Origin of the sequence: Campylobacter concisus, from assembly GCF_002914195.1 — a bacterium.
GTDB classification, from domain to species: domain Bacteria; phylum Campylobacterota; class Campylobacteria; order Campylobacterales; family Campylobacteraceae; genus Campylobacter_A; species Campylobacter_A concisus_M.
Window position 1 is genome coordinate 1 of sequence record NZ_PPAU01000048.1, and the last position, 57,671, is coordinate 57,671.

Consider the following 57,671-nt stretch of genomic DNA (forward strand, 5'->3'; position numbering starts at 1 on the left):
CATCTTTTATATCTAAAATCATAAAACAAATTTGCTTTTTTAATTCGTTAAGCTTTTTTAAAATTTCAATAAAATTTGTTCTATTTAGCTCAAGATAAGATTCATATTCTTCATTTAAAAGAGCTATGAGTTTACCTTGTTTACTGCTTGCTATGTGAGCATTTGAAAACTTTTTCTTAATGAAATTTATAAAGTTTATAGAGTTTTTAACACTCTCATCTTTTTTATTTAAAATATCTTGATAACTCAAATTTAAATCCTAAATTTTTACAAAACTTGCTATTTAAGCACCTTTGCGATTTCGCTCCAGCCCAAATTCTCAGCAAATTCAGCTGCCGTTTTGCCACTTTTTGTTCGGGCATTTTTATCAGCACCGTTTTCTAGCAAAAGATTTACAAGATTTAAATTTCCAGCGATCGCCTCGTTATGAAGCTGCGTATAGCCAAACTCATCAGCATCCGTGACCATATTTGGGTGCTCTTTTATATATTGCTTTACTTGCTCATACGTATTTTTGCTCATTGGATGCTCTATCAAATTTTCAGGGTGTTCTTTTTGCTCGTAAACTACCAAGATATCGTTAAAATCCCCAAAATCAAGCCCCCACTCTTTATCGTGCTCTTTTAGCTCTTTCTTTTGCATGCGTGAGCGCATCGCCTGCACGCTAAATCCTCCGTATGCGCGTCCATCTATCGAAAATAGCCAGTCACTCATCTCGTCTATCTTTGCGCTTATTTGGTCGCCTATTTTCACGTTTTGTACGCTATCTGGCTCATTTACAAGCGTGCCATATATCGTTTCACCGTCAAATTCCACATCGTCTATCCACATGTGCTCGCCGACTTCTTCGCCATTTACGACATCTAAAAAGCAAATTTTTACCATTGCATAGTCAAGCATAGGTACGATCCTGTGGCGCTCCCAGTAAACCTCACGCCAAAAATATCTAAAGCTCTCTCTGGCCTGCTCAAACGCACGCTGCATATAGTCTTCGTCGCTACTTACAAAATAGATTGGCATTTGCTTGCCAAGATCGATTTGCTTACCGAGAATTTTCTTAAAAAAGCTCATTTTTTTGTCCTTCTTTTTAATCTTAGATAGATCAAAATTGAATGCAAAACAATAAGGCGAAATTTCACCCACTAATACGTCAAATTTTAGATACAAAAATCATGCGAAATTTCGCAAATTTATCCAAGCAATTTGCCAAATTTAAACAAAAATGTCGTGAGATGGATTTAAATGTTGCGACGAAAAAATAAGCGTGCGCTAGGCATACAGCCTGCGGAGTGAAAATTTTTCTAGCTCATTTAAAGGCACTCACGAGAGGCCGTTATTTTAGGTTTTTAAAGCTTATCGGAAGTTCTAAATTTAACCCCCTCACTAGCTTTATACACTCCTGCAAGTCATCTATGCTCTTACTTGTCACTCTGATCTCTTCGCCCCTGATCTGCGCACTCACCTTGATCTTTGAGTCTTTGATCGCTTTGGTGATCTTTTTTGAGTTTTCGTTATCAAGCGTGTCATTTAGCTTTAGCGTCGCTTTTAAATTTCCACCACTCGCTGGCTCTCTTTTTGTCTCCGTGATCGCAACTGGTGGGATGTTACGCTTGATGAGCTTTGAGATCACGATGTCTTTTAATGCGTCGATCTTATTATCACTTGAGCTAAGAAGCGTGATAAATTTCTCTTTTTCATTTAGCTCGACTTCAGCTGCAAGCCCTTTAAAATCATACCTAGCCGCGATCTCTTTTTTTGCCGTCTCAAGAGCGTTTTTAACCTCCATCATATCGACCTCGGCACTTATATCAAAACTATGCTCAGTTGCCATTTTTATCCTTTCAAATTTATTTAAATAGCCCTTTGATCTTCTCAAAAAGTGACTTTTTGCCAGTCTCTTCTTGCTTTACTGCCTCGCCAATCTGCTGCACCGCGGTCTGTGCGTAGATGATAGCGCCCTTTGGATCGCAGTTAAAGAGGTTTGAATATGAGCTTGATTTGTTTAGATCAAGTGGATTTGGCTCCACGACCTCAGTGGCCTCAAGCAGGCCTATTTCTAGCTCGCATGCGTAGTTTAGAGCATCTAAAAATGCAGGTAAATTTTGCTCGTAAAAGCCATCAATCGCCTCTTTTATCTCGCCACCTGCTTCATAGTCAGCCTTTAGTTTAGCTACGTTTTTAGCGTTTACATAAGCGCCACAGCAGTAGTTTTCGGTGATCTCATTGTAAATTTCGCCACTAAATTTATCCAAAAACTCGCTTGGTAAAATTTCTCGCCAGTTGCTGATATAGTTTTTAAATTTCTCATTTTGTCGGGCCAAAGAGCTTAGTGCTGTGCCCCGAGTGTAGAAATATTTTCTAAAAAATCCTTGAGTAACAGCGATACAAAAGCCATGAGTTTTGTTAAAAATTTCATCGTCTTTATACTGCAGTGCAGCACTTAGTGTATCTTTGTACTTTTGCGCGTAAAATTCCTCTACGCCAGCCTTGCTAGCAAGCGCTAAAACCTCGTCAAATTTACCAGCCCTTGCAAGCTCAAGTGCTTCAAAATACCACTTTGAAATTTCATCTTCGCTAATGGCGTGATAGCTTATATCATAGCCCATTATCTGCTCTCATTGATGAAATTTTCGATGTTTGCGACGATCTTTGCGATGAGTGTCTTTCTAGCCTCCAAGCTGCCCCATGCCACGTGAGGCGTGATGAGTAGATTTTCTTTATTTTTTACATTTAAAAATGGGCTATTTTCGCTCATCGGCTCGCTTTCTAAAACATCGGTGCCAAAGCGTAAATTTCTCTCATCTATCGCCCTTGCCATCGCCGCTTCGTCCACTATGCCACCACGTCCTAAATTTAGCACTATCGCATCATCTTTTAGCAAATTTATCTCGTTTGCGCCTAGTAAATTTCTAGTCTTTTCATTTAGCGGTGCGTGGATGCTGATGATGTCGCTACTTCTTAGTAGCTCGTCTAAGCTTTTTTGCCTAAATTCGCTATTGTTATTTACTCCGCTTGTCGAGTAGTAGCTCACGTTTGCGCCAAATGCACGTGCCGCTGCCGCCACACCGCGTCCTATCTCGCCAAGTCCGATGATGCCAAATTCTTTGCCAGCGATCTCGCTAATGTTTGCGCCAAGATAGGTAAAAATTTCACTCTTCACCCACTCTCCGCTTTTTACGTAGTGACCATAAAATTTGATGTGATTTGTTAGCTCAAAAAGCATGGCAAATGTGTGCTGCACAACGCTTGCGGTTGAGTAGCCAGCGACGTTTTTTACAGCTATATTTTTAGCTTTTGCATGTTCTAGATCGACATTATTCATCCCAGTTGCGCTTATGCAGATAAGCTTTAAATTTAGCGCATCAATCACGGCTTTGTCGATGATGACCTTGTTTGTGATGACGACGTCAACGCCCTTTAGACGTGGCACGACCTCATCGCTCTTGGTTTTTTGGTAGCTGATAAACTCGCCAAATTTCTTAAAAACACTAAGATCTACGTTTTCTCCCAGCGTTGCCGCGTCTAAACAAACGATCTTCATCTTTAGTCCTTAATGAAATGTCCTACAAATTTAGAGTAGTTATCTAAAATTTTGCCGCCCTTTCTATATCCAAGCGCACACGCTTCATAAGCGTAAAATACGCCTGCTTGGTAGTTATCGCCTCTTTCATCTTGATTAAACTCGTAAAATTCTTGATAGATAGCTTTATTTGAGTCGTATTCGCCCTCGTTACTTGCTATTTGTGTGCCGTTTTCATCGTGTATCGAGACGTTTGCTCCTTCTCTGCCAAATACCGGCTTTTTCACATATTTTTTGCCTTTTAATGGCTCGTTTGAGGTCTCAAGCAAGAGTGGATGATTTGGATAAAGATCCCAAAGAATTTTTAAAATTCCCTTACTTTGGAAAAGTAGCGTGTAGGCGGGATTTATGATGATGGCTTTTTGGTTTTTGATGATATTTGAAAGTATGAGTGCTAGCTCGCCCTCGTCGATCGCTATGCTCTCCCAAGGCACGAGTTTAAACCAGTACTCAAAATTTTCATCACCTTTAAAAATCCCCTCGTCATCGTTAAAAACGACCTCATCAACGTAAGCAAAGTCGGTTTTAAAGCCAGCCTCTTTTGCGATGTATTGCAGTAATTTCACGGTTTGCTCGTCCTCTATACTGCCAGCAATAGAGCTAAAGAGTATCCCCCAGCCCTCGTAAACATCATCAAAATTTACATTATCGTCGCCAAGAGCGATTAGACGCTTGAAATTTTGTTTTAGAGCTTCGTAAAGGTTATTAAATTGCTCTGTTTCATCCATATGATTTAGTTTTAGCATCGCCCACTGAATGATCGCTGTCTCAAAGACTGCCGTTGGCGTATCGGCGTTAAATTCGATCAGTTTTATCGGCTTGCCATCAAGCCCGCCTGCAAGATCAAATCTACCATAAAGATGCCAATGAACGTCATTTTCCCAACTATTTTTGATGATATCAACGAGGTTAAATGGTATGCCTATCTCGTGAAAAAGGTTGTTGTCAATGACATGCTGAGCAGCATTTACGTACATATCATATAGTTCGTTTGCTGCTTCGTAATAAGCATCCGCCTCACTTGCTTTTACCTGCACGATCTCATCTGCGATATATGAGCTGTTATCGTTATCTGTATGCCATGCAAAGCCGATTTTCTCCATAAATTCGTTATTTAATGGCGTGATTTTTTTTAAATTTATCATTTTTCAGCCTCCAAAGCTTGATGAGCTAGAGCTTGATTTTGATCCACCACCGAAAAATCCACTCTTGCCACCACTACTTCTTGCGGCAGAATTTGCCGCTTTTTGCTTATTAAAGCTATCAACGCTTCTTGTGTATGCGCTTGGATTTTTGTAAGAATTTTGACGAGTAGCTTGGAAATTTTGATTTCCAAAAAGCTTGCTACCTATCCAGCTACCAAGTATCGCTCCAGCAGCAGAGGCAAGTATCGTCTCACCAAGGCTTAGACCGCCGCTACTTAGCTGTGCGTCGCTCGCTTTTGTCAAATTTGAAGTGCCATTGTCAATATTTGCATTTGCTTGAGCTAGGAGCTTATCGATCTCGTCTTTGCTTAGCACACGCTCAGTACCGTTTATGTCTTTTAGTACAACTCTAGTTTCAGTACTTGGATACTCTTCTAAAATTTTATAAACTCCAGGCGCGCTCTCTTCGATGATGACAAAGGCACCATTTTTTTGTGCAACCTCATTTAGTGCATTTTCGTTGCCGCCATCGTTGCTTCCACAACCTGCAAGGCCTGCCATAACGATCGCACCAAAACCGCCCACCGCAGCATAAGTAGCTATTTTTTTAATGTGTTTCATATCTCTCCTATCAACTCTTTTAAATTTTTATGTTTTCTAACAAGTATCACGCCTCTTTTAAATTTTATAAATTTTGAGTGGTGTATCGCTTTTATTATCTTTTCACTGATTTTTTTTGTTGCCTTTGGCTTTAGATTTAGCTCCTTTAAAAATTCACTTAAATTTATCCATTTTGACTCATTTTCTATCTCGGCCTCTATTGCTTCATTATTTGGCATATCGTCGTTTTTTTGTGTTAAAAGCGGCCTTTGCATAGCATTTAGAAACTGCATGAGCTTTTCATCTCTATCTTTATAAATTTGCAAAATTTCATTTTTTCGCTCGATTAGCATCTGCTCTTTTTCTTTAAAAAGCCTATCTTTATCGGCTTGCAAGTTTAAATTTAAGCTCTTTAGCTCGCTTAACTCATTTAGCAAATAATTTACAAACTCATCATTTTGGGATTTGGTTTTTATACTTTTTGGAGCGGATTTTGTGGCCTTTTCGCTACTTGGTTTTTCATCAAGGATGACAAATTTTGTGCCATTTTCAATGACTGTATTTATCGAACCACGGCGGATTCTGTTATAGACTGCTTCTTTTGTTATGCCTAAAATTTCTGCAGCTTCGTTTATAGCTAGCTTTTGCATCGAATTTCCGTTTAAAATAAAATAAAAAATTTGCTTTGATTATAAAAAAATAAGGCTAAAAGAAGAGTTAAACAAAGAGAGCAAAGCCCTCTTTGTCTTGGTTTTAGAGTCTTGACTCGTAGCGTCTAAGCATATAAAGACGCTTAAGCATTTTCTTGCGAGCTGCAATTTTTTGTTTTTTGCGAATCTCAGTTTTAGGCTCAAAAAAGCGTCTAGCTCTTGCTTCAGTTACTACTAAGTTACGGTCAGTTTGTTTTTTAAACTTTCTGTAACCCTCGTCAAATGACTCGTTAGGATGTACCTTAATACCAGGCAACGTCCTCACCACCTTTCAGATTAAAATAAGCCGTGAGTATAGTTTAATTTTCATAAATTTAAGCTTTTAACTATTTTTTTTTAAAACTCTTTTAATGCCATAAGCTTTATAATCATAAAATTTCAAAAAAGGCTTATTATGTCAAAGGATTTTCATCTTAGCTACGCCAAGAGGCGTTACATTTTTTTCGCCTGTATTACGCTATTTGTCTTTGTTTTGCCATTTATCAGGATAAATGATGCACAGCTATTTTTGCTAAGTTTTGATAAAAGTAGAGTTGATCTCTTTTTTACAAAATTTGATATGCAAGAGCTTTACTTGTTGCCATTTTTATTTATCATTTTGTTCTTAAGCATATTTTTTCTAACGACACTTGCAGGTCGCATTTGGTGCGGTTGGAGCTGTCCGCAAACTATTTTTAGAACGATATTTCGTGACCTTTTACAAACTAAAATTTTAAAGATCAGAAAAAATATCCAAAATAAACAAAATGAGCCAAAAGGACAAATTTTAAAGCGTGCTTTAGCAGTTGGAATTTGGTGTGTTTTAGCTCTTATTATTTCGGCGAATTTTTTATGGTATTTTGTGCCACCGCTTGATTTTTTCGCTTATTTAAAAGAGCCAAGCGAACATGGAGTTTTGCTTGCATTTTGGTTTGTTATCGCTATTTGGTTAGTTTATGATGTCATCATTTTAAAAGAAAATTTTTGCATTTATGTCTGTCCTTACGCTAGGGTGCAATCAGTGATGTTTGATAACGATACGATCCAAGTTATTTACAATCAAAAAAGAGGCGGCGTAATCTATAACGGAAAAGAGAAATTTAAAAAGCCAAAAGAAGAGGGCGCGCTGTGTACTGGCTGCGAGGCATGCGTGAGGATATGCCCAACGCACATTGATATAAGAAAAGGCATGCAGCTTGAATGTATAAATTGTCTAGAGTGTAGCGATGCTTGCGCTAAAGTGATGAAGCATTTTGATGAAAGCTCGCTTATTGAGTGGAGAAGTATAAACTCTATAAAGGAGCAAAAAAGAGTCAAAATTTTACGCTTTAGAACGGTTGCTTATCTTGTCATTTTGGGCATTGTCTTAACAGCTGGGGTATTGATGGGTGGCAAAAAAGAAAGTATGCTTTTAAACATAAATAGAACAAGCGAGCTTTATAAAATTTTAGGTGAAAATGAAGTCGAAAATTCTTACGTATTTTTGGTGCAAAACACACAAAATAAAGAGCACGCCTTTTACTTTGAAGTAGACGATAAGAATATAGAAATTTCTCGTCCAAATAAGCCATTTATATTAAAAGCTGGCGCAAAACAACGAGTAATCGTCACGCTAAAATCAAAAAATGAAAATTTAAGCGATAAAGATCTTTTAAAACATATAAATATAAAAGCCTACGCCACTGACGAGCCAGCTATCAGCGTTCAAAGGCAAAGCACTTTTATCTATCCTAAAAGATGATAAAATAGCAAAAATTTAACAGGAAATAAGATGGCGATCTCAGAAAAAGGTAAAAAAAGATACGAACTTATCGTAAAAACAGCACTTGAGCTATTTTTAGAAAAAGGATACGAAAAGACAAGCTTAAGTGATATCGTAGCGATAAGTGGCGGATCGCTTTCTAACATTTATACATTTTTTGAGAACAAAGAGGGGCTTTTTGAGGCGATCGTTGAGCAAGAGATAGATAGCCTTATAAAAGAGATCGATGAGAAAATAGATCTTAAAATTTCTCACAGCTTGGAGGAATTTTTAACCAAATTTGCAACCATAATATTTTCTATCGTTTGCAGCAAAAGGCATATCTCTCTTGGTAGGATAATGATGAGCGAGGGTTCTAAAAATGGTGGCAAGCTTGGTAAGACGTTTTTAGATCAAATTTTAAAAAAGATCGATCTTGTGCTTATAAATTTCTTTGAAAGAGACGAAGTAAAAGCCAAGCTTGATTCAAAATTTTCAGCCAAATTTGCTGCAAAGTACTTTATACAAAGCGTGATCGGGGCTTATTACTATGATTCGCTTTTGATAAATGAAGAACCAAAGCTTAGTGAAAGAGAGCGTAAAAAGCATATTGGCTTGTGTGTAGAGCTGTTTTTGAATGGAATTAGTAAAAAATAAAATTGACTTTTTATTTGTTTTCTAATAGAATCGAGAACTTTAAATTTTTGTAACAATTATTACAAAAACTAAATATGATATTAAAATTTAAAATTAAGAGAGGTTTTTATGGTAAATTTTAAAAGTGCTCTTGTGCTTTCGGTTGCAGTTTTATTTCTAAGTGGTTGTTTTGAAAATAAAGAGAATAAAGCGGCAGCAGGTCGCCAGATGCCAATATCTCATGTTGATATATTTGTTGCACAAAAAGCAGATGTGCCTATTAGTTTTGACTACACAGCCACAGTTACTAGCAACCAAGATGTCATCATCTATCCAAAAGTTAGTGGCACGATCATAAAGCAGTTTTTTAAGCCAGGCGACAAGGTCAAGGCTGGAGATAAGCTATTTTTGATAGATCCAGAAAAATATCAAGCCAGCTTTGACTCGCTTGATGCAGCTGTTGGCGTGGCAAATGCAAATTTAAAAAATGCGCAGACTGAGTTTAAAAGAATTTCTGCCCTTTATAAGAAAAATGCAGTCTCTCAAAAAGACTACGACGCAGCTGTTGCGGCTTACGACATCGCAAATGCAACTTTAGTAAGCGCAAAAGCAACTTTAAAAAATGCCAAGATCGATCTTGGCTATACAACTATCACGGCTCCATTTGACGGCGTTGTTGGCGATAACAAAGTAGATGTTGGCTCACTTGTCATAGCAAGCCAAACTCAGCTTGTAAGACTAACAAAGATAAATCCGATCGAGGCTGACTTTTACATCGCAGACGTGGATAATCTAAGCAGAAAAGCAAATTTAGATAACGGCGCTTGGCAGCAACTAAATAGCGAGGCTATCTTAAATTTAAACAATGAAAATTTCACTGGCAAAGTGACATTTATAGATAACGTCGTAAATACGGCAACTGGCAGCGTTTTGGCAAAGGCTAGTTTTGATAACAGCGAAGGTAAAATTTTACCAGGTGCGTTTGGTCATATAAAGATGAGCGGATTTGTGCAAAAAAATGCCTTTAACATCCCGCAAGTTGCCCTTCAACAAAGCGCTACAAACACTTATGTTTTGGTTGTAAAAGATGGCAAAGTAAGCCAGAAAAATGTAAAAACTAGCTACCAAACAAAAGATATGGTCGTAGTGACTGAGGGCCTTGAAGAGGGCGATAAGATAATAGTTAATAACTTCCTTAAAATCGGAGTTGGCGCACCAGTTGAAACTGATAAAGACTTAAGCGCAAATTTCTTAAACAAAGATGCAAACGCTACAAGTAGCAAGTAAAGGCAGATAGATGTTTTCAAGATTTTTCATAAACCGCCCGATATTTGCAACTGTTATATCTATCATCATAGTTATAGCAGGTTTTATGGGCATCAAGGGGCTTCCTATAGAGGAGTATCCAAGTCTTACCCCGCCTACTGTCTCTGTAACTGCGACATATAGCGGTGCTGATGCACAGACGATCGCTGACTCAGTCGCAAGCGCCATTGAGGATCAGATAAATGGTGTTGAAAATATGCTCTATATGCAAAGCACATCAAGCTCTGCAGGCACTATGAATATAAGTGTATATTTTAAGATCGGATCATCAGCAAAACAAGCTACGATCGATGTAAATAACCGCGTGCAAGCTGCCCTTTCAAGATTGCCTCAAGAGGTGCAAAATATGGGCGTAACGGTGCGTGAAAGAAGTAGTTCGATCCTTCAAGTAGTTGGCTTTACAAATCCAAATATGAACCTAGTTGAGCTATATAACTATGTAAATTTAAACATCGCCGACGAGATCAAAAGAGTAAATGGCATCGGTGATACAGCGCTAATTGGCAACAAAGAATACTCGATGAGAATTTGGCTAAAGCCAGACAGACTTGCTCAGTTTAAACTAACTCCAAGCGACGTCATCTCTCAAGTAAAAATTCAAAACTCACAATACGCCGCTGGTAAGATCGGCGAGCAGCCATCAAAGGGTGAAAATCCTTATGTTTATTCGGTCGTTTCTGAGGGACGTTTTAAAGATCCAAAGCAGTTTAGTGAAATTTTGATAAAGAGTGAGGACGGCAGCGTCGTAAAACTAAAAGAGGTCGCCACAGTTGAGCTTGGAGCTGCTAGCTACGCATCAGATGCTATGCTAAATGGCAAGCCAGCAGTGCCGCTTTTGCTATTTTTACAAAACGATGCAAACGCACTTGCAACTGCGGAAGCAGTCAAAGCAAAGCTTGAAGAGTTAAAGAAAACCTACCCAGTTGGCCTAGAGCACACCATAGCCTACAACCCAACTGAATTTATCACCGTCTCAATAGATGAAGTTATAAAAACTTTCATAGAAGCGATGCTACTTGTTCTTATCGTAATGTACTTCTTCTTAAAGAGCTTTAGAGCTACCATCATACCAATGCTCGCCGTGCCAGTCTCTATCATAGGAACATTTGGCGGACTTTATGTTATGGGCTTTAGTATAAATTTGATCACACTTTTTGCCCTAGTTCTTGCCATCGGTATCGTCGTGGATGACGCCATCATCGTTATAGAAAACGTCGAGAGAATTTTACATGAAGATAAAGATATAAGCGTAAAAGACGCCACGTTTAAGGCGATGGAGGAGGTACAAACCCCGGTTATCTCTATCGTGCTCGTGCTTTGTGCGGTTTTCGTGCCGGTCTCATTTATGGAGGGCTTTGTAGGCGTTATACAAAAGCAGTTTGCGCTAACACTTGTCGTCTCTGTTTGTATCTCAGGCTTCGTCGCTCTTACTCTTACGCCAGCACTTTGTGGTGTTATGCTTAAAAGGCAAGAGAGTAAGCCATTTTGGATAGTTCAGAAATTTAACGACTTCTTTGACTTTAGTACCAAAATTTTCACAGCAGGCGTGGCAAAAATTTTAAAACATGTCATCATCAGCTTTATAGTCATTGGCATAATGGGATTTGCGACGTATGGCCTTTTTCAAAAAGTGCCAAAAGGGCTTGTGCCTTCAGAAGATAAGGGCGCTTTGATGGTTATCACCTCGCTTCCACCTTCAACAAATATGCTAAAGACCAAAGAAGAGGTAAAATCTATTAGTAACGCCATTTTGAGCAACCCAAATGTCGAATTTACCATGGGCTTTGCAGGATACGATATGCTAGCTGGCTCACTTAGAGAAAACTCAGCCATTAGCTTTATCAAACTAAAAGACTGGAGCGAGAGAAAAGGTGCAACAGACGGCGCAGATGCTTTGGCTGGGCAATTTAACGGCATGCTTTGGGGCTCTAAAAACTCAATGACCTTTGTTGTAAATTTACCACCTATCATGGGTCTATCAATGACTGGTGGCTTTGAGATGTATCTGCAAAACAAAAGCGGTAAGAGCTACAATGAGATAGAAGCAGACGCTAGAAAAGTATCAGCAATAGCCAATGCAAGGCCTGAACTAACAAATGTTAGAACCACGCTTGAGACAAATTATCGTCAGTTTAAGATAACAGTTGATAAAGAAAAAGCTAAATTATTTGGTGTAAGCGAGAGTGAAATTTTTAGCACCATAGGCGCTACTTTTGGCTCTTACTATATAAATGACTTCAATCTTGCTGGTAAATCTTACCGAGTATATGCAAGAGCTGAGGAAAGTTTTAGAAATAATCCTGAGGATCTAAGAAAAATTTTCGTCCGCTCATATGATGGCGGCATGGTGCCACTAAATTCAGTAGCAACACTTACAAGAACGATTGGACCTGATATCGTTGATAGATTTAACCTCTTTCCATCAGCTAAGATCATGGGTGATCCAAAACCTGGCTACACGTCAGGCGATGCGATCAGAGCGATCCAAGAGGTCGTAAATGACACGCTAAGTAGCGAAGACTACGCTATAAGCTGGGCGGGAACGGCGTATCAAGAGGTAAATTCTCAAGGAACAGGCACGGTCGCCTTTATCTTTGGTATGATCTTTGTCTTTTTGATCCTTGCAGCTCAGTACGAAAGATGGCTCATCCCGCTTGCAGTCATCACAGCCGTGCCATTTGCGGTATTTGGCTCGTTGCTAGCAGTTTGGATAAGAGGTCTAACAAATGATATCTACTTTGAGATCGGACTCTTGTTGCTTATTGGTCTAGCAGCTAAAAATGCCATTTTGATCGTAGAGTTTGCAATGCAAGAGCGTGATAGCGGTAAGAGTATATTTGACTCAGCGATAAATGCGGCTAAACTTCGCTTTAGACCAATTGTAATGACATCAATTGCATTTACTCTAGGCGTCTTTCCGATGGTTATAAGCACAGGTGCAGGCGCTGCATCTCGCCACTCACTAGGAACTGGCGTGGTTGGTGGTATGATCGCTTCTACGACGATAGCTATATTTTTCGTGCCAATGTTTTATTATTTGCTTGAAAATTTAAATGAGAAATACTGGAAAAAGGGAGCAAAAAAAGATGAGAAATAAGGCGTTTATACTTATAACGGCGGCGTTTTTAGCTGGTTGCTCATTTCGTCCAGATATGCCAAATGTAGATACAAATTTCACATCTACTTACACTTATGAGACAAGCGATATAAGGGATCTTTGGTGGAGAGAATTTAACGATGAAAATTTAAATTCTCTAGTAGAAAGTGCACTTGAGAAAAATACAAATTTACGTGTTGCTTATTTAAATTTAGAGAAAGCAAAAGCAAACCTTGGCGTAGCTGAGGCAGATTTGCTTCCTGGTATAAATTTAAATGTAGGCTACGAAAAAGCAAAAAGTAGCGGTGAAACGTATACTAAACAACCACAAACTCGTTATAGAAAATCAGATATAAATTTAGGATTAAACTATGAGATTGATCTTTGGGGTAGAGTAAGAAATAATGTAGCAGCAGCCGAAGAAAGTCTAAATGCAACCAAATTTGACTACGATAGCGCGAGACTAAGTATCAGCTCAAGTGTTGCAAAAAGCTACTTTGCGTTAGTTTCATTAAATATGCAAGAAGCTGTGCTAAGAGAGACTCTAAAAACTTATGAAGATACACTAGCGCTTCGCAAAACACAGCTTGATCTTGGAAGTATAAATGAGATGACTTATTTGCAAAGCAAGGCAGCAGTAGAAAGCGCTAAGACCAATCTTGCTTCTATATTAAATGCAAAGTCAAAGGCTATTACCTCACTAACTATCTTGACTGGTAAAAGTAATAATGAAATTTTAAATGGAGCTGTTACTAGCTCACAAAATTTACCAACTTCTCCCGAGATAAGTGCTGGCATTAGCTCTGAAATTTTGCTAAGAAGAAGCGATGTAGCAAGGGCACTGGCTGATTTAAAAGCTACAAATGCTCTTGTTGGTGTTGCAAGGGCTGAGTATTTTCCAAGCATTTCACTGACTGGACTTTTTGGCTTTTCAAGTATTGATTTTGAAAATATCTTTGTTGGAAATGCCAATACATGGAGCATAGGGGGCTCTTTAGCACAGAAAATTTTTGATTTTGGTAGGACAAAAAATAATGTAGCAGTGGCTAAAACAAATGAACAAATTGCCGCTGTTAATTATGAAGCAGCGGTAAAATCGGCTCTTGGCGAAGTAAGAGATGCGCTTATTTCAAGGCAAAATGCAAAAATTTCTTTGGAACAAGTGAAAAATTTGCTAAAATCCCAACAAAGAATTTACTCGCTTGCCAAAGAGCAATATGACGCTGGCTATATTGGGCATTTAGAGCTTCTTGATGCGGAGAGAAATTTGCTTCAAGCAAAATTACAAGATGTCTCAGCAAAGCTTGATGAGGTCGATAGTGCAGTCGAAGTTTATAGAGCTTTTGGTGGCGGATTTAGGTTAGAAAAATAATTAAAAAGGAGAGAAATTGGGAACTAAGATATTAAATTTCTTGTTTTCTTGGGGATTTTTTGTTTTTGCTATCGCTCTTGGCGTAGCATTATGGTTTGCGATAAATTACGTGGATACATTTAGACTTGAGTCAAGCTTTTATGATATCGGCGAGATATTTATGATGGCGACTGTTTTTTGTATTGCCTTTTATGTGATCGCAGCAATATTTGTTATTCCTATTAGAGCGATCAAAAAATCTTAATCTTTCATCTAAGGACAAAATCCTTAGATGAACTCCTTGATTTCATTATGTAAAATTCTTAGATTTTTGATTATTTATTTTAAAAATTTATTTATGAAATTTACCGCATTTATATTACTACTTCTAACAAGTATATTTTTAATAGCTTGCTCAGCTAATCAAGCAAATAAAAAGATAAGCAACTCTGAACTAGAAAACTTAGCTAAACAATATGGTGGAGTATATATATTCGATGAGAAATTTGAGAAAGAGATAGAGAGACAAGAACAAATAAGAGAAAGTAAAAGAAAAGAAATTTTAGAGAGAATAAAGACAATACCTAATAAAAATGAAAGAAATCAAAAAGTGAGAGAAATTTTAAAAACAGAGTTTTACGATAATCCAAAAATGGATCAAACCCTCTCAAATGGTAAAAAATACTACACTCGTTGGATAGATTATGAAAGAGATACTGGTAAAAAAGCAGAAGTACCTGAAAGCTATACGAATAAGATAAAAGAATTTATAGGAAATGATTTTTTAAAAGAAGAACCTAGAATTTACCCTAAATATATGTATTTTGATGGAAAAGAGATGAGAATTATAAAAATATATCTTTCATATACTTATATTGAAACCAAATATGGACTATTTGGTGATAAAGGAAGAGGTGTATCATTTACCAAAGAGTCTTTTGGTACAAAATCAGGAGATAATATTTTCTACTTAACAAACAACAAATTTCATAAAAGCAAACAAGGACAAGTAAGTGCAAACTAAAAAATCAAATAAAGAGCTAATAAATTGCTTTAAAGACTATATTGATATAGCTGATGCAAGTTATGCAATGCTTCATAATGTATTTGAGAATGAAAGAAACGGACTTGATGAGCTTTATGATAAATTTGGTAAAGATAATGTCCCTGAAAATATTGTAAATTCTTATAGAGAAGATGAAAAGAAAAAGCCTATTTGGAGATATTCTGACAATATACATTTAGGAGATAAGATAACAGAAAGCAATCAAACCAAACAATCAAGGCTAAATAATTGTAAACTAGGTGACCCTACTGCTTATGCTCTTTGTATTGAAGCTAGATTTATGGCAGATAAATTTGTAAAAGATCCCAATGGTGAAGAAAGCGAAAAGCCAAAAAAATTAGAAAATAATGTTAAAAGATTCATTACAACTCCAACTGATAAAAATGGCAATAAAGCTAATCCTAAAATTTTCTACACCCCTGAATCCCTCTCCCCTCGCACAAAACTTTTTGTTAATCGCTATGAGCTAGTAAAGCACATACCTAATCAAAAATCGGGTTTTAGCTCAACTATATTTTATGATACGCTTAAGTCAAACTATATAATAGGCTTTAGAGGAACAGAGATGAAAATGAATGATCTCTTAGATGATGCCTTTATGGCCATCACATCAAGAGCGCTTATGCAAATATCTGCTTTAAAATCACTTCAGTCCTCTATGCAAGAAGCTATAAATTCTCATAGTCAAAACTTAAGTAACTTAGATAACACCGCCAAAGACATCATCCTATCAGGCCACTCATTAGGAGGTCATCTAGCTCAAATATATGCAGTAACCTTTAAAGATAGCGGAGTAAAAGAACTTTATACTTATAACGCTCCAGGAATTTATGGTGGTATATTAGCTTCAGCTTTTACTTGGAGCTTAAGGCTTCTTAGCTTTGTAGCCAAAGCCATAGCAAAAGGTGCAAGATGGATAGCAAGGGTCATAGACAAAGATGGCTTTATAGGAAAGATGGTAGGCTCAGTCTTTAACAAGATAAAAGGTATGTTTGGCTTTAAAGATGATAAGAGCAGCGTAGACGAATATGTAGATGTGGTTAAAAATAATGAACAGGCTCAAAAGACTCTTGCAGATAAAAAGGTTAGCTCTAATATAAATAAAGCTAGCAAAGAAAAAGATATAGACATAGAGATACATCACGTAGAGAGCGTTAAACAAAGTATAAATAGAGATGAAGATAGCTTTTCAAAAGATGTAGCTGTTTTGATAGAACCTACCTTTTCGGTCATATCTGATCTAGGTTATAAACTAGGCATAGATACAACTGGCGAAGTAAAGTATGAAAATACCGAGAATAGACACTTGGTGAATATATTGATTAGATCTCATTTTTTAAAAGAGAGCGTTTTGGTTTTATATATGCTGTGCTATCTCTTGGAAAACAAAGAAAATGAAGCCAAGATAGAAGGCAAAGATATAGCTGAAGCACTTGATTATCTAAATGAATATATCCAGTCGCTTAAATTCAAACTAAAATGTATAAGATCGAAGTTAAATTTAGATGTAAATATAGATGATATAAGTGATGCTTCTATGCTAGATACACCTTTATATATCTTTTATGCTTATCTAAATCTCTTTTATGAATATGGCAAATTTAGTGATGAAAATTTTAAGCAAGATATGGTCGGGTATATAATAGAAAATTTAGGCAGCAACATAGATAAAAATAGCAACAAAGAGGCAAATCTAGTAAAGATACTAGATATAGATGATCTAGATAAACTAGATGCGACAAAGATAGTAAGTGATGCTAGAGCTGGCGATATAGATATGCTAGTGGCAATTTGTGTTTTGAATTTATTTGTATTTGAAAAAAAGATAGATGTAAATGAACTTGGTAAATACTTCTCTTATAGCAAAAACATCTATAAAAATATAACGATACTACGAGATAATAGAGTAGATATAGCAGAGGCTAGCATCTTTGTAAAAGATAGAATAGATATGCTAAAGAGCATAATAAATCTAAAATATGCGGATCTAGCAAAGCTAAAAGAAAATGAAAATTTTTTAGCTAGCATAGACTCTAATGACATAAGCTCTAGCGATGAAGCCATAGTAATAGCCAATAATAAATCCGCTCAAAATAATGATGATGTGGCTTACAATAATAAAGTAGCAACCGATGATATAAAAGCTCTTATGAATGAGAGCGTGGGAAGTATCTTTTATAAAAATAACGATACTCTTAGCGTAAGTGCAGTAGATAAAAGTATAGTCGATGTTGAGGTATTAAAGGAGATATTTAAGCTAGATAGCAAAAATATGAATCAAAGAATATATCTAAACTCAGCTCTTTTGTCTAAAGCCAATGAAGAGGAGGATTATCCACTTTATTTTAAAGACGAAAAATATAATAGTGATGAGAATATACCTCTAAATTTTACTCATCAGCCAAGAGATGAGGATAAAGATATAGGAAGGCTAAATGTTGCTTATAGAAATTCTCAAACAAATATATTAAATTATTCACTACTAAATAAGAGTCTAAATATCGATCTAAAACCAATGAGCAAAAAGACTAAAGAGGCTCTTTCAAATTTAAATCAAAGGCAAAATTTACAAAAAGATAATCAATTTAAAGAAATTTCATCTACTGCGACTTCATGCCCTGTCATAGAGGATGACACTATCATTTGCCCACATGGCGGTCATGTGATCTTAAAAAGTAGGGCAGGCAGGAGCATAAGATCAGATGATCAAGGCGTGATACTTGATGTTGATTTTATAAACTCGCCAATAGTAGGCTGCTCAGCTAGGATCCCATGCGTCGTAGTAGCTTATGTGCCAAGATCGGCACTTAGTCTAAAAAGCATGAATGATCACTACGCTGTAATGCAAGATCTAGTGCCAAACTGCCTAAGCAACACCGGCTCTTCGCTAAGGTGCATAAAAAAAGAGAATAAACTAAAGCTAGAGCATAGTTTAAGTAACCCTATGTTTGAGAATAATAACCTTGCCGTACAAAATCCAAATTTAAATAAGCCATTGATCAGACTTCATATAAAAGCTTTTGCTTCCCAAATAGATAATCTTTTGGTAACTACCTATTATCTATTTGATAAAAAATTTGAAGATAAAAATGGCTTTGGCAAGATCAAACTCAATTTAGATGAGGGAAGAGACGTAGAGGATAAGAATTTAAAGGCTCTTTTAGCGGATAATTATGACGATAAGCGTTACGACATCAAAGAATTTAAACTAAGATATGGAGTGGATAAACTGAATTTGATATTTGTAGTTCCAAAGAATTTTAGCTCTCTTGATAAAGAGAACTACAAAAAGGCAAATAGCCCGGAAAGCGGGGTAGGCTTTTTTGCCAGTTTAGATGAATTTAATAGTTCTAATATAGAAAAGAATAGACGTACTTACACTTATGTTTTTGTGTCTCCAACTGGAGCTAAAAGCATAGAGCTTGAGATAGCTAAAGGGCTAGATAGTGGCTATACAAATGACATAAATACAACTAGCTTTGTAATGCTTGTTAGTTGATAAATTTAAAGAGAGGGATCGTTCTTGAGATTAGATAATACAAAAATTATTAGAAGCATAGAAGACTTGCTTGACGCATTTGATGTTTTTGCTGACAAATATCAAAACATAACATTTTATTGTCGCGATTTAAACCATTTTCATGATACCAATATATTAAATGGAGATGCTTTATATAACAAGACAATCGCGAGGCTATACAATCACAAGAAAGCCAATAAAAATGTGCTTATAAAAACATATAAGTATTTAGAAAAGTCAAATTTATTTAAAAGCGAAAAAGCTGTTAACACAACCAATAAGATAACAATCAAAGATATTGATATAGATGTAGAGGTTCTTAGTAAAGAACAAGATGTAATAGCAGAATTCGTAAAAGAGCTAATAGAACTTGCAAATAATGGTAGAAGCAAAGACAATAAGATTAAAAATTTTGACGATGCATCTAGCCAGTTGGTATCTAACTATAAAAATATAGAGACAAATTTTGAGGCTATATTAGATAAGCTAAAAAATTCGCTAATCAACAAAACCAATACAATACTAAGTCGTGAAAATTTTGATAAAAGAGATGAAACCGTAAAGGCCATAGAAGAGAGCTTTAAAAATATAAAAGAAAAAGTCAAAAAAGCTTCAGATGATGGCAATAAATATATTTTAAAAGAGATCACAAAATTTCTAATCAATCTTGTCGACATAAGCGATATAAAAGGATCGTTTAAGCCGCTAGCTTTATTGCTGGCAGCTCCAGAGGCGATAACTACTACTACAAATATAATTGACTTTTTAAACAAAAGGGGCTTTTACGCGTTTTCTGGTCCAGCCGCTAGCTTGCTAGCTACTAAATTTGGCTTTATACTAGGTCTATTAAATACAGTGTCGTTTAATAATATATTGGTTTTTACAAATAACGATCAAAAAAGTGGAAAATTTATAGATTTTTCATGCTTTGATATAACAGCTACTAAAGCCAAGAGCAATTATGATGAGTATATTGGTATTTGTTCTAATTTTATTTTAGAGGGCGATGAGCAAAGCTTATTTGACGCTAGAGTAAGCAAAAATGAAAATGTAGACAAGTCTAAAAATATATCTATATGTAAAAACGACAAGAACAATAGCGAAGAGAGCTTACTTAAAAGGATAGAAGAGTGCGTGATCGCAAATAGAGCAAATTTTGTCTATATGCAATATCCATTTTTTAACTCTTTCAAATTTGCAAATCTCCTAAAAGACAAATCCCTAATAACAAAAGACGATACTCACAATACAAATAATAGTAGCGGCATCTCTAAAAACTATCTTGTCGTCTCAAACGCCCCCATGAAACTAAACGCAAAGCTAAACGAGCACCTTATACAAAACATCTTAAGCTATAAGATAGAAGATAGTATAAACAGAGTTAGCGGTAAAAAGATAGTTGATCCCAAAAATGTAGGCAATGTAAAAGACTATAGTCAGTACTCTATACAAATAGGTGCCAAAAACGATGAAGACCTTTATCTTTTAAGCTTAAGTCCTTTTACGAGAGTTATTAACTCTAGGCTTGCAAAATTTGAAAAGGATATAGAGGAGTATAACTCATATATGAAAGGTGTCAAAAATTTTCATGGAAGTGACGCAAAATCAGTAGAGGTTTTAAACACCACTTTTAACGCAAAATACAAAAAAATTAATGAGGCAAATTTATATCTAGGTCGCATAAATAGACACTTTAAAAACGCCAAAGATATGGAAGAGATAGTTAATAATGAAGAGGAATTTTTAAAAGCCAATATAAAGGAATTTGAAATTTTCTTTTCAGGCTTAAATTCAAACTTGAAACATGATAAAGTGGCTTATTTTTTAAACCAATACTTTAAAATGCCTAATGAAGGGATGGAGAGTTTTGAAGCAATAGCTGATGAATCTTACAATCAAGCTTCTATAAGGACACATTATTACTACCCTGCTACAAAAATATTTCTTCTAGTGATGGGCTATTATGTCATAAGGCAGATATTTGATAGCTCTATTATTGAGCAAAAAGGATTAAAATTTTCATATCTTTCATCAAACTATGAGACACTAGAGATATTTGGTGAAACACTTAATGTTCTTTACGAAAACACATATTATATACAAGAAAATAATGCTATTGTGCCTATTTACTTCTTCAAGCAAACAAAAGAAGCAAAAAAAGAACAAGATGCTATCTGTATAGAAGAGATAGTAGAAAAAATAGAGCAAAGCCATGTAAGAAATGGTGAAAATATACTAGACGATGACTCCTATAATGAGTTAAAAGAGCTTCTTAAAAATTCTACCGGCATAGACGGAGAAAGCATAGATGATAAGAATTTTGAAAAGTATATTAAACAGATAGATGATGATGAGTATAAATATACTATAGATATATCTTTAACATCAACATTAGATGATGCCCTATATGATATATTTCCATTTTATGGCTTTTTCATAGACAAGTCTGACGATATAATGAAAAAAGTAATTGACGCTGTGTTCTCAGGTGGTAAAGGCAATATCTTTAAGAATATTTTTATGGAGCTAATAGGAGAACTAAAAGTATTTAGTATGCTAGGCGAAGCGCCAGTTGCAAAACTAGTTCACGAAAACAATAAAAAAGCCTTGAAAAAAATCAAACAAACAGCATTTGCTGGAGTGGTCAAAGTAAAAGGCAACCAATTTCTCTATATATATGTAGATAACAAAAAAAAATCCAAACACAGCATAAAAAAAACAAAACAATGGATAGATGAATTTGAAGTAGGCATAAATGTAAAAAGACAAATAGCTATAAGTGCTGGTAAAAATTTTTTAAAAAATAGCTTAAAAACTTATGCAGAAACTTTAATACAAGCTGGATTTGGCTTTTTAGTAGATAGTTTTTTCATCAACAACTACGAACAACAAAAAAGATCTTATGAACTAATACTTCATAAGTATTTCACAAATAAATTTAATGATACCTATGCTGTTAAGAATATATCTTATGAACCTTATTCAAATAAAACAAGTGAATATACCTACTATCCTATAGAGATATACTCATCTTTTATAAATATAGATCTAAAAAGAACTATCATAGGAGGAAGACTATCTAGTGGAGGACTAGACTATCATAACTTCTTCTACTATGATATAAATACCACTACAAACAAACTAGACTCTAATCTATCTAAAGATATAAGCCTAGATACTATGATATCTTATCTATGTCTAGATGAGCTAAGAACAGATAATAAAACTGATGAAGAGTTCTTTAATAACCTTAACAAAAGAAATAAAAAACTAGCATATTCACCAAAAGAGCTTATGCTACAAGGAGTTAAAACATTGCTAACAATAAGTCCATCAAACTCAATAGATATAAAACAAAGAGATGAAATTTATGAGATGTATAAAGCAAATAAAAGCACCTCAAAACAAGCCCTGCCAATAGACAAATACAACGAAGCTATGGAGATACTAGAAGACTTTAAAAATGGAAATTTAAATACCAATGTATGTGAAGTAGATAATAAATCAAGAAGACTACTAAAGGCATTAGATGTGATAGGCAATAATAATGTAAAGGGTATGTATGTGGGGTGTAAGGATAATTATAATAATGGTAAATTTAACATTTCAAAACCTATAATCCCCCCACGCCTAATAGGTCGCCTAGCTACTACCATAATAATGGAAGATGGTCTATATATAGGATAAGCTATGAAGAAGATCATATTTATCATCATAGCTCTTTTAGCGGTCATAGTAGTAGCAGTAATAAGCAAAGGAAAATTACAAGATAAAGGAAATTTAATGGATAACAATAATACATATATAGTTATAGCTCCAAATGGAGACAAGATAGAATTTGACAAAAAAACAAATTTAATAGCTTCAAAAAATATTGCAAATGATGAAGCTTACCTAAAAGAAAAATCCCAAATGCTCCTTGAAGCTCGCTCCATCCTAGACTCATCTCCATATAAAAACTATAAACCACTATACTATAATCCTAAACCAAATTCTCTAGGTCAAACAGACTATCTATCATTTAAGCCTTGGCTAGATATTAGCTATAAATCAAGTTCAAACAAGATAGCCCCTTGGACTAAAACAGAAAAAGCTTATTATGAAAGTCTAAAAGATAAAAGAGATAGATATATCTATCTAGTAAAAAGAAGTAATCTAAAATGCACTATGATAGATATTCCTGAAGATGCAATAGCTAGAGTAGATAGTAAAGGCAAACTAACTAAACCAGAATATGCTGAAATTTATGATGAAGTAGATAGAAATAAAAATACACTTAAATCAGAACTCTTTATAGGAGAGTGGGGAATTTGCGCTGGAGTATTAGGAGATAGTGAATCACTAGGCAATGGAAATGAAGGTGGATTTAAAGCAAGAGAATTTCAAGCAGTATTCTTAGCAGCCCAACTAGGAGAAGTAGAAGCATTACATGTACTAGCAGATTGCTTTAAATACTATACATATACAGTTGGAGTAAATAAAAATTTAGATACCTACACGAAAATTCTTAAACTATATAAAAACCCTCCACTAGATGAATATGGCATGATGCCTTATCTAGATGAAATAGTAGGTAATTACTTTGTGATGGATTTTAATAGGGGCAATTTGGTAGTTATACCAAGTGGTGGTTTTCATGCTGGACTAAGGGAGATAGTAGAGGAAAAAGGTGAACTATTAGATCCTAGAGACATCGATGCAAATGAGACTACAAGAAATGAATTTGATAACTTTATAAAGAAAGTTCTAGATGACAATAAAGAGGATTTTAAAGGTGGGTTTCCTGCGGAGTGGGATGAAAGAAGACTATCTCTCTACATCGACTCCACCCTCCTAGAAGCTAAAATAATGTCCCTAACCCCACCTGAGGGCTATCCTAATGCACCATACTATAACACTCCAGAAGAGCTAATAAGACTATATGAAGCTGGTAAATTAGATAAAAAGCTAAATCCACTAACGCCAGTAATGTATAGAGAAAGCTTTCCTGAAGATCTTAGGCAAAAGATATTAAGTTATGCCAAAGAGCATAATATAAAGGATTAGATAATAAATTTAATATCTATGGCTCCAAACGGAGCCAAACTCCGTCTCTTAATAGGTCGCTATAACATAAGTATCATCTGGAATAGCATGAGAAGCTTTGCTCTTATGAAACAAACTTATATGTTTAACCCAAAAGATGTCGAAGCTATGAGAAATATGCTAAAAGGATATGGCAAATCACTAGGCAAAGATGTAAGAGTAGCTTTTCTTAAAGGTATGGTAGAACTTTGGAAAACATCTATGAAAAACTAGAAGAAAACTATAACGAAATAATGCATACAAGATACACATATAAATTTAATGAAGCTTACGCACTAAATAATATCTCATATAAACCTATGTCTATAAAAGAAGCTTATGATAAAAATAGTACAAATAGCTATTGCTACTATCCAGTAATGATCTATCAAAACTATATAAGTCTAAATTTAAATAGACTATTTCTAGGAGCTAATATAAGTAGTGGAGGACTAGACTATAACTCATTTATCTACTATGATATAAACAATAAACAAAGCAAACTCTCACATAATCTTGCTTCAAAGCTAGCACTAAATAACCTTAGTGCTTATCTATGTTTAGATGAACTAAGAGGAGCTGGCAATGAGATAGATGCAAACTACTTTAAATATGCAAGAAGTAGATATACAAACTCAGATGTAGAGATAAGAGGGCTAAATTTGGATGTGAAAGAGGAGAAGGAAATTTATGATATATACAATAAAGGCAATGGACAAGATAGAATGAGCTTCTCTTATGCTATAAAAGACTATCAAAAGGCTGTTGAGATAATAAACAAATTTAAAAAAGGAATCTTTAACACCAGTGATGAGAACAATCACTCTAACCTATCAAGAGATCTAATAAAAGCATTAGATACCATATGCAACAATAACATAAAGGGTGTGTATGTCGGGTGTAGGGAAAATAATAGTAATAGCAATAAGAAAATTATGCCACCTCGCCTAGTAGGTCGTCTAGCCACCACCATAGTTATGGAAGATGGTCTTTACATAGGATAATAGATGAAAAAGATTGTATTTGCAGCTTTAGCTATCTTAGTAATAGCTATATCACTAATAGTAGTAAATAAAAGAATGAATAAAGGAAATTTAATGGATAACAATAATACATATACGGTTATAGCACTTAACGGTAGAGAGGTAAAATTTGATAAAAAGACAAATTTAATAGTTGCAAACCATGATAGTAATAGACAACTAGCTCCAGATCTTGCAGCCAAACTAGTTCTCGACTCCCGCTCCATCCTAGACTCATCTCCATATAAAAACTATAAACCACTATACTATAACCCTAAACCAAACTCTTTAGGTCAAACAGACTATCTATCATTTAAACCTTGGCTAGATATTAGTTATAAACCAAGCTCAACTAAACTATCACCTTGGACTAAATCAGAAAAAGCCTACTACGAAAGCTTAAAAGATAAAAGAGATAGATATATCTATCTAGTAAAAAGAAGTAATCTAAAATGCACTATGATAGATATTCCTGAAGATGCTATAGCTAGAGTAGATAGTAAAGGCAAACTAACCAAACCTGAATATGCTGAAATTTATGATGAAGTAAATGCTCACAAAGGTACATTAAAATCGATGCTCTTTTCTGCAGAGTGGGGAATATGTGCTGGGATACTTGGAGATCCTATGGGCTTTTCACATGGAAATGAAGCAGGCTTTAAAGCAAGAGATTATCAAAGAATTTTCTTAGCAGCTCAATTAGGAGTAGTAAAAGCTTTAGAATTCTTGGGCGATCTATTTGAATACACTACTTATGATATAGGTCTAAACAAAAATTTACAAATGGCTAGAGAATTTAGAAAACTATTTACTAATCCTCCGCTAGATGAATATGGTATGATGCCTTATCTAGATGAGATAGTAGGTAGTTACTTTGTGATGGATTTTAATAGAGGTGGGGTGGCTAATAATGCTGACGGAACATTACATATGGAGTTAAGAGAACTTGTAGAAGACAAAGGCAAACTACTAGACCCTAGAGACTTTGATGCAAACGAGACTACAAGGGAAGAATTTGTAAAGTATGTTGGCAATATTATGCATGATTTTCAAGATAAATTTGATGAGTATGCTTTTCCAAACACATGGGATGATCGTGGCTTACAACTTTATATAGATTCTGTTATGTTAGAATCCAAAATAATGTCCCTAACCCCACCAGAGGGCTACCCAAATGCACCATACTATAATACACCAGAAGAGCTAACAAGACTATATGAAGCAGGTAAATTAGACAAAAAGCTAAATCCACTAACACCAGTAATGTATAGAGAAGGTTTTCCTGAAGATCTTAGGCAAAAGATCCTAAGCTATGCCAAAGAGCATAATATAAAGGATTAAATAATAAATTTAATATCTATGGCTCCAAACGGAGCCAAATATAAATAAAAGACATAGGCATCTCTATGATAACCGGCCTAATAGAACTTTATAAAACCTCATATGAAAAACTAGAAGAAAACTATAAAGAGATAATGTATGTAAGCAATATATTTATTGCACTATTAACTTAAAAAAATAAATTAATTTTAAGAGATAATTAGACCTTTTTATAAGAAAAATCGCAAATAGCGTTCTATACAAATTTTGATAAAGAATTTCAATATATTTTAATATCAAAATGAGCTAAATTTTGAAAAAATTAAAGCATATTTTTAAACTTGCTTTTAACTTTTTTGTTATAATATCCCATCAAAAATAAAAAGGATATTTTTTATCCTAATTAAGGTTTTAAATTTGAGAGTATATTTAGACAATAACGCTACAACAATGGTTGATCCTGAAGCTTTTGAGCTTATGAAACCATATTTTTGTGAAAAATACGGCAATCCAAATTCACTTCATAAATTTGGCTCTGAAACACATCCAGCTTTAAGAACAGCGCTAGATCAGCTCTACACTGGGTTAAATGCAAAAGATAGTGACGATATCGTCGTTACCTCATGTGCAACTGAGAGCAACAACTGGGTAGTAAAAGGCATCTACTTTGACAAAATAGCAACTGGCGAGAAAAAGCGTATCGTAACAACCGCAGTTGAGCATCCAGCTATTTTGGCAACTTGTAAATTTTTAGAAAAATATGGCGTAGAGCTTACTGTTTTAGATGTAAATAACGATGGCATAGTCACGCCAGAACAACTTAGAGCTGTAATGGATGAGAATGTAGCACTTGTTTCTATAATGAGTGCAAATAACGAAACTGGCATGATCTTTCCTGTAAAAGAGCTTGCTAGTATCGCTCATGAATATGGGGCTTTATTCCACACGGATGCGGTTCAAGCAGTTGGTAAGATAAAGATAAATGTCCAAGACCTTGACGTTGATTTTTTAAGCTTTTCTGCGCATAAATTTCACGGACCAAAGGGTGTTGGAGCACTATTTATAAAAAATAGTATGCCACTAAGTAGCTTGCTTCACGGTGGCGAGCATATGGGTGGACGCAGAAGTGGTACGCTCGATGTTCCTGGCATCATCGGCATGGGTAAAGCACTTGAACTGGCAAATAAATTTATGGATTATGAGCACTCTCATGTTCGCCGTTTACGTGATAAACTTGAAGATGCAATTTTAAAAATTCCTGACGTTAGCGTCGTTGGTAAAAAAGAGCAACGTGTGCCAAATACCATTTTGGCTTCTATAAAAGGTGTTGAAGGCGAAGCTATGCTTTGGGATCTAAATAAAGCTGGCATCGCAGCTTCAACTGGCTCAGCATGTGCAAGTGAAACATTAGAGAGTAACCCAATAATGGAGGCCATAGGGGCAGATAAAGAGCTGGCTCACACCGCACTTAGACTATCTCTTTCTAGATTTAATACAGAAGAAGAGATTGATTATGCGATCGAGCATATAACAAAAGCAGTAAATAGACTAAGAGGTATCTCTAGTACATTTGCCTACGCCCCAGAATGGCATAAGAGCGGATTATAAAATTTAAAGGAAATAACATGGCAAAGAATAATTTGATCGGAGGCTCTATCTGGGATGAGTATTCTAAGGTAGTGCAAGACAGGATGAATAATCCTAAATTTATGGGAGAGATAACTGAAGAAGATGCTAAAAAGGCAAACGCAAAGCTTATTGTGGCTGACTTTGGTGCAGAAAGCTGCGGTGATGCGGTTAGGCTATACTGGCTTGTTGATGAAAAGACAGATAAAATAATAGATGCTAAATTTAAAAGCTTTGGCTGTGGCACAGCGATAGCTAGCTCTGATACGATGGCTGAGCTTTGTATCGGCAAAACGGTCGATGAAGCAGTCAAGATCACAAACCTTGATGTAGAAAAGGCTATGCGCGACAATCCAGAAACGCCAGCAGTTCCACCTCAAAAGATGCACTGCTCAGTTATGGCATATGACGTTATAAAAGCAGCAGCCGCAAGCTATAAAGGCATAGATCCAGAGCATTTTGAAGATGAGATCATCGTTTGCGAGTGCGCTAGGGTAAGCCTTGGTACGATTAAAGAAGTGATAAGACTAAATGACCTTCACACAGTTGAGGAGATCACGCAATACACTAAAGCTGGTGCGTTTTGCAAGTCTTGTGTAAAGCCTGGTGGCCATGAAAAAAGAGAATATTATTTGGTGGATATATTGCGTGATACTAGGGCCGAGATGGAGCGTGAGAAGATCGAAGCTCAGGCAAATGCTCAAGCAAATCACACTTTAGGTGACATTAGCTTTGAAAATATGACGATGGTAGGGCAGTTAAAAGCAGTCGAGTCTGTCATAGATAAAGAAATTCGCCCAATGCTCGAAATGGATGGCGGAAATTTAGAAATTTTAGATATCAGAAATGATAACGGCGAAAATACTGATATTTATATCCGCTATCTTGGTGCTTGCTCGGGCTGTGCAAGTGGCTCAACTGGCACTCTTTACGCGATTGAAAATGTCTTACAAGAGAGCTTAAGCCCAAAAATTAGGGTTATGCCTATTTGATTTTATTGACTAGCCCTTGTGGGCTAGTTTTTATTCTCTTAAAAATTTTAAAATTTCACTTCTAATTTGATTCAAATCACCCACAAATTTTTTTTCAAACTGCGAGCGATTAAAGGTTCGCTGACGTTTTGCTAACTGAGCCGTGTGTGTAGCTATGAGCTCTTCAAGCTCGTTTTGAGAAATTTCTTTATCTAAAAATTGCTTGCACTCTTTTAAACCTATTGATTTTAGTGGTTTTGGCTCACTTTTGTATTTATCAAATAAAAATTTTGCCTCATCTATGAGCCCAGCTTCAAGCATACCTTTTGTTCTCTTTTTGATACGTTCTCTAAGCTCATCTTTATCCCATAAAATTTCAAATATCGCTAGCTCTTTTATGATACTCTCTTTTGTATTTTCTCTTAACCAAATGCTTGGAATTTGGCTACTAAATTTATAAATTTGATACCACTTTTCGAGGCGATAAGAGTCATTTTGACTAAATTTACTTGCAAACTCAGGATCGATTTTTATAGCTAGCTCATAAATTTCTTCATTGCTTAAATTTATCTCACATTTTGGCACATTTGGTGCAAGTCCGCTAAGCATTGATCTTAGATAAAAGCCGCTGCCTCCTGTAATGATGAGCGGACAGTCTTGTAAGCGTGTAAAATCCTTTGCATTTTTATAAATTTCAAAAAATGCCCCAACGCTAAATTCTTTATCAGGATAAATCTCATCTACACCAAAGTGCTTTATGACTTCAAGCTGCTCTTTATTTGGCTTTGCACTGGCGATATCTATCTCTTTATAAAGTGCAAGCGAATCAAGGCTTAATATGACGCCATTAAGCTCCTTTGCAAGCTCAAATGCAAGATCGCTTTTGCCGCTTGCTGTGGTACCAATTATTGCAAATTCTTTAAACAAGTCTAGCCCTCGTAAAACGAGCTAAAGAGTAAAATTTCATCATTTTCCTCGTTATTTTTGCCTTCTTTTATAAGACTTGCCAAAACGCCAGCAAAATACGGAGCAAAGCTAAGCTCATTTAGTCCATAAGCTTGGTTATAGATTAAGTTACTATATATGTTATCGCGTCCAAGAGCTGGCTTATCGTTTGAGCTAAGAAGCACGTAGTTTGCCCTAAAACTAGGCTCTTTTAGCTCGCTTATGCCAAGATGTATCTTTAGCTCATTTAAAAACGCATTAATCTTTTCAGTTTTAACAAGCGTATCGATAGCGCCGACTTGTAAATTTGTAATAATCGTAACGCCATTTTTAGTTGGATAAATTTTGGCAAATAGATCATTTAAAATGATTGGTTTTTTAGGGATTTGCCCTTCATTCAGACTAAGATCAATAGTGTAAAATTTAGCCAAGATCGCATTTAAGCTCGTGCCTAGCTTATTCGAAAGCTCTAAATTTTTTGAAGCGATCACAAAGTTATCGGCCTCATATTCGCCGTTATTGCCGGTAGCTTTTTGCACTATTTGCCCCTGCGTTTTTAGCTCATAAATTTCATCATTTATAAATTTTGCCCCAAGAGAATTTAGCTCATTTATCAAAGCTTTTTTGAGCTCATTTGTATCAATACTTGCGTTGTTGGCTAAATTTATAGCGCCTTTTATGTTTTTATTTATTAGCCCAAAATTTGCAAGCTCTTTATCTATGCTTAAAATTTCTTGCTCGCTATGGGCAACCTTTATCTCATCAAGCCTTTTTTTAAAGCTTTCGTCATTGCTAAAAAGTAGATAAATGCCGCTCTCATCGAAATTTATCTGTGGATATTTGTTGTTTAGCTCTCTTAAAATTTCAAAGCTTTTCTTACCAAATTTTGAAAACAAAATTTGCATCTTTTTGTCGTGAGCTTTGGTTGATTTAAGTGTAAAATTTGTCATCCAAGCTCTAAAGGTTTCATTTAAGCAAATACTTATATCAAGCTCGCTTTTTTTGCTAACTAGCCCCATAAATGAGCTAGATATTGCTCCATCTTTTGCAAGAGCGTGTGTGCCAAAAGGCGTTAAAATCACATTTGTAAAATCATCTTTTTGGCTGCTAATAATTAAAATTTCTTCACCTTTTTTAGCTAATTCGTAAGCCATAAATAACGCACTAAAACTATCTCCAATAATCGCTACTTTGCCCATAATAACCCTTTGTTTTAAATTAATCTTGTAATGATAATATAAATTCAAATTTAAAGCAAAATGGTGTAAAATCAACCATTTTTAAAGAAAATGGAAATTTATCAAATGATAGAAAAATTAAAAATTATCGCTGAACTTATCGTTTTTAAGCATTCTATTTTTGCTTTGCCTTTTATTTTTGTTGCGATGATAATTGCTAGCAAGATAGAAAGTGGCTCGGCTTGGTTTGGCTTTAAACTGCTTATTTTAGGTATTTTTTGCGCTGTTAGTGCTAGAAATTTTGCTATGGCTTTTAATAGATACAAAGATGAAGATATCGATAAGCTAAATCCGCGAACTGCGAGCCGCCCAAGTGTTGATGGCCGTATCGGTAGGAGCAATATGCAGCTTTTTATAGTGGCAAATGCGTTTATTTTTATCGCATGTGCTTATTTTATAAATTCGCTCGCATTTTGGCTAAGTTTTCCTATTTTAGCTGTTCTTGGCGGATATTCGCTATTTAAACGCTTTAGCGAGCTAGCACATCTAGTGCTTGGCCTTAGCCTAGGTCTTGCTCCCATCGCTGGCGTGGTCGCAGTGAGCGCTGCTATACCGCTTTGGAGTGTGCTACTTTGCCTTGGTGTGACATTTTGGGTAGCTGGATTTGACTTGCTTTACTCACTTCAGGATATGCAATTTGATAAAGAAAATAAGCTCTTTAGCATACCAGCTATTTACGGCGACAAGGCCACACTTTTTTTATCGGCCATTTTTCACGCTTTAGCTTTTATATTTTGGCTACTTTTTGCTTGGGCAGCTGGGCTTGGAGCGATGGCATTTTTTGGAATTTTAGTAAGTGGCGTTATTTTATTTTTTGAGCATAGGATCGTAAGACGCGATTTTAGCAAGATAGATAGAGCATTTTTTACATTAAATGGCTATTTGGGAATTTTATTTTTTATCTTTGTTTGGATTAGCGTATTATGAGTGAGATTAAGCTGTTTAAAGCGCCTCTTGATATGGAATTCGAGTCTGATAAAGATGGGAGTGAGAAATTTAAAAGAGAGTTTGACTCCATCTTGCCAGGCGAAGAGGATGCACTTGGGGCTTGGCTAAAACGAGCTAAATCACGTGGCGAAACCAAAGAGAGTGATCAAGTTTTATTAACTTTGCTGATAGAGCTTCATAGAAAAGTTGATGCGCTGAGTGATTATATTAAAAATGAGCATAAGCAATATTTGCCACTAAAAGAGAGAGCGAGTATCGAAGAAATAGGCTTTACACACATCAAAATAAGCGAAGAAAAATTTATAAAAGATGAAATTTACTACGCAAGGATTGCTATGCCTATCTTTCCAAAGAGAAATTTGAGCCTTTATCTAAAGGCTATTGATGGAAGGCTTGCGAAGATAGAAAACATGCACGAAGAAGACGAAGCTGACTGGAATGCTTATGTGACGGCTAGGGAACGTGTAATGATAAGAGAAATGAGAGCGAATTCGTAAAGGAAAAATATGGAAATTTATATTTTTTTAGGCTTTGGTATCGTTTTGGCGATAATAGTAGCTTTAATGTTGATAAAAGATAGTGAGACAAATAAAAAATTTGTGAGATTTGAGCGAGCGATAGAAAGTGTTATGCAAGAAAATTTCAATCTAAAAAAGCAAATTTCAATGCTTGAAGGCGAGGCGTTTAAAAATAGTGAACAATATGAGCCGCTTAAGAAACAGATAAAAGAAAATATTGATTTGCAAATAAATGAGAAAATTGTACCAATAATTCGTGCGATTAAGAGCATTGAGCGAGTAATTGATGATTTTGCGACAGAGCAAAAAGATAGGATAGTTAGTCTTGAAGAGCGAACAAGAGATATTAATAAAATCGCACCAAGCGTCATCAATGAAGAAGAGCAAATTTTAAAAATGTTTAAAGACGGAAAAAGTGCAGCGATGATCGCAAAGGACCTTCATGTTGGAATGGGGCGAGTCGAGTTTGTGCTTAAATTTCATAAATTAGCCTAAATTTACAGGCTAATTTTAAAAAGACTAATCTACTCTTAAACTACAAAAATTGGCTTAAATTTTTATTTTGATTTAAATCTTTTAACATATAATTGAAAAAATTATAAAAAGCTCTAACCAAGCTTAAGAAGGTGCTTTATGCTAATCGATAAATATGGTCGGGTTGTTGATTATTTAAGGATTTCTGTAACTCAGCGTTGCAACTTTAGGTGTAGGTATTGCATGCCTACAACGCCATTTAGCTGGACGCCAAGAGAGAATTTATTAACTTTTGAAGAGCTATTTTTATTTGTAAAAGTGGCTATCGATGAAGGTATAAAAAAGATAAGAATCACTGGTGGCGAACCGCTTGTACGTAAGGATTTAGACGTTTTTATAAAGATGATAAGTGATTATAATCCAGACATTGATCTAGCGCTTACTACAAATGGTTATATGCTTTCACATTTTGCCAAAAGGCTAAAAGACGCTGGACTAAAGCGCATAAATATGTCGCTTGATACACTAAATGAGCAAAAGGCTAAATTTATCGCACAAAAAAGCGTTTTACACGAAGTTCTAGCTGGCTTTGAAGCAGCTCATGATGCTGGATTAAAAGTAAAAATCAACACTGTCGCACTAAAAGGTGTAAATGATGATGAGCTTATAAATTTGCTAGAGTTTGCTAAATTTAGAGATTCTCAGATCAGATTTATTGAGTATATGGAAAATTCACACGCTAAAGATGATCTAAAAGGGCTAAGTAGCAACGAAATTTTAAAAATCATCTCACAAAAATATAATGTCACAAAAGATGGAAAACTACCAAATGCGCCTGCGTCTATTTATAGACTTGATGATGGTTATAAATTTGGCATCATAGATCCACACAAGCACGATTTTTGCGAGAGTTGCAACCGTATCAGACTAAGTGCTGAAGGACTTTTGATACCTTGCCTTTACTTTGAAGATGCACTAAGTATCAAAAAAGCAGTTGCAAATGGCGACATCGTCGCAGCAAGCGAGATCTTAAGGCAAGTGCTAGCTAACAAGCCAAAAGAGAACAAATGGGCTCTAGGTGCTGAAAATGAAACCTCTTCAAGGGCCTTTTACCAAACTGGTGGTTGATGAGCAAAGAGCTAGAATTAGTTGAGGCATTTTTAAGCATCCAAGGCGAGGGCGCTTATCAGGGCAGGCTCGCTGTGTTTTTACGCTTTTTGGGCTGCAACCTAAACTGCTCTGGCTTTGGCGTAAAGACAAGGTCTTTAAAAACAGGCGAAGAGCTTTTGGGATGCGATAGCATAAGAGCCGTTTTTAAGGGACATTTTCACCACAAAACATATAGCACAGATGAAATTTTAAGCCTAGTTGATGGGCTATGCAAAGGCTTAGAGCAAAAGCCGATCATCGTTTTAACAGGCGGCGAGCCACTCATCTGGCATGAAAATGAAAATTTTATAAATTTGGTAAAGAAATTGCTTGAAGATTATGAAGTGCATTTTGAGACAAATGGCACTATCTTAATTGATTTTGCTAAATATGAAATTTATAAAAAATGCCATTTTGCACTTGGTGTAAAGCTAGCAAATAGCGGAGTTAATGAACAAAAACGTATAAATTTAGATGCTATTTTGGCTATTAAAAATAATGCAAGAAGTAGTTTTTTAAAATTTGTCCTCTCGCGCTTTGACAAAAGCGAGTTGGACGAGATTATAAATATAAAAAATCAAGCTGATTTGCCAGTTTGGTGCATGGCAATAGGAGCAAATAGAGCTGAGCTAAACGAAAATGCTTTAAAAGCGGCAGAATTTGCCATAAAGTATGGATTTAACTACTCGGAGCGTATCCACATCAGGCTTTGGAGCGATAAAGAAGGTGTTTGATGATTATTAGAAAGCTTTTTAGATTTGAAAATGCACATATTGTGAGATTTTGTAGCTCAAAGCGTTGTAGGACTAGCATCCACGGGCACAGCTATGTGGCTGAAATTTTACTTAGCTCAAATTTTCTTGATAACGCCGGCATGGTCTATGACTTTGGCTTAATGAAGCTAAACATAAAAACGATCATTGATAGTTTTGATCACGCTACGACAATATTTTCAGGCGATAATGATGAATATAAAAATGATCTAAAAAAGCACTCGGCAAGATGGATCGAGATCCCGCTAAATCCAAGTGCAGAGCAGTTTTGCCGTATATTTTTTGTACTCATAGAAAGACTACTTGAGCTTAGTGTTATGAAAAACGGCGAGCGTGAAGTGAAGCTTCATAGCATTATCGTGCATGAGACTGATACGGGCTATGCGCAGTGCTTTAAAGAGGACGCCATAAATGCGCAAATGGGCGAGATAAGGCTAGATGAGATCAAATTTTCAGACGCTATCATAGAAGAGTGGGAGGATAAAAATTTATTCGAGAAGATGAAAAATAGGTTAAAAATAGAAATTCCAAAGGACGTTTGATGAAAAAAATTATAACTTCTTTTTTATTTATAACTGGCCTATTTGTGGGTTGTGGAGATAAAGATGAGGCTAAAAATGATATTAGCGAGCCAGTGCCTAGTGATGTGACCATAGCTCAACCAGACGCAAATGTCACAATCGATGAACAACTTCCACCTGAGCCAGTCGTCGAAGAGAATGAGCCTTCTAAAGAGAAGAAATGAACGAACATCTCTCCTCACTTTTTGCATACACCTTGCCTTTTCATGTGACATTTTTTTATGCATTAGTTGCCTGTAATGTGCTTTATTTAATACTTACTCAGTTTAGCAGCAATAGCAAAAACTATGTACTTCGTATAAGATATTTTTTGCCGATTTATCATATGCTACTTAGTTTTCTTGTGCTAACCGGACTTATTTTATGGGCGTATTACGGATATGAGTTTAAATTTAATGCCGTAAAAATGTTAATTATCTTAATAATTTTAATCGCACTTAGTGCTATAGGTTTTAAAAGGCTAAAAATTTATGCAGCTAATGGTGACTTAGAAAAATTTAAAAAATTCGCCCTTATTAAGGGATTTTGTGATCTTATTTTAGTCTTAGTTGCAGGGATTTAGATGAAATTTTTATATGATAAAAATGCAGGTAATGAAAGCTTAAAGATAGTAAATGAAGCTTTTTTGCACCTAAAAGCTAGAAGAATGCAAGTTGGTGAGCGAATAAGTGTTAGAAATTTACGAGATTTTAAAGAGTATATTTATGAAATTGATGAGATTGATAGGCGAAGTGCGAGCTTAAGTCTTGTCTTTGCCAGCTCAAATGGCGAGCAAAAATTCGACTTTACGATCGCTTGGGCTATCGTCGATCCAAAGACGATAGAAAAGACATTACCATTTTTAAATGAACTTGGCGTTGGTAAAATAGCTTTTGTCTATACTAAATTTTCTCAAGCAAATTTTAAGATAGATATTGAAAGGCTAAACTACATAAATGCTCTCTCTTGCGAGCAGTGCGGACGAACATCGCTAATGGAGTTTGAAATTTATAAAAATTTGGACGAACTAATGAGTATTTATAAAAATGTCTCAGCTATAAATTTTGGTGGTAAAAGCTTAAATGAGAAAAAAGATGATGAGCTTTTAATAATCGGTCCAGAGGGTGGATTTAGCGAGGATGAGATGGCTAAATTTAAAAATAGCTACTGCTTAAATACTAAAAACACCTTAAGATCGCAGACTGCGGTTATCTCAGTGGCCGCAAAATTCCTGGCTTAATTTATTTGATTTTTAGATTTCTTTTTATATAATCAGCAACTTTTAATGTAGATAATTAGCCCAAAAATAATAAAGGAAAAATGATGAAAAAAGATATCCATCCAGAATACGTAGATTGCACTGTAACTTGTGCTTGCGGAAACACTTTTAAAACAAAGTCAAACAAAAGCGAAATTAGAATTGACATTTGCGACAAGTGCCACCCATTTTTCACAGGCAGCGAAAAGATAGTTGACAGTGCTGGCCGTGTTGAGAAATTTAAGAAAAAATACGCTCAAAAATAAGCCTTGCTCTACTTTGTTCCTACTCCAATAGGAAATTTAGAAGATATCTCGCTTCGTGCGATCAAAATTTTGCGTGAATGCGAGATAGCTATCTGCGAAGATACAAGAGTTTGCAAAAGTCTTGTAAATCTGCTAAACGAACGCTTTGACGCAAATATAAATATCTCAAATTTTATCCCGCTTCATACTCATAACGAAGATGACTTTTTCACAAATTTAAGTGATAATTTTTTTAGCAGAAATGTAGCCTACATGAGCGATGCTGGTATGCCAGGTATCAGCGATCCAGGTGTTAGCCTAGTAAGATATGCTCAAAAAAATAACATTGAATATGAAATTTTAAGCGGAGCAAATGCTGCACTTTTGAGTGTGGTCGCAAGTGGACTTTGTGATAAGGAATTTGTCTTTTTAGGCTTTTTGCCAAATACTGGCAGAGATAGGTCTTTGGCTATCCAAAATGCTCTAAATTTAGCTTATCCAGCCGTTATTTACGAAAGCCCAAAACGCATACTAGGCTTAGTACAAAGCATCGCAAATCTAGAACCTGAGAGAGAAATTTTTGCCATAAAAGAGGCTACTAAAAAATTTGAGACTAAATTTAAAGAAAAGGCTCAAAATTTAGCTCAAATTTTAGAAAAAGCAAATTTAAGCGGAGAGTGGGCGGTTGTCATCTCAAAAAGTGACAAAACAGCCACTCAAAATATCACAAAAGATGAGATACTTTCGCTTAATCTTGCCCCAAAAGTAAAAGCAAAATTGCTTAACAAAATAACCGGAGAAGATGTAAAAAAGATATATGATGAGCTTATAAAAGCTTAAATTATATGCTACAAAACTGCTAAGTGATACTAAAACGAAAGTGTAAAATTTACTCTAGTTAGATACAAAAATAAGTTAAATTTTAATTGACTTTAGCTACCATAAGTTACCATGATAATATACGGAAAACAACTATTTTTACATATTTTGAACAAGCGACCACAGATATTAGAAGAGATATATCTATCAAAAGAGTGTGACAAAAAACTTTTCTCTAAAATTTGTGGCACAGGCAAAAAGATCATCCGCGTGGATAATCAAAAAGCACAGTCTTTAGCTCGCGGTGGAAACCATCAAGGTTTTTTAGCAAATGTTAGTGAGTTTGAATTTTCAGACATTGCCGAGCTTAAAAAGCTAAATTTTATCGCCATTCTTTACGGCATAAGCGACGTTGGCAATATCGGTGCTATCGCTAGAAGTGCCTATGCTCTAGGTTGCGAAGGCCTTGTGATAGTGGCAAAAAGTGTAAATATGCAAGGCGTTTTAAGATCAAGTAGTGGTGCTGCTTATGAGATACCAATAGCGATTTTTGAAGATGGGCTTAGTTTGCTAAATGAACTAAAGCAATTTGGTTTTAAAATTTATGCAACAGCAAGTGATGGCAAAAACGTAAAAGAGATGAGGTTTGCTGGTAAAAGAGCTTTGGTGATGGGCTCAGAAGGCGAAGGCATACCGCAAAAAGCTCTAGCAAAGTGTGATGAGTGTATTGGTATAAAGTTAAAAGAGGGCTGGGACTCCTTAAATGTAAGTGCAGCTTTTGCAATAATTTGTGACAGGATGATAGATGAATGAATTAGAGAATTTAAAAGAGATAGGTATAAAGGAAATTTCACGTAAAACGCATATTGAGCCTACATTTTTACAATATATTTTTGATAAAAATTTTGAAAAATTATCACGTTTAAATATTAGGGGCTATGCCAAGATTTTGCAACGTGAATATGATGTTGATTTGAGCGAGTTGCTTGCTGAATACGATGCCTTTATGCAAGAAAACACACCTGATGAGAGTCACAAAACTAAAGTTACTCCAAAAATTTCTTCCTACACTCCAAAAGATATTACCATACAAAAACAAAGCGGTACTGGCGGTGCTGGATTTTTATTTTGGCTTATCATTTTAGCTATTATCGCTGGTGGGGCATATTATTTTGATGCTTACAAATATATTGAGAATTTTTTATCGTTTTTAAATGATGAGAATAAAAGCGTGAGCTATTCGCAGTCAAGTATAGTAAATGAGGTGAAGAAAAATATCATCGATACAAATATCACCATCTCTCAAAATAGCCCTAAAATAGAAGCAAACATATCAAGCGTAAAAATTTCAGCTCCAGTTGAGCAAAATGTGACAACAAGTCCTGCAAACATGGAGCAAAATGCTGTGAAACCAAGCATGGCAGCTCAGCCAGCTCCTAAGATAGAGCAAAACATTACAAAGCCACTAAATGAGGCGATCATTACACCAAAACAACGTGTTTGGATAGGGATAATTAATCTTGAAAATGGTCAAAAAGTATCAAACGACACAAGCAAAAGCATAAATATAAATTTAGACCAAAGGCAGCTCGTAGTTTGTGGAAATGGCAACATTGAGCTAAAGATCGGCGATAAGGTAACAAAATATAATCCAAGTCGTCCAGCTAGATTTTTAGTGGAAAATGGAGAGATGAAATTTGTGAGCTATGATGAGTTTGTAGAACTTAACAAGGGTAAATCTTGGTAAGAAAAATAGCGATTTTCACCGCTTTTAGTGTATTTGCCTATGCTTTTAGCTTACAAACTAGTGCAAGTGCTTTAAGCAATGTTGAAAATGTGCAAATTTCTTTAGAAAATTTAGACCAAAATGGCTCACTCAATGTCAATGAGCTAGTATCAAGATTAAAACAAAACTCAAGTTACGATAGCATTTCATTTGGTTCAAATAGTTTGAATTTAAAATTTATAAGCGAGCAAAAAGTTCCTTCTACATTATTTGTAAAATCAATAAATTCGACTCTGGATGATGCCAACATAAGTATTTCAAGGATAAATTCTCTAAAAAATGGAGATAAAATTTCTTATGGAATTTCGGCCATAAAAAATGGCGGAATAGATCCAAACTTATTAAGCTTAGCGCTTAGTCAAAGCGGTTTTAAAATTTTAGGATTTGATAGGGTTGATGGGAATTTAGAGATATTTTTAGATGCTCAGAATATGATTCTTAAGGCTACAAAGGTAAATTTTGACGAAGAGACGCCACTTTTAAAAAGCGGTGGTACTTATTTTGTTGATGTTGAGGGTGCAAGTAGTCTGGATATCGCATCAAAAGAGTCAAATAGATGGATGCCACTTGTTAGGATTTATGATAAAAATTTAAATCAGATCGACTCTATAAAAGAAGAGCAAGCAAAAACCGCCATTTCTATAAATTTAGCAATAGGCGCAAAATACGCATTAATTAGCGACAATGTTGATATAAATAATATAAAAAATGAGATAATTATCAAGCTTATAAAATAGGAGCAAGCAGTGTTTGATGAGATAAGATTTAATACAATTGAGCGTTTGCCAAACTACGTTTTTGCCGAAGTAAATGCAATAAAAATGGCTGCACGAAGAGCTGGCGAGGACATCATCGACTTTTCTATGGGTAATCCTGAGGGCAGAACACCACAGCACATCGTCGATAAACTATGCGAAAGCGCGCAAAAGGACAAGACTCACGGCTACTCAGCCAGTGCTGGAATTTACAAGCTCCGCCTTGCCATTTGCAACTGGTACAAAAGAAAATACGGCGTAAATTTAGACCCAGATACCGAAGCAGTCGCCACGATGGGTAGCAAAGAGGGTTTTGTTCACTTAGCTCAAGCTGTGATAAATCCAGGCGATGTGGCTATCGTGCCTGATCCTGCATATCCGATACATACACAGGCATTTTTATTTGCTGGTGGAAGTGTAGCCAAAATGCCACTTCATTACAACGATAAATTTGAGCTAGATGAGAATAAATTTTTTGAAAATTTGATCCAAACCATACACGCAAGTTCGCCAAAACCAAAATACGTAGTCGTAAATTTCCCTCACAATCCAACGACCGTGACAGTGCAAAAGAGCTTTTACGAGCGTCTTGTAAGCATTGCAAAACAAGAGAGATTTTACGTCATATCTGACATCGCCTACGCGGATCTTACATTTGATGGCTACAAAACGCCAAGTATCTTTGAGGTTGATGGTGCAAAAGACGTTGCAGTCGAGTGTTATACACTTTCAAAAAGCTACAACATGGCTGGCTGGAGAGTTGGGTTTATGTGCGGAAATAAAAGACTTTGCGCAGCACTTAAAAAGATAAAATCATGGGTTGATTACGGCATGTTTACGCCGATCCAGGTGGCTGCTACTGTTGCACTTGATGGTGATCAAAGCTACGTTGAAGAGATACGCCAAATTTATGAAAAAAGAAGAGATGTGATGATAGAGGCCTTTGCTCAGGCTGGTTGGGAGCTTAAAAAACCAAGCTCTAGTATGTTTATCTGGGCGAAACTTCCACCAAAGGTTAGCCATCTGGGCAGCCTTGAGTTTTCAAAGCAGCTTCTTACAAAGGCGTCAGTTGCAGTTAGCCCTGGTATTGGTTTTGGCGAGGGCGGAAACGACTATGTGCGTCTAGCTCTTATCGAAAATGAAAACAGGATAAGACAAGCAGCAAGAAATATAAAAAAATATTTGAAAGAATTTGAATGAATGTAGCGATATTAGGCGTTGGAACGGTTGGCGAGTCAGTTATTAAAATTTTACTAAAAAATAAAAAGCTAATCGCAGCAAGAAGTGGCGAAGAGATCGTACCAGTCATCGGTGTGGTTAGAAATTTAAACAAAAAAAGAGACGCGGGCATCCCTTTGACTGACGATATAAATAGCGTTATAAACCGCGATGATATCGATGTTTTTGTCGAGCTTATGGGTGGTGTGGAAGAGCCTTTTAGGGTTGTGAGTGAAATTTTAAAGCGAAAAAAAGCAGTAGTCACTGCAAACAAAGCACTTCTGGCCTATCATAGATATGCTTTGCAAAATTTAGCCAAAAACACGCCATTTGGCTTTGAAGCAAGCGTGGCTGGTGGCATACCGATCATTAGAGCCTTAAGGGAAGGCTTAAGCGCAAACCATATCGTTAGTATAAATGGCATACTTAACGGAACTAGTAACTTTATCCTAACCTCGATGATGGATGAGGGATCAAATTTTAAAGACGCTCTTAAAAAGGCTCAAGAGCTTGGATATGCTGAGGCTGATCCTACTTTTGATGTGGGTGGCTTTGATACGGCTCATAAGTTGCTTATCCTAGCAAGCATTGCATACGGTGTACACGGTGATCCAGAGGATATTTTGATCGAAGGGATACAAGGTATAACACCAGAAGATATATTTTTCGCAAAAGATTTTGAATACTCAATAAAACTTCTAGCAATTGCCAAAAAAAGCGAGGGTAAAATCGAACTACGTGTGCATCCAGCACTTGTGCCGCAAAATAAAATGATAGCAAAGGCAAGTGGCGTAACAAATGCGATCAGTGTCGTTGGCGAGGTCGTTGGCGAGACGATGTACTATGGGCCTGGAGCTGGTGGCGATGCAACGGCAAGCGCGGTGATCAGTGATCTCATCGACATCGCAAGAGATAGCAAATCGCCAATGCTAGGATACAAAGCACCTTTTGAATTAAATACGCTTGAGCTACTTGACCGCGATAGGATAAAGACGAAGTACTACTTTAGGTTAAAAGTCGAAGATAAAATGGGTGTGCTAGCAAAGATTACAAATTTAATGAGCGAAAATAATTTATCGATCGATAGCATACTTCAAAAACCAAAAGATGAGAGTGAATTTGCGGTATTGTTTTTTACGACACATACGAGTCTTGAGGCTGATGTAAGAAGGACAATTGAAATTTTAAAAGAGCAAGAGTATATAAAAGAAGAGCCATTTATGATGAGGATCGAGGAGTAGCTTGGGACTAAAAGAGTATCTCTTTGGCAAAAGTTCAGAAGATAGGGCATGCGAATTTTTACAAAAACTTGGTTTTGTCATTTTAGAGAGAAATTTTCACTCTAAATTTGGCGAGATCGACATTATTGCACTAAGTAGTGATAAAATTTTACACTTTATAGAGGTAAAAGCAACTAGCGGAGAATATGAAGCAGAGTATAGACTAAGTAATGCAAAATATATAAAAATCTTAAAAACTATAAATTTTTATATGATGAAAAATAAGCCAAATAGAGATTTTCAAGTCGATTTACTAGTTATAAAAAATGAAAATTTAGAACTAATAGAAAATATTAGTTTATAATAAAATTTATTATTTAGATAAAATTTAAATTTAATTTGTATAATTGCCACATCTTAAAAACAAGGAGAAAAAATGGGAAAATACATCGAACTTACAAAAGAAAATTTTGATGTTACAAAAGAAGGCGTTGCTTTAGTAGACTTTTGGGCTCCATGGTGCGGACCTTGCCGTATGCTAGCTCCAGTGATCGAAGAGCTTGCTGAAGACTTTGACGGCAAAGCAAAAATTTGCAAGGTAAACACTGATGAAGTACAAGATCTTGCAGTTGAGTTTGGCATCAGATCGATCCCAACATTGCTATTTTTCAAAAATGGCGAGCTAGTTGAGCAAATGGTCGGTGCGCAGTCAAAACAAGCCTTAACTGATAAACTAAATTCGCTTCTTTAATGGGCGAAAAAAGAAGAGGAAGCCTACTTCCTCTTACATATATATTTGGTTCATTTTTTGGTGCAGCTATGATAGCAGCTGCATTTGCGTATAGCAACTATCGTTTTTCACAATATAAATTTGTTGATTTTGCGAAGCTAGTTTTTTACGAAAAAAGCGAAATTTTCACTCCAAAAGAGCCAAAATACACGCTTTTAATCTTCAGCTCAAATCAATCAAAATTAGATGAAATTTTACCAATCAAAAATGAAACAGTTGTGGCAATCGATATCTTTCAAAAAAGATATGAGTCAAACTCAACACTAAAATATATAAGCTCGGATATTAATACGGTCTTGGAGCTGATGCGAAATTTAAGCATCACAAAGCTTCCAAGTAGTGTTGAGATAGTTCATCAAAAAGGCGAAATTTACAAACAAAATTCGTCCATAAAAGTTTTAGAATAAAGGAAATTTATGCTTGATTTAGCGATCATCGGAGGCGGTCCAGCAGGACTAAGCGCTGGACTTTACGCCACTAGAGGCGGACTAAAAAATGTTGTAATGTTTGAAAAAGGCGAGCCTGGCGGTCAGATCACCTCTAGCTCAGAGATAGAGAACTACCCAGGCCAAAAAGCCCCTGGCGAGAGCGGCTTTGACTTTATGAGCACTTGGTGGAAGCAGTGCAGTGCATTCAGACTAGTTCATAAGTGGGCAAACGTCGTTGGTATTAGAAAAAATAGCGACGGCAGCTTTGAAATTTTACTTGAAGGTGGCAAGAGCGAGCAGGCAAAGGCTGTCATTGTAGCGACTGGCTCAACCCCAAGACGCGCTGGCTTTAAAGGCGAAGACGAGTTCTTTGGCAAAGGTGTTAGCACATGCGCAACATGCGATGGCTTCTTTTACAAAAACAAAGAGGTAGCCGTTCTTGGCGGTGGCGACACAGCTGTTGAAGAGGCACTTTATCTAGCAAATATCTGCTCAAAAGTCTATCTAATCCATAGACGTGACGAGTTTAGAGCAGCACCTACGACCGTTGAAAAAGCTAGAAAAAATGAGAAGATCGAGTTCATAACAAGTGCGACGATAAAAGAGGCACTTGGCGATAAAATGGGCCTAACAAAGATCGTGCTTGATACCAAAAATGGTGAGCGCGTGCTTGATGTGCCAGGAATTTTTACCTTTGTCGGACTAAATGTAAATAATGAAATTTTAAAAGATGAAAATGGCAAATTTATCTGCGAGATGGTTGATGGTGGACAGGTTAAGACAAATCTTAAGATGCAAACTAGCCTAAAAGGGCTATTTGTAGCAGGTGACATCAGAGAGGACGCTCCAAAGCAAGTCATCGTAGCTGCAGGTGATGGCGCGGTAGCTGCACTAAGCGCTATGAGTTATATAGAAAGCTTGCATTAATACTCAAATTTAGCCAATTTTTTGGCTAAATTTTTCTTCTTTTTTTCTATTAAATTTTTGATTTTATACGCATTTTTAAAGCCTATTTGTAATCTATCTATAATAAATTTTATGTTAAATTTCAACTAAAAATCAAAGGATAAATTTTGGTAAAAATAGGCCTTTATGGTGCTAGTGGAAAGATGGCTCAAAGTATCATTTCTTGTTTAAAAGATGAAAAAGATGCCACTTTAAGCATCGCTTTTAGCCAAAAAAATCAAGTTGAAAATTTAAGTAGTGATCTTTTGACAAATGACTTTGCTAAATTTTTTGAAGCGTGTGATGTAATAATCGACTTTAGTCAAAAAGAGGCTACGGTAGCACTGCTAAACTACGCTAGAACTAATCCAAAACCACTAGTTATCGGTACAACCGGCTTAGATGATGACGAGAAAAATTTGCTCCACCTGGCATCAGGGGCTATGCCTATTCTTTATGCAACAAATATGAGTCTTGGTGTGGCTGTTCTAAACCGCCTTGCAAGGATTGCTTCAAAAACATTAAGAGAATTTGACATAGAGATCGTAGAGCAACACCACAGGCACAAAAAGGACGCTCCAAGCGGCACAGCAATGACCTTAGCTGGTTGCGTGGCTGAGGCTAGGGATCTAAATTTAAAAGATGTTTTAGTCACTGGTAGAGCTGGCATGGTGGGCGAAAGAAGCAAGGACGAGATCGCAGTTATGGCACTTCGTGGTGGAGATGTGGTCGGTCGCCACACAGTTGGCTTTTATAATGACGGCGAGTTTATTGAGCTAAATCACACCGCAACAAGTAGGGTAACCTTTTCAAAAGGTGCGATCAGGGCTGCTATTTGGCTAAAAGATCAAAGTAGTGGTCTATACTCGATAGACGATAGTTTAGGGCTTGATGATTAAATTTGAGCTTGATGATGTAGAGAGCTACAAGCTAGAATTTGGTGATAAATTCTACCTGCTGGAGTGTGAAAAGCGTCAAAATTTAAGAGCTGGCGATATAGTAAAGCTTATATTTAGATTTGAAGATGATGAGTTTGCTCAGGTTGAGCGCATGTGGGTGGTTGTTAGCGAGACAAATAACGGTGAATTTACCGGCATTTTAGACAATGAACTATTTCAAAAGTCTGTTTAAATGCTGGCGATGAGATCAAGTTTAACTACAAAAATGTTCTTGAAATTTACAAAGATAATGAAAACTAAAGGAAAAAAATGTGTGCAATAGTTGGTATTATAAATTCTAAAGATGCAGCAAAAACTGCGTATTATGCGTTATTTTCTATGCAGCATCGCGGCCAAGAGGCAAGTGGTATTAGCGTTTGTGATGATGGAGAAATTTCTACTCACAAGGGTAATGGCCTAGTTACAGAGGTCTTTAATGAAGAAATTTTAAGATCACTAAAAGGCGATATGGCGATCGGTCACAACCGCTATGCAACGGCTGGTAAAAACTCGGGTCGTGATGCCCAGCCAATAGCCGCTAACTACTCTTTGGGACAAATTTCGATAGTCCATAATGGAAATTTAGTAAATAAAGATGAGGTTAGAGATGAGCTTATTAAAGACGGTGCGATATTTCAGACAAATATGGATACTGAAAATATCATTCATCTAATCGCAAGAAACCATAGCGAACACTTGCAGGACCGTATTATCGCGGCGCTTGACAAGATAAAAGGTGCTTATTGTCTGCTTATCCAGTCACGCCATAAAACCTTTGCCATAAGAGATCGCTGGGGTGTTAGGCCGCTAAGTCTTGGCAGGCTAAAAGATGGTGGATATATAGTAGCTAGCGAGACTTGCGCTTTTGATCTTGTGGGGGCTAGCTTTATAAGAGATATTAGGCCTGGTGAGATGATAGTTTTTGAACATGGAAAAAGTGAGTTTCAAAGTATTCAAATTTATGAGCCAGATCCTAGAATTTGCGCCTTTGAATATATCTATTTTGCACGTCCAGATAGTGTGATAGAAGGTAAAAGCGTCTATGAGGTTAGAAAAAAAATGGGTGAAGTACTAGCTAAAAAGAGCAAAATTAAAGCAGATTTTGTCGTACCTGTACCAGATAGCGGAGTACCAGCAGCGCTTGGGTACGCAAATGAGAGCAAAATCCCATTTGAGCTAGCTATCACTAGAAACCACTATGTGGGTAGAACCTTCATCGAGCCAAGCCAAGAGATGAGGAATTTAAAAGTCAAGCTAAAACTTAACCCGATGTCATCGGTTCTAAAAGGTAAAAGTATCGTTGTTATCGACGATAGTATCGTTCGCGGTACCACTTCAAAAAAGGTGGTTGATCTTTTAAGACATGCGGGCGCCAAAGAGATTCATTTTAGAGTCGCATGCCCTGAGCTTAAATACCCTGAGCGATACGGTATCGATACGCCAAGCTTTGAAGAGTTAATAAGCTCTAAAAAAAATGTAGAGGAAGTAAGAGAATATATCGGTGCAGATAGCTTAGAATTTTTAAGTATAGACGAACTTAAAGAAAGTATCGGCAATGAGCGAAAATATTCGCTTGTAAGCTTTGATGGTGACTATTTCATAAAGTGAAAAATTTAACTATTTTTTTGCTTGTTGCAATATTTTTTAGTGGTTGCTCACAAAAGAGTCCAAGCAAAAAAGATGAAATTTCTATTTACGTAAGCTACTATGAGATAAATGGCACAAAACAGCAGCTACAAATAAAAACCGTTCAAAATTTCGCAGAACAAAATGCTAGTGTGCCATTTTTTGGTGTAGTAAATTTTTTAGCAGAAGATAAAATTTTAAATGCTTATTCGCTTGCAAAGGGTACTATAAACGTACTTGAAGTAAATAACAACTCTATAAATTTAAATAAATCAAGTGATATTCTGGCTTTAAAAAAAGCTAATGATATAAAATTTTATGAGATAAGACCTGACGTGCTTGAGAGTGTTAAATTTAGATCACAAAATAGTGTTTGTGGCGATTTTTTGTTGCAAAAACCGGTGTATGTAAATGTAGCAACAAACTACTATTTAAGAGATGATAGTTTTTTTGCAAGCTTAATAGAGGCAAATTTCTTTTATAAAAAAGGTGCAAAGATCCTAAAAAAAGAGTTTGCTTACAATATAGCCGAGACTAAAATCCTTGAAGAAGCAAAAGAATTTACACAAAAAACAAAGCAACTCTTTTTAAATGACCTACAAAAATTGGGTAGGCTACTTGATATACTTTGTACTTTTTAAATCTTTAAGTTAAAAATTCGTGTTTATTGCAGATGCTAAAAAGATAAAATTTACTCTAAAATCAAACTAAGACTTAGCGTTTTATCCTATGAAATTTGTAAAAATTTGCTTTAGATTTGATTAGTAGCAATTTAGTTTTGTGATATTCATGCCGTTTTTAAAGTAAGGCGGATATGGCATATATACGGTAAATGGTGTACTTTTTTGCTTTGGTAAATTTCTGGCTACATCAAATTTATATTCAACTGTATTTGGCCTCTCATCCTTATCTGTGCCAAGAACCCATGAGAAAAATGAAAGCCCACTTGGCTTAAAAAATGCTTCACCGCCAAGGTCATTTTTATTTAGCGGTTGATTGATTAGTTTGACTGTCAGTGTGCAGTTGCTAATTGTAAATTTACCAATATTTCTCACTTGCCCCTTAAAAACAATACTCTCGTTTCGCAAAATTCGCTCACTTTTTACATTTTCGAGCATACCTTTTTTTGTATATTTATCAAGCACTAGCATTAAAAAAACAGCAAGTGTGGTTGAGACTAGAATGTTTGTAAAAAATAGTGATAAAAATAACTTTCGCTCAGCCCTAAGTGAGAGAACAAGAAATAAAATGGAAAGCAGAGCAATCGCAAAAAGAACGATAATATGAACGATCGTAAAATATGCTGAGCTCATCAAAAACACTCCACTTTTTTAGAGATATTGTAGTCTATAAATGCGAAATCATTGACAAATTCTTTAACCTCAATGCTTTGCTTTGGTAAAAATTCCTCGTTTAAGATGATTCTTTTTCTAGCAAATGGATTAAGTGAGTTAAAAAAATCTTTCGTATTTTGTCTTGAGCTTAGATAGAAGTCAAGCTCGATTTTACAGATACTAAGTGCATTATTTGAATTATTTGTAATATTAAAATCAACCATTAGCGCATCGACATATTGAAGCTGTTTGGTGGTTATTTTGCTTATGCTAACTGGTCTTAAATTTTCATTTATATATTTGTTCGCGTAGTAATTACCTACAAAAAGTCCGAAAAAACCAGCTAGAATAAATAAAAATCCTATCTGCCACCACGACTTTATCGCTATAAAAATCCCTAAAAGCACAATTAGTATAAATGCTAAAAATATCCAGCCATAGGTTAGAAAATCAATGAGCTTTGCATTTTGCAATACAAAAAGCAAGTTGTGCTTAATGCTATTTAACATCTCGCGATCTTTTCTCTTCAATGCCGCTCATACCAAAACGCCTTGCAAGTTCGTTTTTTACAGCATCTGGATGAATATTATGGGCTGAAAGTGCTACAAGTGCATGAAAGCAAAGATCGGCTGCTTCATAGATCAGATCATCTTTTGCTTTTTGCTCATTTTGTTTTGAGTTTTCTGCAAAACTAAGATCCTTTGCGGCCATTATAAATTCGCCAGCCTCTTCGCCAACTTTCTTTAAAATTTGATTTTCACCTTTTTTAAAAAGACTTGCCACATATGAAGTTTCAGGGTTAGCATTTAGCTTTCTATCTTCTATCACATGGTAAAGCTCATCAAGCACACCATAATTTATTTTTTTGACTTCAACTTTTGTATATAAAATTTTGCCGTCATGCAAATTTATCTCATTAAAAAAGCACGACCTTGCTCCAGTGTGACAAGAAGCGCCTCCGTTTTGAATCACCTTTAAAAGCAAAGTATCGTTGTCGCAGTCTAAAAAAGCAGCCTTTATCTCCTGAGTGTTGCCACTTTCTTCGCCTTTTTTCCAAATTCTATTTTTAGTGCGTGAAAAATAGTGAGCGTAACGGCTAGATAGACTTAAATTTAATGCTTCTTCGTTCATGTAAGCAAGCATTAAAACTTCATTTGTGGCATGATCGCAAACCACTACTGGAAGTAATCCACCAACTTTTTGCCAGTCTATACTTTTTGTTACGCTATTCATTTTTATTTCTCGCTTACTGAGCTAGCTCTTGCTTTATCTTTTGCGTCTAGCCAGATATTTGGCACAGCTCCGCCAGGTGTTAAGAAAATTTTAGCATCTTTGTTTTCTTTTAGAGCCTCGTTAAATTTGTTTTGCGTCTCGATCTGCTTTAAATTTAGTAGATTTTGATCGACGCTTTTTGCAACCTCTTTATTTGCATACGCGGTTGCGTCAGCCTCGATTTTAATGGCATCAGCCTTACCTTTTGCTTCAATGATCGCAGCTTTAGCGGTACCTTCAGCAAGTGCGGCTTGTTTTAAGGCTTCTTGATTTGCCCTTTCTACTTCGTATTTTGTTCTTTCAGCTTCTTGTTTAGCGATTTGGACGCGCTCGATTTGCTCTTTTACCTTTGAAGGCAAGATGATTTCACGAAGCTGGACTGTTAAAAGCTCAACTGGCTTATTTGGCTGAGAGTCGATGTCTTTTCTTATGCCATCATCGATTTGTCTTGCTAGATCGTTTCTCTTTGTTGGAAGCTCTTCTGCTGTATATTTGCCAGCGATACTGCGAACTACGTCACGAACGACAGGATCAACTATCTTGCTCTCCCAGCTAAGACCCCAAGAGGCAATAGTTTGAGGGGCATTTTCTGGATTTAAACGGTATTGCACAGTAATATCAATGCTAACTGGTAAATTTCTAGCATCAAGCACTGAAATAGAATTTTTACGTAAAATTCCAGCGCCAACGCCTTGATATGATTTTTGCATTGATTCGCCCATATCCTCGCCAGAAGTATAGTTTATGATCCTAACTCTGGTGTCCACGATGATGATGTCTTGGATAAAAGGTAAAAAGAAGTGAAAGCCTGGTTGTAAAGGATTTGGCTCATATTTACCTGCTGTAGACTTAATACCAACTTCGCCTGAGTGAATCACTTTAAATGGCTGAGTGATAGCAAAAATAGCAATAATTGCAATTACAATGTAGGCAAGTGCTCCAAATTTACCAAAACCACTTGGTAGATTTGGCATTTTAAAGTCCTTTTTGAAAGGCGGCTCTTTGTCGCTATTTTGACTAGAGCCTCTGTTGTCATTACCTGGCTTTTTTTTATTGAAATAATCGTTTAAATCAGCGGGCATTTCGTTCCTTTAAATTTTTAAATATATGTTAAAAATGATTCATATTTTTTATTGAGTCCATAAACTACGTCAAAATAAGCTTTTTGTAGTCTCTTTGTCACTTCGCCTCTGGCTCCATTACCAATGATGCGGTTATCTATGCTATTTATCGGTGTTACTTCAGCTGCTGTGCCTGTGAAAAATGCCTCGTCAGCTGTATATGCCTGATCTCTTGTGATACGCTCTCTTCTTACTTCGATGTCAAGATCATGAGCAAGTCTTATGACTGTATCTTGAGTGATACTAAGTAGGCTATTGTCGTTTGGTGGAGTGATTAAAACGCCATTTTCAACGATAAAGAAACACTCTCCTGGACCTTCAGCCACAAAGCCCTCGCTATCAAGAAGTAGCGCCTCGTCGTATCCAGCCTCTTTTGCCTCGTAGTTTGCCATTTGTGAGCTTAGGTAGTTTGAGCTAGCTTTTGCTCTGTTCATTTGAGCAGCAGGTGCAAGTTTCGCAAAGCTTGAAATTTTAACTCTAATGCCTTTTTCTAGGCCTTCATCGCCAAGATAAGCACCCCATTCCCATGAGGCGATAGCGGTTTGCACTGGTGCTTTTGTGTGAGCTACGCCCATTACGCCGTATCCTAAAAATATAAGTGGGCGGATATAAACATTGCCATTATATTTATTTGCGCGAAGAAGCTCTATTTGCGCTTTTTCAAGCTCTTCTTCGGTGTAAGGCACGTTTAAAACAGTCATTTTTGCTGATCTTAAAAGTCTTTTTGTGTGATCTTGGAGTCTAAAAATAGCTAGACCTTTTTTTGTTTTATAAGCTCTTGTGCCTTCAAATACGGCATTAGCGTAGTGCAAAGAGTGAGTTAGAACGTGTACTTTTGCATCGTCCCATTTAACTAATTTTCCATCCATCCAGATAAATTCTGAAGCATTCATTGTTAAACCTTTCTTTTTTCTTAGAAATTTTGGTCTGAGTTTATCTAAAATTGCTTTAAATTTACATTTCTAAGACCAAAATTTGCAGATATTGCCCGCTAAAAACTACTTATCTAAAAGCTCTTGTATGATCTTTGCCATCTCATCGATTGATGAAGCTGTACTTAAATTTATTAAGTATTTGCCGCTTACTACAAAAGCTGGCACACCGCTGATACTTGCCACATCATAAGAGGCGAACCATGCGTCTAAAAGCTCTTTTGCATGCTCTGAGCTTAGCGCTTTTTCATACTCGTCTTTGCTTACGTGAGCTGCATTTAGCGCTAGATCTATAAATCTTTGCTTATCTTTGCCGTCATTAAAGTCATCTTTTTCATCGTGTCTTGCTTTGTAGATCGCAAATTTAGCTTGCTTAAATTTAGACTCATCGCTTAGCAGATCAGTCCCATTTGCCTCATCTATCGATATAAGAGCGGCGAAAATTTTACTTGTAGTCTCGCCAAGCTTGCCTTTGGTGCTTAGGTGATATGGGATAAATTTAACCCCGTCAAGCTTTGACATCAGCTTTCTTGTAATCGTTCGGTCAAATTTATAGCAGTGAGGGCAGTCATAGCTAAAGACCTTGACGACTGAGTTTTTAGGCACGTTAAGCGGTTTTGCTAGAGTTTGATACTCCACACCTTCAGTCAGTGCTGATAAATTTAGCGCAAAAAACGCACTTAAAATTAGCATTTTTATAAGCTTCATCTTTGCTCCTTATTTTACTAGATCAGCTAGCACTTTTGCGGCGTGGTCTTTGGCTTTTACGCTTTTGTAAATTTTAACTATCTTGCCGTCTTTGCCGATCACAAAGGTGCTTCTGACGATGCCAAGATACTCTTTGCCGTAGTTTTTCTTGACCTGCCAAACGCCATAAAGCTTTGAAATTTCTTTATCCTCATCGCTTAAGAGGATGTGCTTTAAATTTTGCTTTGCGATAAAGCCTGCATGCGACTTCACGCTATCTGGGCTAACGCCGATGATAACGGTATCGTTTTTGATAAACTGATCGTAGTTTGCGCTAAATTCGCAAGCCTCAGTCGTGCAGCCTGGAGTGTTGTCCTTTGGGTAGAAGTAAAGCACTACATTTTTGCCTATAAAGTCCTTTAGTGCGACCTTTACGCCGTCTTGATTTAGCGCTTCAAACTCTGGCGCTTTATCGCCAACTTCAAGTGTTATTTTTCGTTCAATATCTGCTTTACTAAATTCGCTCATTTTATCCCCTTTCTCTTATCTTCTACGCTCTCGCCGCCTACGCCGATGTTGCTAGCATCGTGAGTTTCTATGAAAATCATCACCGCCTCTTTTTTCTTGCCAAGTACTCTTACAAGCGTCTCAGTCACCTCTTTAAAGACTTGATCTTTTTGCTCTTTTGTCGGCTCTGGGCCTGCTATTTTGATATTAACATAAGGCATTGTTGCTCCTTTTTCAAGATGCAAAATATTAGCCAAAATGAGTGAAATTTCAGATTAAAGCCTTTATTTAAGAATTTGGCATTAAAATACAAACACTTGTTACATAGGAGCGAAAAATGGACTACAACAAACATAACAAAGGCTTTGTTTGCTTTATGTATAGCTTTGGACGAAACAGAGCGGTTTATGCTGTTTTGATGGTTTTAGTCATATTTTTGCTTGGTTTTTTGATATTTGGCTCAAGTGCTCAAGCTAACATTTTAAATTTACAAATAGCCCTTAGTGTCATGCTTTGCGGGCTTTTACTCATACTTGTAAATCCAAAAATTTTTATCATCAAGCTAATTGGATATTTAATTTCACTTGCTGGCGTTATGATCGCTCTTCACAATGCAAATTTACTAGGCGAAGGCTTTAGCTTATATTTTTACGCAAGCCTAGTCTTTGGCGCATTTATGATGCTCATGCTTCTTAGTTGGTTTGTTTACAACGCAAGAAGCAGCGAGATAAATGAAATTTAGTTCGCCACTCCCATAAGCACGCTTGTGTAGGTGTTTTGCTTAGGCTCTGAGCTTTTTGCATCGTTTATATTTATGCGGCCAGTCTCAAGCCCAGCCTTTATGAGCGCTTCTTTTACCGCATTTGCACGCTCATTTGCTAGTTCAACTAGCTTTTCTTTATCCACTTCGATAGCTTTTGTTGCCTCTTCTCTTAAGGCCTTATCGCTTTTGTCTTTAGCGTTTGGAACGAGAGAATTTAGCACGGTAATATAATCTTTGCCACTTGAGGCGATTATTTGATTTATCTTTTGATCAAGCTTTTTTTCTTTAAAGTAGAGCACGTCTATTTCGGAGTAAGTAGGCGTGATGCTAAGTTTCATCATAGGCTTTGCAGTAGTTAATTTTATAAAATCAGCTATTTTTGGTGCTTCTGAGCTTATTAGCTCGCTACTTCCAGCAAGAAAATCAATAGAGCTAAGATCCTTGCCGCCAAGCCCTAGAGCATTACCCAAAAATCTAAACGGAGCTAACGTAATGTCTGCAAAGAGTTTTTTAACAGCAGCCCAAATGACACCGCCATATTTAAAGTCAGGATCGTCTAAATTTCCCTCAACTGGCAGGTCGATATTTATTTGATTGTTTTGATCGCTTAATATCGATATAGCAAGCGAAAGTGGTAAATTTACAGCATCTTTTGAATCAACCTTTTCTCCAAGTGTGAGTGTGTCAAAATTTATAAGATTTGAGCCGTTTAATTTTGAATCAACAACGCTATAATTTAGATTTAAATTTAACTTACCTTTTTTTATTTTATAACCCAAAAATTGCCCGCTATATGGCGTTATATCGATTAGATCGATGTCTTTAAAATCAAGCTTAATATCGGTATTTTGCTTTAGCTCAAAAGGAAATAATTTTGCTGTAATCTGAGAAAAGCCATTTTTACCAACTGTGCCTTTGAACTCACCCGAACTTGGACGTTTTTTATCGATGTCAGTTAGCTTACCATTTAGATTTGAAATTTTTGTAGCAAATGGCATAAATAGTGACGCATCTGAAAAATCAACCTCGCCGTTGTTAAGTGAGAAATTTTTGATACTAAAATTTAGCTCGTCATCTTTTTTAATAGCTGCCTTTTTGCTCTCAGTTTTTTGCTCACTTTGGGCTTTGCTTTTATCTTCTTTTACGATTTTGCTTAGATTAAATTCACGCTCTTTGCTTAGATGAGCCTTGATAAATGGTGAATTTAAAGCAACTCCAGTAATTTCAAGATTATCTTTAAAAAGTGAAATTTTATCTACATCTAAACTTTTAAACGCGATTAGCTTTTCTTTATTTTTATCATCTAATCTAATATCTTTTACACTAAGTTTTGCATCTGCTTTTATATCTTTTGCATAGTGAAGCTCGGCGTTTACACTCATCTCTCCACTTGAAAGATCTGCCTCTAAAAATGGCTTTGCGTAGGCAAAATATTTTGGCAAATTTTTATCTTCAAGTTTGATTTTAGCAGTTATATCAAGTGGTTCAAGTTTGATCTTTGAGGTTAGGTCCAAATTTAGCTTTTGCGAGCTTTTTATATCCACTTTCGCGTCAAATGGCTTACTAAAATCGCTACTTAAATTTGCTATTTTTACAAACAAATTATCAAATTTATGAGCGATTTTCTCGCCTTCAAAAAGATGCGTCAAAGCGATGTCAGCGTTATTTACACTTATATTTTTTATATCAAATTTAAACTCATTTTCTTTGCTTTTTGAAGCACTTTTATTTTCAGCCTTTTTCTCTACTTTTTTAGTGTGTTTTGCAGCTTTTGCAGGTTTTGCGCTCTGCTCGCCAAATCCTAGCTCATTTACAGCACTTAGACCATTGTCGTTTAGTTCTGAAGTAAATTTAGGCTTATTAACATCGACACTAGCGATATTTAGAGCCGTTTTTAAAATATCAAAGCTTATGCTCTTTATCGCCATATCAGCGACGCTTGCTATATCTTTATTTTTTGCTTTAAGTCCTATATTTTTTACGTTTAGCTCATCAAGGCTCGCAAGACTCTTGTTGCCATCCATTGTGAAATCTGTATTTGTCACGCCAGCACTTGCTACATTTGCACTTGCGCTTTTGCTAAGTGGCGCGTTTATGCCGTTTAGTGCTATTTTTTCAAGCGTTAGGGCTGTTTTGTTATTTGCTAAATTTGCATTTAAATTTGAGGCATTTATATCTTTTAGATTTACTAAATTTTTACCAGTTTCGTCTATTTTTAGGGCGTTTGCATTTATGCTATTTATTGCAGCTGTCGCATTTAGCTCACTTTTATCATTTAAATTTGCTAAAAGCGAAATATCGTTTAAATTTAGTGATTTTAAGCTTACTGTTATTGCATTTTTAAATGACACATCGCTTAAATTTATGGCATTTAACTCTAATTTAGCATCTATCTTGTCCGCTATCTTACTATTTAGGTCAAAATTTGGTAGATCAAGCTCGCCAAGGCTTACCTCATTTTCACCCTCGTTTAAATTTAGTGATTTTATATTTAAAAAACTATCCTTTAAATTTATCTTTGTAGCGTTTTCATCGGCGTTTATATCGTAGTCGATGCCTAAATTTATAACTGCATTTTTAAGGTTTAGTGTATCGTTATCTATAAAACTTATCGCAACTGGCTTGATGCTAAAATCCTTTATGCTGATATTGCCCTCGATTTTTAGTGGATTTAGCTTGATTTCGCCATTTAGATCGATCTTGTGAGCTAGGCTTGAGTTTGAGTCAAAGATATGATTGCCAGCACTATTCTTTTTTGTATTTAGCGAGTTTAACTCGTAGTTTATATCATCAAAATTTACATTAAATGGCTTTGTTAAATTTTGATCGCTATATAAAAATGAGCCTTTGATGATTTTTGCGTTATTTAGGGCAAAATTTACAGAGCTAGTGCTGTTATCTTCGGTAGTTGCGTTATCATCGTTTATAAAATTACTAAAGTTAAATTTTGAATTTTTATCTCGTAAAATTTTGACATTTGGCTCTTGAAGCCTAAAAATATCAACTTCAACTAATTTTTTAAAAATAGAAAATGGCTTTAGCTTGACATCGACTTGCTTTGTACTAAAAAGTGGTGAAGTGGTGTTTAGCTCAGCATTTGTTGCATTTAGCTCGAAGGTAAATGGATTAAATTTAGCGTCTGCTACAAAAAGTGTTGCGTTGTAGTCTTTTAGATATTTTGGAGCGATATGTTTAATGCCATAAGGTACTCCAAAAAATCCAAGAAGAGTATAAATAACTAAAAATGAAACTACGCAGATGGCTGAAATAAGTGCTGTTTTTTTATTTTTATTCATTGTAAAATTTGCCTTGTTGTTATCTAAAATAGGGAGAGATTTTACTTCAAAAAAGGTTAAAAGATAGTTAGAAATTTAAAACTTCTATACCATAAATTTACATTTAGCTTAATAACACTTTTATACGATTCGTATTACTATGCAGAAATATTTTTAACCAAAGGGGATTGTGATGAAGAAAATTTTGCTTATCTTTTTTTTGTTATTTGGTATTTTTTCTCATGCAAATGAAAATGCCGTTGTAGTCGCTATAGAGGAGCAAACACCTCGTATAAATCCACTCTATGACGAGGATCACGATCCTACACTTTCACTCGTTTTTTCGGGGCTTACGAGCCACGATGAAAATAGCAACGTCGTGCCAGAGCTTGC

General features: G+C 35.9%; 60 protein-coding genes and 1 pseudogene (1 of these 61 running past the window's edge). 41 read left to right on the forward strand and 20 right to left on the reverse strand.

Annotated features, from left to right (window positions below; genetic code table 11):
• The 9 genes and pseudogenes from CYP28_RS00925 to rpsU form a co-directional block, all read right to left on the reverse strand.
• Positions 1 to 250: pseudogene (locus tag CYP28_RS00925) on the reverse strand (hypothetical protein); the annotation flags it as partial.
• Between the two features lie 29 nt (positions 251 to 279).
• Positions 280 to 1,071 carry a YegJ family protein gene (locus CYP28_RS00930; RefSeq protein WP_103592744.1) on the reverse strand — a complete coding sequence of 264 codons (792 nt, stop codon included), beginning with the start codon at positions 1,069 to 1,071 and terminating at the stop codon, positions 280 to 282.
• Positions 1,072 to 1,333: 262 nt separating this feature from the next.
• On the reverse strand, positions 1,334 to 1,831 hold the full coding sequence (locus tag CYP28_RS00935; RefSeq protein ID WP_103592745.1) for a YajQ family cyclic di-GMP-binding protein: 498 nt from the start codon (positions 1,829 to 1,831) through the stop codon (positions 1,334 to 1,336).
• Positions 1,832 to 1,847: 16 nt separating this feature from the next.
• Complete coding sequence (locus CYP28_RS00940; protein WP_103592746.1) at positions 1,848 to 2,606, reverse strand: hypothetical protein; 759 nt, start codon at positions 2,604 to 2,606, stop codon at positions 1,848 to 1,850.
• On the reverse strand, positions 2,606 to 3,541 hold the full coding sequence (locus CYP28_RS00945) for a D-2-hydroxyacid dehydrogenase (RefSeq protein ID WP_103592747.1): 936 nt from the start codon (positions 3,539 to 3,541) through the stop codon (positions 2,606 to 2,608). The genes CYP28_RS00940 and CYP28_RS00945 overlap by 1 nt, the downstream gene beginning before the upstream one ends.
• A 2-nt stretch (positions 3,542 to 3,543) precedes the next feature.
• Positions 3,544 to 4,725 carry a glutathionylspermidine synthase family protein gene (locus tag CYP28_RS00950; protein ID WP_103592748.1) on the reverse strand — a complete coding sequence of 394 codons (1,182 nt, stop codon included), beginning with the start codon at positions 4,723 to 4,725 and terminating at the stop codon, positions 3,544 to 3,546.
• A 3-nt stretch (positions 4,726 to 4,728) separates the two neighbouring features.
• Complete coding sequence (locus tag CYP28_RS00955) at positions 4,729 to 5,346, reverse strand: UPF0323 family lipoprotein (protein WP_103592749.1); 618 nt, start codon at positions 5,344 to 5,346, stop codon at positions 4,729 to 4,731.
• Positions 5,343 to 5,975, reverse strand: coding sequence for a DNA-binding protein (locus CYP28_RS00960; protein ID WP_103592750.1), 633 nt, complete (start codon positions 5,973 to 5,975; stop codon positions 5,343 to 5,345). Before CYP28_RS00960 ends, CYP28_RS00955 begins: the two co-directional genes overlap by 4 nt.
• 103 nt (positions 5,976 to 6,078) lie before the next feature.
• Positions 6,079 to 6,291, reverse strand: coding sequence for a 30S ribosomal protein S21 (gene rpsU, locus CYP28_RS00965; protein WP_009294994.1), 213 nt, complete (start codon positions 6,289 to 6,291; stop codon positions 6,079 to 6,081).
• Between the two features lie 138 nt (positions 6,292 to 6,429).
• Here rpsU and ccoG point away from each other — a divergent pair, with 138 nt between their 5' ends.
• The 15 genes from ccoG to CYP28_RS01040 all read left to right on the forward strand — a co-directional run bounded on the left by ccoG (position 6,430) and on the right by CYP28_RS01040 (position 28,775).
• Entirely contained in the window at positions 6,430 to 7,755 is a 1,326-nt protein-coding gene (gene ccoG / locus CYP28_RS00970; protein ID WP_103592751.1) for a cytochrome c oxidase accessory protein CcoG, read from the forward strand.
• Between the two features lie 30 nt (positions 7,756 to 7,785).
• Positions 7,786 to 8,412 (forward strand): TetR/AcrR family transcriptional regulator, encoded by a 627-nt coding sequence (locus tag CYP28_RS00975; RefSeq protein WP_103592752.1) that lies wholly within the window; start codon positions 7,786 to 7,788, stop codon positions 8,410 to 8,412.
• A gap of 108 nt (positions 8,413 to 8,520) precedes the next feature.
• Positions 8,521 to 9,678 carry an efflux RND transporter periplasmic adaptor subunit gene (locus CYP28_RS00980; protein ID WP_103592753.1) on the forward strand — a complete coding sequence of 386 codons (1,158 nt, stop codon included), beginning with the start codon at positions 8,521 to 8,523 and terminating at the stop codon, positions 9,676 to 9,678.
• A gap of 10 nt (positions 9,679 to 9,688) precedes the next feature.
• Positions 9,689 to 12,814, forward strand: coding sequence for an efflux RND transporter permease subunit (locus CYP28_RS00985; RefSeq protein ID WP_103592754.1), 3,126 nt, complete (start codon positions 9,689 to 9,691; stop codon positions 12,812 to 12,814).
• On the forward strand, positions 12,804 to 14,186 hold the full coding sequence (locus tag CYP28_RS00990) for an efflux transporter outer membrane subunit (RefSeq protein WP_103592755.1): 1,383 nt from the start codon (positions 12,804 to 12,806) through the stop codon (positions 14,184 to 14,186). Before CYP28_RS00985 ends, CYP28_RS00990 begins: the two co-directional genes overlap by 11 nt.
• A gap of 16 nt (positions 14,187 to 14,202) precedes the next feature.
• Positions 14,203 to 14,430: an ATP-binding protein gene (locus tag CYP28_RS00995; RefSeq protein WP_084041844.1), complete on the forward strand. Its 228-nt coding sequence runs from the start codon at positions 14,203 to 14,205 to the stop codon at positions 14,428 to 14,430.
• Between the two features lie 27 nt (positions 14,431 to 14,457).
• On the forward strand, positions 14,458 to 15,189 hold the full coding sequence (locus CYP28_RS01000) for a tRNA 2-selenouridine synthase (RefSeq protein ID WP_103592756.1): 732 nt from the start codon (positions 14,458 to 14,460) through the stop codon (positions 15,187 to 15,189).
• The gene (locus CYP28_RS01005) at positions 15,179 to 18,730 is read left to right on the forward strand and encodes an Mbeg1-like protein (protein WP_103642865.1); all 3,552 of its coding nucleotides are present in this window, start codon (positions 15,179 to 15,181) and stop codon (positions 18,728 to 18,730) included. Before CYP28_RS01000 ends, CYP28_RS01005 begins: the two co-directional genes overlap by 11 nt.
• A 24-nt stretch (positions 18,731 to 18,754) precedes the next feature.
• Positions 18,755 to 22,438: a hypothetical protein gene (locus CYP28_RS10220; protein WP_181000396.1), complete on the forward strand. Its 3,684-nt coding sequence runs from the start codon at positions 18,755 to 18,757 to the stop codon at positions 22,436 to 22,438.
• Between the two features lie 3 nt (positions 22,439 to 22,441).
• Positions 22,442 to 23,797, forward strand: coding sequence for a thioredoxin reductase (locus CYP28_RS01015; protein ID WP_103592757.1), 1,356 nt, complete (start codon positions 22,442 to 22,444; stop codon positions 23,795 to 23,797).
• Positions 23,798 to 23,884: 87 nt separating this feature from the next.
• Complete coding sequence (locus CYP28_RS01020) at positions 23,885 to 24,049, forward strand: hypothetical protein (RefSeq protein ID WP_180997935.1); 165 nt, start codon at positions 23,885 to 23,887, stop codon at positions 24,047 to 24,049.
• Complete coding sequence (locus tag CYP28_RS01025) at positions 24,025 to 24,819, forward strand: 3-deoxy-D-arabinoheptulosonate-7-phosphate synthase (protein WP_103592759.1); 795 nt, start codon at positions 24,025 to 24,027, stop codon at positions 24,817 to 24,819. The genes CYP28_RS01020 and CYP28_RS01025 overlap by 25 nt, the downstream gene beginning before the upstream one ends.
• Positions 24,820 to 24,822: 3 nt before the next feature.
• Positions 24,823 to 26,178: a thioredoxin reductase gene (locus CYP28_RS01030; protein WP_103592760.1), complete on the forward strand. Its 1,356-nt coding sequence runs from the start codon at positions 24,823 to 24,825 to the stop codon at positions 26,176 to 26,178.
• 396 nt (positions 26,179 to 26,574) lie between these two features.
• Entirely contained in the window at positions 26,575 to 27,765 is a 1,191-nt protein-coding gene (locus CYP28_RS01035) for a NifS family cysteine desulfurase (protein ID WP_084041584.1), read from the forward strand.
• Positions 27,766 to 27,782: 17 nt separating this feature from the next.
• Entirely contained in the window at positions 27,783 to 28,775 is a 993-nt protein-coding gene (locus CYP28_RS01040; RefSeq protein ID WP_054196048.1) for an iron-sulfur cluster assembly scaffold protein NifU, read from the forward strand.
• Positions 28,776 to 28,805: 30 nt separating this feature from the next.
• Here CYP28_RS01040 and miaA read toward each other — a convergent pair whose 3' ends face one another.
• Entirely contained in the window at positions 28,806 to 29,681 is an 876-nt protein-coding gene (gene miaA, locus CYP28_RS01045; RefSeq protein ID WP_103592761.1) for a tRNA (adenosine(37)-N6)-dimethylallyltransferase MiaA, read from the reverse strand.
• A 2-nt stretch (positions 29,682 to 29,683) separates the two neighbouring features.
• Positions 29,684 to 30,898, reverse strand: a complete 1,215-nt coding sequence (locus CYP28_RS01050; protein ID WP_103592762.1) for an FAD-dependent oxidoreductase — start codon at positions 30,896 to 30,898, stop codon at positions 29,684 to 29,686.
• Between the two features lie 105 nt (positions 30,899 to 31,003).
• Here CYP28_RS01050 and mqnP point away from each other — a divergent pair, with 105 nt between their 5' ends.
• The 24 genes from mqnP to CYP28_RS01170 all read left to right on the forward strand — a co-directional run bounded on the left by mqnP (position 31,004) and on the right by CYP28_RS01170 (position 48,028).
• Positions 31,004 to 31,864, forward strand: coding sequence for a menaquinone biosynthesis prenyltransferase MqnP (mqnP, locus tag CYP28_RS01055; RefSeq protein WP_103592763.1), 861 nt, complete (start codon positions 31,004 to 31,006; stop codon positions 31,862 to 31,864).
• Positions 31,861 to 32,382: a hypothetical protein gene (locus CYP28_RS01060; RefSeq protein WP_103592764.1), complete on the forward strand. Its 522-nt coding sequence runs from the start codon at positions 31,861 to 31,863 to the stop codon at positions 32,380 to 32,382. The genes mqnP and CYP28_RS01060 overlap by 4 nt, the downstream gene beginning before the upstream one ends.
• Before the next feature lie 9 nt (positions 32,383 to 32,391).
• Positions 32,392 to 32,898, forward strand: coding sequence for a DUF6115 domain-containing protein (locus CYP28_RS01065; protein WP_103592765.1), 507 nt, complete (start codon positions 32,392 to 32,394; stop codon positions 32,896 to 32,898).
• A gap of 138 nt (positions 32,899 to 33,036) precedes the next feature.
• Complete coding sequence (gene moaA, locus CYP28_RS01070; RefSeq protein WP_103592766.1) at positions 33,037 to 34,005, forward strand: GTP 3',8-cyclase MoaA; 969 nt, start codon at positions 33,037 to 33,039, stop codon at positions 34,003 to 34,005.
• Entirely contained in the window at positions 34,005 to 34,760 is a 756-nt protein-coding gene (locus tag CYP28_RS01075) for a 7-carboxy-7-deazaguanine synthase QueE (RefSeq protein ID WP_103592767.1), read from the forward strand. Before moaA ends, CYP28_RS01075 begins: the two co-directional genes overlap by 1 nt.
• A complete protein-coding gene (locus CYP28_RS01080; protein ID WP_103592768.1) occupies positions 34,760 to 35,341 on the forward strand; it encodes a 6-pyruvoyl trahydropterin synthase family protein in 582 nt (193 codons plus the stop codon). The genes CYP28_RS01075 and CYP28_RS01080 overlap by 1 nt, the downstream gene beginning before the upstream one ends.
• Positions 35,341 to 35,544 carry a hypothetical protein gene (locus CYP28_RS01085; RefSeq protein ID WP_103592769.1) on the forward strand — a complete coding sequence of 68 codons (204 nt, stop codon included), beginning with the start codon at positions 35,341 to 35,343 and terminating at the stop codon, positions 35,542 to 35,544. The genes CYP28_RS01080 and CYP28_RS01085 overlap by 1 nt, the downstream gene beginning before the upstream one ends.
• Positions 35,541 to 35,942, forward strand: coding sequence for a hypothetical protein (locus CYP28_RS01090; protein ID WP_103592770.1), 402 nt, complete (start codon positions 35,541 to 35,543; stop codon positions 35,940 to 35,942). Before CYP28_RS01085 ends, CYP28_RS01090 begins: the two co-directional genes overlap by 4 nt.
• Positions 35,943 to 36,599: a 16S rRNA (uracil(1498)-N(3))-methyltransferase gene (locus CYP28_RS01095; RefSeq protein ID WP_103592771.1), complete on the forward strand. Its 657-nt coding sequence runs from the start codon at positions 35,943 to 35,945 to the stop codon at positions 36,597 to 36,599.
• A gap of 83 nt (positions 36,600 to 36,682) precedes the next feature.
• Positions 36,683 to 36,883, forward strand: coding sequence for a 50S ribosomal protein L31 (rpmE, locus tag CYP28_RS01100; protein WP_002942443.1), 201 nt, complete (start codon positions 36,683 to 36,685; stop codon positions 36,881 to 36,883).
• 3 nt (positions 36,884 to 36,886) lie between these two features.
• Complete coding sequence (gene rsmI / locus CYP28_RS01105) at positions 36,887 to 37,702, forward strand: 16S rRNA (cytidine(1402)-2'-O)-methyltransferase (RefSeq protein ID WP_103592772.1); 816 nt, start codon at positions 36,887 to 36,889, stop codon at positions 37,700 to 37,702.
• 111 nt (positions 37,703 to 37,813) lie between these two features.
• Positions 37,814 to 38,494 carry a 23S rRNA (guanosine(2251)-2'-O)-methyltransferase RlmB gene (gene rlmB, locus CYP28_RS01110; RefSeq protein ID WP_103592773.1) on the forward strand — a complete coding sequence of 227 codons (681 nt, stop codon included), beginning with the start codon at positions 37,814 to 37,816 and terminating at the stop codon, positions 38,492 to 38,494.
• Positions 38,487 to 39,428, forward strand: coding sequence for a phosphatidylglycerophosphate synthase (locus CYP28_RS01115; protein ID WP_103592774.1), 942 nt, complete (start codon positions 38,487 to 38,489; stop codon positions 39,426 to 39,428). The genes rlmB and CYP28_RS01115 overlap by 8 nt, the downstream gene beginning before the upstream one ends.
• Positions 39,422 to 40,204: a hypothetical protein gene (locus CYP28_RS01120; RefSeq protein WP_103592775.1), complete on the forward strand. Its 783-nt coding sequence runs from the start codon at positions 39,422 to 39,424 to the stop codon at positions 40,202 to 40,204. Before CYP28_RS01115 ends, CYP28_RS01120 begins: the two co-directional genes overlap by 7 nt.
• Before the next feature lie 9 nt (positions 40,205 to 40,213).
• A complete protein-coding gene (locus CYP28_RS01125) occupies positions 40,214 to 41,422 on the forward strand; it encodes an LL-diaminopimelate aminotransferase (RefSeq protein ID WP_103592776.1) in 1,209 nt (402 codons plus the stop codon).
• Positions 41,419 to 42,681, forward strand: coding sequence for a homoserine dehydrogenase (locus CYP28_RS01130; protein ID WP_103592777.1), 1,263 nt, complete (start codon positions 41,419 to 41,421; stop codon positions 42,679 to 42,681). Before CYP28_RS01125 ends, CYP28_RS01130 begins: the two co-directional genes overlap by 4 nt.
• 1 nt (position 42,682) lies before the next feature.
• Positions 42,683 to 43,024, forward strand: coding sequence for a YraN family protein (locus tag CYP28_RS01135; RefSeq protein ID WP_103592778.1), 342 nt, complete (start codon positions 42,683 to 42,685; stop codon positions 43,022 to 43,024).
• A gap of 72 nt (positions 43,025 to 43,096) precedes the next feature.
• Positions 43,097 to 43,411 (forward strand): thioredoxin, encoded by a 315-nt coding sequence (trxA, locus tag CYP28_RS01140; RefSeq protein WP_012001054.1) that lies wholly within the window; start codon positions 43,097 to 43,099, stop codon positions 43,409 to 43,411.
• Positions 43,411 to 43,857: a hypothetical protein gene (locus CYP28_RS01145; protein WP_103592779.1), complete on the forward strand. Its 447-nt coding sequence runs from the start codon at positions 43,411 to 43,413 to the stop codon at positions 43,855 to 43,857. The genes trxA and CYP28_RS01145 overlap by 1 nt, the downstream gene beginning before the upstream one ends.
• Before the next feature lie 9 nt (positions 43,858 to 43,866).
• On the forward strand, positions 43,867 to 44,805 hold the full coding sequence (locus CYP28_RS01150; RefSeq protein ID WP_103592780.1) for an NAD(P)/FAD-dependent oxidoreductase: 939 nt from the start codon (positions 43,867 to 43,869) through the stop codon (positions 44,803 to 44,805).
• 146 nt (positions 44,806 to 44,951) lie between these two features.
• Positions 44,952 to 45,722: a 4-hydroxy-tetrahydrodipicolinate reductase gene (gene dapB / locus CYP28_RS01155; protein WP_103592781.1), complete on the forward strand. Its 771-nt coding sequence runs from the start codon at positions 44,952 to 44,954 to the stop codon at positions 45,720 to 45,722.
• Entirely contained in the window at positions 45,715 to 45,954 is a 240-nt protein-coding gene (locus CYP28_RS01160; protein ID WP_103592782.1) for a hypothetical protein, read from the forward strand. Before dapB ends, CYP28_RS01160 begins: the two co-directional genes overlap by 8 nt.
• Positions 45,955 to 46,031: 77 nt before the next feature.
• Positions 46,032 to 47,369 (forward strand): amidophosphoribosyltransferase, encoded by a 1,338-nt coding sequence (purF, locus tag CYP28_RS01165; protein ID WP_103592783.1) that lies wholly within the window; start codon positions 46,032 to 46,034, stop codon positions 47,367 to 47,369.
• Positions 47,366 to 48,028: a hypothetical protein gene (locus CYP28_RS01170; protein ID WP_103592784.1), complete on the forward strand. Its 663-nt coding sequence runs from the start codon at positions 47,366 to 47,368 to the stop codon at positions 48,026 to 48,028. The genes purF and CYP28_RS01170 overlap by 4 nt, the downstream gene beginning before the upstream one ends.
• Positions 48,029 to 48,148: 120 nt before the next feature.
• Here CYP28_RS01170 and CYP28_RS01175 read toward each other — a convergent pair whose 3' ends face one another.
• The 8 genes from CYP28_RS01175 to CYP28_RS01210 all read right to left on the reverse strand — a co-directional run bounded on the left by CYP28_RS01175 (position 48,149) and on the right by CYP28_RS01210 (position 53,461).
• Entirely contained in the window at positions 48,149 to 48,700 is a 552-nt protein-coding gene (locus CYP28_RS01175; RefSeq protein WP_103592870.1) for a DUF2393 family protein, read from the reverse strand.
• Positions 48,700 to 49,230, reverse strand: a complete 531-nt coding sequence (locus CYP28_RS01180) for a DUF2393 family protein (protein ID WP_084041608.1) — start codon at positions 49,228 to 49,230, stop codon at positions 48,700 to 48,702. The genes CYP28_RS01175 and CYP28_RS01180 overlap by 1 nt, the downstream gene beginning before the upstream one ends.
• On the reverse strand, positions 49,220 to 49,954 hold the full coding sequence (gene hisIE / locus CYP28_RS01185; RefSeq protein WP_103592785.1) for a bifunctional phosphoribosyl-AMP cyclohydrolase/phosphoribosyl-ATP diphosphatase HisIE: 735 nt from the start codon (positions 49,952 to 49,954) through the stop codon (positions 49,220 to 49,222). Before hisIE ends, CYP28_RS01180 begins: the two co-directional genes overlap by 11 nt.
• Positions 49,955 to 49,956: 2 nt before the next feature.
• Complete coding sequence (locus CYP28_RS01190; protein WP_103592786.1) at positions 49,957 to 51,075, reverse strand: prohibitin family protein; 1,119 nt, start codon at positions 51,073 to 51,075, stop codon at positions 49,957 to 49,959.
• A gap of 17 nt (positions 51,076 to 51,092) precedes the next feature.
• On the reverse strand, positions 51,093 to 52,007 hold the full coding sequence (locus CYP28_RS01195; protein ID WP_054196075.1) for a branched-chain amino acid transaminase: 915 nt from the start codon (positions 52,005 to 52,007) through the stop codon (positions 51,093 to 51,095).
• A 105-nt stretch (positions 52,008 to 52,112) separates the two neighbouring features.
• The gene (locus CYP28_RS01200; RefSeq protein ID WP_103592787.1) at positions 52,113 to 52,754 is read right to left on the reverse strand and encodes a thiol:disulfide interchange protein DsbA/DsbL; all 642 of its coding nucleotides are present in this window, start codon (positions 52,752 to 52,754) and stop codon (positions 52,113 to 52,115) included.
• 9 nt (positions 52,755 to 52,763) lie between these two features.
• The gene (gene bcp, locus CYP28_RS01205) at positions 52,764 to 53,261 is read right to left on the reverse strand and encodes a thioredoxin-dependent thiol peroxidase (RefSeq protein ID WP_103592788.1); all 498 of its coding nucleotides are present in this window, start codon (positions 53,259 to 53,261) and stop codon (positions 52,764 to 52,766) included.
• Positions 53,258 to 53,461, reverse strand: a complete 204-nt coding sequence (locus CYP28_RS01210) for a tautomerase family protein (protein WP_021090801.1) — start codon at positions 53,459 to 53,461, stop codon at positions 53,258 to 53,260. The genes bcp and CYP28_RS01210 overlap by 4 nt, the downstream gene beginning before the upstream one ends.
• Before the next feature lie 116 nt (positions 53,462 to 53,577).
• Between CYP28_RS01210 and CYP28_RS01215 the strand changes: the two genes are divergently transcribed.
• Positions 53,578 to 53,982 (forward strand): hypothetical protein, encoded by a 405-nt coding sequence (locus CYP28_RS01215; protein ID WP_103592789.1) that lies wholly within the window; start codon positions 53,578 to 53,580, stop codon positions 53,980 to 53,982.
• Here the strand turns inward: CYP28_RS01215 and CYP28_RS01220 are convergent.
• Positions 53,979 to 57,299 carry a DUF748 domain-containing protein gene (locus CYP28_RS01220; RefSeq protein ID WP_103592790.1) on the reverse strand — a complete coding sequence of 1,107 codons (3,321 nt, stop codon included), beginning with the start codon at positions 57,297 to 57,299 and terminating at the stop codon, positions 53,979 to 53,981. The genes CYP28_RS01215 and CYP28_RS01220 overlap by 4 nt on opposite strands.
• Positions 57,300 to 57,471: 172 nt before the next feature.
• Between CYP28_RS01220 and CYP28_RS01225 the strand changes: the two genes are divergently transcribed.
• Positions 57,472 to 57,671, forward strand: the 5' end (the start) of a protein-coding gene (locus CYP28_RS01225) for an ABC transporter substrate-binding protein (RefSeq protein ID WP_103592791.1). It continues 1,333 nt past the right edge of the window; 200 of the gene's 1,533 nt are visible here — the first part of the coding sequence; its start codon is at positions 57,472 to 57,474; the stop codon falls past the right edge of the window.

Excerpts from the sequence above, each read along its gene's own strand:
- CYP28_RS00930 (WP_103592744.1), bottom strand. The coding sequence starts at position 1,071 with ATGAGCTTTTTTAAGAAAATTCTCGGTAAGCAAATCGATCTTGGCAAG.
- CYP28_RS00935 (WP_103592745.1), bottom strand. The coding sequence starts at position 1,831 with ATGGCAACTGAGCATAGTTTTGATATAAGTGCCGAGGTCGATATGATG.
- CYP28_RS00940 (WP_103592746.1), bottom strand. The coding sequence starts at position 2,606 with ATGGGCTATGATATAAGCTATCACGCCATTAGCGAAGATGAAATTTCA.
- CYP28_RS00945 (WP_103592747.1), bottom strand. The coding sequence starts at position 3,541 with ATGAAGATCGTTTGTTTAGACGCGGCAACGCTGGGAGAAAACGTAGAT.
- CYP28_RS00950 (WP_103592748.1), bottom strand. The coding sequence starts at position 4,725 with ATGATAAATTTAAAAAAAATCACGCCATTAAATAACGAATTTATGGAG.
- CYP28_RS00955 (WP_103592749.1), bottom strand. The coding sequence starts at position 5,346 with ATGAAACACATTAAAAAAATAGCTACTTATGCTGCGGTGGGCGGTTTT.
- CYP28_RS00960 (WP_103592750.1), bottom strand. The coding sequence starts at position 5,975 with ATGCAAAAGCTAGCTATAAACGAAGCTGCAGAAATTTTAGGCATAACA.
- ccoG (WP_103592751.1), top strand. The coding sequence starts at position 6,430 with ATGTCAAAGGATTTTCATCTTAGCTACGCCAAGAGGCGTTACATTTTT.
- CYP28_RS00975 (WP_103592752.1), top strand. The coding sequence starts at position 7,786 with ATGGCGATCTCAGAAAAAGGTAAAAAAAGATACGAACTTATCGTAAAA.
- CYP28_RS00980 (WP_103592753.1), top strand. The coding sequence starts at position 8,521 with ATGGTAAATTTTAAAAGTGCTCTTGTGCTTTCGGTTGCAGTTTTATTT.
- CYP28_RS00985 (WP_103592754.1), top strand. The coding sequence starts at position 9,689 with ATGTTTTCAAGATTTTTCATAAACCGCCCGATATTTGCAACTGTTATA.
- CYP28_RS00990 (WP_103592755.1), top strand. The coding sequence starts at position 12,804 with ATGAGAAATAAGGCGTTTATACTTATAACGGCGGCGTTTTTAGCTGGT.
- CYP28_RS01000 (WP_103592756.1), top strand. The coding sequence starts at position 14,458 with ATGAACTCCTTGATTTCATTATGTAAAATTCTTAGATTTTTGATTATT.
- CYP28_RS01015 (WP_103592757.1), top strand. The coding sequence starts at position 22,442 with ATGAAGAAGATCATATTTATCATCATAGCTCTTTTAGCGGTCATAGTA.
- CYP28_RS01020 (WP_180997935.1), top strand. The coding sequence starts at position 23,885 with ATGAGAAGCTTTGCTCTTATGAAACAAACTTATATGTTTAACCCAAAA.
- CYP28_RS01030 (WP_103592760.1), top strand. The coding sequence starts at position 24,823 with ATGAAAAAGATTGTATTTGCAGCTTTAGCTATCTTAGTAATAGCTATA.
- CYP28_RS01040 (WP_054196048.1), top strand. The coding sequence starts at position 27,783 with ATGGCAAAGAATAATTTGATCGGAGGCTCTATCTGGGATGAGTATTCT.
- CYP28_RS01050 (WP_103592762.1), bottom strand. The coding sequence starts at position 30,898 with ATGGGCAAAGTAGCGATTATTGGAGATAGTTTTAGTGCGTTATTTATG.
- mqnP (WP_103592763.1), top strand. The coding sequence starts at position 31,004 with ATGATAGAAAAATTAAAAATTATCGCTGAACTTATCGTTTTTAAGCAT.
- CYP28_RS01060 (WP_103592764.1), top strand. The coding sequence starts at position 31,861 with ATGAGTGAGATTAAGCTGTTTAAAGCGCCTCTTGATATGGAATTCGAG.
- CYP28_RS01065 (WP_103592765.1), top strand. The coding sequence starts at position 32,392 with ATGGAAATTTATATTTTTTTAGGCTTTGGTATCGTTTTGGCGATAATA.
- moaA (WP_103592766.1), top strand. The coding sequence starts at position 33,037 with ATGCTAATCGATAAATATGGTCGGGTTGTTGATTATTTAAGGATTTCT.
- CYP28_RS01075 (WP_103592767.1), top strand. The coding sequence starts at position 34,005 with ATGAGCAAAGAGCTAGAATTAGTTGAGGCATTTTTAAGCATCCAAGGC.
- CYP28_RS01080 (WP_103592768.1), top strand. The coding sequence starts at position 34,760 with ATGATTATTAGAAAGCTTTTTAGATTTGAAAATGCACATATTGTGAGA.
- CYP28_RS01085 (WP_103592769.1), top strand. The coding sequence starts at position 35,341 with ATGAAAAAAATTATAACTTCTTTTTTATTTATAACTGGCCTATTTGTG.
- CYP28_RS01090 (WP_103592770.1), top strand. The coding sequence starts at position 35,541 with ATGAACGAACATCTCTCCTCACTTTTTGCATACACCTTGCCTTTTCAT.
- CYP28_RS01095 (WP_103592771.1), top strand. The coding sequence starts at position 35,943 with ATGAAATTTTTATATGATAAAAATGCAGGTAATGAAAGCTTAAAGATA.
- rpmE (WP_002942443.1), top strand. The coding sequence starts at position 36,683 with ATGAAAAAAGATATCCATCCAGAATACGTAGATTGCACTGTAACTTGT.
- rlmB (WP_103592773.1), top strand. The coding sequence starts at position 37,814 with ATGATAATATACGGAAAACAACTATTTTTACATATTTTGAACAAGCGA.
- CYP28_RS01115 (WP_103592774.1), top strand. The coding sequence starts at position 38,487 with ATGAATGAATTAGAGAATTTAAAAGAGATAGGTATAAAGGAAATTTCA.
- CYP28_RS01130 (WP_103592777.1), top strand. The coding sequence starts at position 41,419 with ATGAATGTAGCGATATTAGGCGTTGGAACGGTTGGCGAGTCAGTTATT.
- trxA (WP_012001054.1), top strand. The coding sequence starts at position 43,097 with ATGGGAAAATACATCGAACTTACAAAAGAAAATTTTGATGTTACAAAA.
- CYP28_RS01145 (WP_103592779.1), top strand. The coding sequence starts at position 43,411 with ATGGGCGAAAAAAGAAGAGGAAGCCTACTTCCTCTTACATATATATTT.
- CYP28_RS01150 (WP_103592780.1), top strand. The coding sequence starts at position 43,867 with ATGCTTGATTTAGCGATCATCGGAGGCGGTCCAGCAGGACTAAGCGCT.
- CYP28_RS01160 (WP_103592782.1), top strand. The coding sequence starts at position 45,715 with ATGATTAAATTTGAGCTTGATGATGTAGAGAGCTACAAGCTAGAATTT.
- purF (WP_103592783.1), top strand. The coding sequence starts at position 46,032 with ATGTGTGCAATAGTTGGTATTATAAATTCTAAAGATGCAGCAAAAACT.
- CYP28_RS01175 (WP_103592870.1), bottom strand. The coding sequence starts at position 48,700 with ATGAGCTCAGCATATTTTACGATCGTTCATATTATCGTTCTTTTTGCG.
- CYP28_RS01180 (WP_084041608.1), bottom strand. The coding sequence starts at position 49,230 with ATGTTAAATAGCATTAAGCACAACTTGCTTTTTGTATTGCAAAATGCA.
- hisIE (WP_103592785.1), bottom strand. The coding sequence starts at position 49,954 with ATGAATAGCGTAACAAAAAGTATAGACTGGCAAAAAGTTGGTGGATTA.
- CYP28_RS01190 (WP_103592786.1), bottom strand. The coding sequence starts at position 51,075 with ATGCCCGCTGATTTAAACGATTATTTCAATAAAAAAAAGCCAGGTAAT.
- CYP28_RS01195 (WP_054196075.1), bottom strand. The coding sequence starts at position 52,007 with ATGAATGCTTCAGAATTTATCTGGATGGATGGAAAATTAGTTAAATGG.
- CYP28_RS01200 (WP_103592787.1), bottom strand. The coding sequence starts at position 52,754 with ATGAAGCTTATAAAAATGCTAATTTTAAGTGCGTTTTTTGCGCTAAAT.
- bcp (WP_103592788.1), bottom strand. The coding sequence starts at position 53,261 with ATGAGCGAATTTAGTAAAGCAGATATTGAACGAAAAATAACACTTGAA.
- CYP28_RS01210 (WP_021090801.1), bottom strand. The coding sequence starts at position 53,461 with ATGCCTTATGTTAATATCAAAATAGCAGGCCCAGAGCCGACAAAAGAG.
- CYP28_RS01215 (WP_103592789.1), top strand. The coding sequence starts at position 53,578 with ATGGACTACAACAAACATAACAAAGGCTTTGTTTGCTTTATGTATAGC.
- CYP28_RS01220 (WP_103592790.1), bottom strand. The coding sequence starts at position 57,299 with ATGAATAAAAATAAAAAAACAGCACTTATTTCAGCCATCTGCGTAGTT.